At 65.3% G+C, this 56812-nt stretch carries 55 protein-coding genes and 1 pseudogene (1 of these 56 cut by a window edge); 41 read left to right on the top strand and 15 right to left on the bottom strand.

Going from position 1 to position 56812, the window contains the following annotated elements:
* The 7 genes in view from EV191_RS26975 to EV191_RS26945 are tightly spaced (at most 53 nt apart) and all read left to right on the top strand, a layout consistent with a single transcriptional unit that may run on beyond the window.
* Positions 1–87 carry the final stretch of an FAD-dependent oxidoreductase gene (locus tag EV191_RS26975; RefSeq protein WP_243659262.1) on the top strand. It extends 1059 nt beyond the left edge of the window, so 87 of the gene's 1146 nt are visible here — the last part of the coding sequence; the start codon falls outside the window, past its left edge; the stop codon is at positions 85–87.
* A gap of 23 nt (positions 88–110) precedes the next feature.
* Complete coding sequence (locus EV191_RS26970) at positions 111–374, top strand: sarcosine oxidase subunit delta (RefSeq protein ID WP_132880539.1); 264 nt, start codon at positions 111–113, stop codon at positions 372–374.
* A complete protein-coding gene (locus EV191_RS26965; RefSeq protein WP_132880537.1) occupies positions 371–3904 on the top strand; it encodes a 2Fe-2S iron-sulfur cluster-binding protein in 3534 nt (1177 codons plus the stop codon). Before EV191_RS26970 ends, EV191_RS26965 begins: the two co-directional genes overlap by 4 nt.
* A gap of 8 nt (positions 3905–3912) precedes the next feature.
* Positions 3913–5610 (top strand): formate--tetrahydrofolate ligase, encoded by a 1698-nt coding sequence (locus tag EV191_RS26960; protein ID WP_132880536.1) that lies wholly within the window; start codon positions 3913–3915, stop codon positions 5608–5610.
* Between the two features lie 21 nt (positions 5611–5631).
* Positions 5632–6204 (top strand): cyclodeaminase/cyclohydrolase family protein, encoded by a 573-nt coding sequence (locus EV191_RS26955; RefSeq protein ID WP_207894751.1) that lies wholly within the window; start codon positions 5632–5634, stop codon positions 6202–6204.
* Positions 6201–7169, top strand: a complete 969-nt coding sequence (locus EV191_RS26950; RefSeq protein ID WP_132880532.1) for a bifunctional 5,10-methylenetetrahydrofolate dehydrogenase/5,10-methenyltetrahydrofolate cyclohydrolase — start codon at positions 6201–6203, stop codon at positions 7167–7169. The genes EV191_RS26955 and EV191_RS26950 overlap by 4 nt, the downstream gene beginning before the upstream one ends.
* 53 nt (positions 7170–7222) lie before the next feature.
* On the top strand, positions 7223–9577 hold the full coding sequence (locus EV191_RS26945; RefSeq protein ID WP_165913118.1) for a trimethylamine N-oxide demethylase: 2355 nt from the start codon (positions 7223–7225) through the stop codon (positions 9575–9577).
* 21 nt (positions 9578–9598) lie between these two features.
* Here the strand turns inward: EV191_RS26945 and EV191_RS26940 are convergent, their stop codons facing one another.
* On the bottom strand, positions 9599–9997 hold the full coding sequence (locus EV191_RS26940) for a GFA family protein (RefSeq protein ID WP_132880530.1): 399 nt from the start codon (positions 9995–9997) through the stop codon (positions 9599–9601).
* A 13-nt stretch (positions 9998–10010) separates the two neighbouring features.
* Positions 10011–10763: an IclR family transcriptional regulator gene (locus EV191_RS26935; protein WP_165913117.1), complete on the bottom strand. Its 753-nt coding sequence runs from the start codon at positions 10761–10763 to the stop codon at positions 10011–10013.
* 100 nt (positions 10764–10863) lie between these two features.
* Here EV191_RS26935 and EV191_RS26930 point away from each other — a divergent pair, with 100 nt between their 5' ends.
* Positions 10864–12198 carry an NAD(P)/FAD-dependent oxidoreductase gene (locus EV191_RS26930; protein ID WP_132880527.1) on the top strand — a complete coding sequence of 445 codons (1335 nt, stop codon included), beginning with the start codon at positions 10864–10866 and terminating at the stop codon, positions 12196–12198.
* A 64-nt stretch (positions 12199–12262) separates the two neighbouring features.
* The gene (locus tag EV191_RS26925; protein WP_165913116.1) at positions 12263–12895 is read left to right on the top strand and encodes a type 1 glutamine amidotransferase; all 633 of its coding nucleotides are present in this window, start codon (positions 12263–12265) and stop codon (positions 12893–12895) included.
* Here EV191_RS26925 and EV191_RS26920 read toward each other — a convergent pair.
* From EV191_RS26920 to EV191_RS26910, 3 genes are all read right to left on the bottom strand, one after another.
* Positions 12879–14216, bottom strand: a complete 1338-nt coding sequence (locus tag EV191_RS26920) for an NAD(P)-binding domain-containing protein (protein WP_132880524.1) — start codon at positions 14214–14216, stop codon at positions 12879–12881. The genes EV191_RS26925 and EV191_RS26920 overlap by 17 nt on opposite strands.
* Before the next feature lie 141 nt (positions 14217–14357).
* The gene (locus tag EV191_RS26915; RefSeq protein WP_132880523.1) at positions 14358–14708 is read right to left on the bottom strand and encodes a DUF397 domain-containing protein; all 351 of its coding nucleotides are present in this window, start codon (positions 14706–14708) and stop codon (positions 14358–14360) included.
* A 25-nt stretch (positions 14709–14733) separates the two neighbouring features.
* Positions 14734–15615: a helix-turn-helix domain-containing protein gene (locus tag EV191_RS26910; RefSeq protein WP_243659261.1), complete on the bottom strand. Its 882-nt coding sequence runs from the start codon at positions 15613–15615 to the stop codon at positions 14734–14736.
* Between the two features lie 202 nt (positions 15616–15817).
* On the opposite strand from EV191_RS26910, the gene EV191_RS26905 reads away from it, so the two are divergent.
* From EV191_RS26905 to EV191_RS26890, 4 genes are all read left to right on the top strand, one after another.
* Positions 15818–16063, top strand: a complete 246-nt coding sequence (locus tag EV191_RS26905; RefSeq protein ID WP_132880521.1) for a hypothetical protein — start codon at positions 15818–15820, stop codon at positions 16061–16063.
* Between the two features lie 28 nt (positions 16064–16091).
* Positions 16092–16553: a hypothetical protein gene (locus EV191_RS26900; RefSeq protein WP_132880519.1), complete on the top strand. Its 462-nt coding sequence runs from the start codon at positions 16092–16094 to the stop codon at positions 16551–16553.
* Positions 16528–16899: a hypothetical protein gene (locus EV191_RS26895; protein ID WP_132880518.1), complete on the top strand. Its 372-nt coding sequence runs from the start codon at positions 16528–16530 to the stop codon at positions 16897–16899. Before EV191_RS26900 ends, EV191_RS26895 begins: the two co-directional genes overlap by 26 nt.
* A gap of 130 nt (positions 16900–17029) precedes the next feature.
* The gene (locus EV191_RS26890; RefSeq protein WP_207894749.1) at positions 17030–17500 is read left to right on the top strand and encodes a deaminase; all 471 of its coding nucleotides are present in this window, start codon (positions 17030–17032) and stop codon (positions 17498–17500) included.
* 7 nt (positions 17501–17507) lie between these two features.
* Here EV191_RS26890 and EV191_RS26885 read toward each other — a convergent pair whose 3' ends face one another.
* A complete protein-coding gene (locus EV191_RS26885; protein WP_132880515.1) occupies positions 17508–18305 on the bottom strand; it encodes a thioesterase family protein in 798 nt (265 codons plus the stop codon).
* A gap of 132 nt (positions 18306–18437) precedes the next feature.
* Here EV191_RS26885 and EV191_RS26880 point away from each other — a divergent pair, with 132 nt between their 5' ends.
* The gene (locus EV191_RS26880; protein ID WP_132880513.1) at positions 18438–19253 is read left to right on the top strand and encodes an aldo/keto reductase; all 816 of its coding nucleotides are present in this window, start codon (positions 18438–18440) and stop codon (positions 19251–19253) included.
* Positions 19254–19255: 2 nt separating this feature from the next.
* Here the strand turns inward: EV191_RS26880 and EV191_RS26875 are convergent, their stop codons facing one another.
* The 4 genes from EV191_RS26875 to EV191_RS26860 form a co-directional block, all read right to left on the bottom strand.
* Positions 19256–20371: an NAD(P)/FAD-dependent oxidoreductase gene (locus EV191_RS26875; protein ID WP_132880511.1), complete on the bottom strand. Its 1116-nt coding sequence runs from the start codon at positions 20369–20371 to the stop codon at positions 19256–19258.
* Entirely contained in the window at positions 20355–21203 is an 849-nt protein-coding gene (locus tag EV191_RS26870) for a cytochrome c biogenesis CcdA family protein (protein ID WP_132880510.1), read from the bottom strand. Before EV191_RS26870 ends, EV191_RS26875 begins: the two co-directional genes overlap by 17 nt.
* Before the next feature lie 69 nt (positions 21204–21272).
* On the bottom strand, positions 21273–22022 hold the full coding sequence (locus EV191_RS26865; RefSeq protein ID WP_165913115.1) for a cache domain-containing protein: 750 nt from the start codon (positions 22020–22022) through the stop codon (positions 21273–21275).
* Positions 22023–22089: 67 nt separating this feature from the next.
* A complete protein-coding gene (locus EV191_RS26860; RefSeq protein ID WP_132880507.1) occupies positions 22090–22839 on the bottom strand; it encodes a FadR/GntR family transcriptional regulator in 750 nt (249 codons plus the stop codon).
* A gap of 244 nt (positions 22840–23083) precedes the next feature.
* On the opposite strand from EV191_RS26860, the gene EV191_RS26855 reads away from it, so the two are divergent.
* From EV191_RS26855 to EV191_RS26775, 17 genes are all read left to right on the top strand, one after another.
* A complete protein-coding gene (locus tag EV191_RS26855) occupies positions 23084–24343 on the top strand; it encodes a (Fe-S)-binding protein (RefSeq protein ID WP_132880505.1) in 1260 nt (419 codons plus the stop codon).
* Positions 24340–25848, top strand: a complete 1509-nt coding sequence (locus EV191_RS26850) for an FAD-binding oxidoreductase (protein ID WP_132880503.1) — start codon at positions 24340–24342, stop codon at positions 25846–25848. Before EV191_RS26855 ends, EV191_RS26850 begins: the two co-directional genes overlap by 4 nt.
* 5 nt (positions 25849–25853) lie before the next feature.
* The gene (locus EV191_RS26845; protein WP_207894747.1) at positions 25854–26111 is read left to right on the top strand and encodes a hypothetical protein; all 258 of its coding nucleotides are present in this window, start codon (positions 25854–25856) and stop codon (positions 26109–26111) included.
* A 22-nt stretch (positions 26112–26133) separates the two neighbouring features.
* Positions 26134–27648 carry an APC family permease gene (locus EV191_RS26840; RefSeq protein ID WP_132880500.1) on the top strand — a complete coding sequence of 505 codons (1515 nt, stop codon included), beginning with the start codon at positions 26134–26136 and terminating at the stop codon, positions 27646–27648.
* Positions 27645–29072 carry a gamma-aminobutyraldehyde dehydrogenase gene (locus EV191_RS26835; RefSeq protein ID WP_132880499.1) on the top strand — a complete coding sequence of 476 codons (1428 nt, stop codon included), beginning with the start codon at positions 27645–27647 and terminating at the stop codon, positions 29070–29072. The genes EV191_RS26840 and EV191_RS26835 overlap by 4 nt, the downstream gene beginning before the upstream one ends.
* A gap of 24 nt (positions 29073–29096) precedes the next feature.
* Positions 29097–30146, top strand: a complete 1050-nt coding sequence (locus tag EV191_RS26830; RefSeq protein ID WP_132880497.1) for an LLM class flavin-dependent oxidoreductase — start codon at positions 29097–29099, stop codon at positions 30144–30146.
* 177 nt (positions 30147–30323) lie between these two features.
* Positions 30324–31619, top strand: coding sequence for an extracellular solute-binding protein (locus EV191_RS26825; protein WP_132880496.1), 1296 nt, complete (start codon positions 30324–30326; stop codon positions 31617–31619).
* A gap of 2 nt (positions 31620–31621) precedes the next feature.
* Positions 31622–32599 (top strand): carbohydrate ABC transporter permease, encoded by a 978-nt coding sequence (locus tag EV191_RS26820; RefSeq protein WP_243659260.1) that lies wholly within the window; start codon positions 31622–31624, stop codon positions 32597–32599.
* Position 32600: 1 nt separating this feature from the next.
* Positions 32601–33521 (top strand): sugar ABC transporter permease, encoded by a 921-nt coding sequence (locus EV191_RS26815; protein ID WP_132880494.1) that lies wholly within the window; start codon positions 32601–32603, stop codon positions 33519–33521.
* Positions 33522–33586: 65 nt separating this feature from the next.
* Entirely contained in the window at positions 33587–35200 is a 1614-nt protein-coding gene (locus EV191_RS26810) for a glycoside hydrolase family 13 protein (RefSeq protein WP_132880565.1), read from the top strand.
* Positions 35193–36215, top strand: coding sequence for a LacI family DNA-binding transcriptional regulator (locus tag EV191_RS26805; RefSeq protein WP_132880493.1), 1023 nt, complete (start codon positions 35193–35195; stop codon positions 36213–36215). The genes EV191_RS26810 and EV191_RS26805 overlap by 8 nt, the downstream gene beginning before the upstream one ends.
* A 176-nt stretch (positions 36216–36391) precedes the next feature.
* Complete coding sequence (locus EV191_RS26800) at positions 36392–36700, top strand: hypothetical protein (RefSeq protein ID WP_132880491.1); 309 nt, start codon at positions 36392–36394, stop codon at positions 36698–36700.
* Complete coding sequence (locus EV191_RS26795) at positions 36697–37701, top strand: hypothetical protein (RefSeq protein ID WP_132880490.1); 1005 nt, start codon at positions 36697–36699, stop codon at positions 37699–37701. Before EV191_RS26800 ends, EV191_RS26795 begins: the two co-directional genes overlap by 4 nt.
* Before the next feature lie 2 nt (positions 37702–37703).
* Entirely contained in the window at positions 37704–38750 is a 1047-nt protein-coding gene (locus tag EV191_RS26790; protein ID WP_132880488.1) for a coiled-coil domain-containing protein, read from the top strand.
* 24 nt (positions 38751–38774) lie between these two features.
* Entirely contained in the window at positions 38775–39560 is a 786-nt protein-coding gene (locus EV191_RS26785) for a YbaB/EbfC family nucleoid-associated protein (RefSeq protein WP_132880486.1), read from the top strand.
* A 214-nt stretch (positions 39561–39774) separates the two neighbouring features.
* The gene (locus EV191_RS26780) at positions 39775–40995 is read left to right on the top strand and encodes an NAD(P)/FAD-dependent oxidoreductase (protein WP_132880484.1); all 1221 of its coding nucleotides are present in this window, start codon (positions 39775–39777) and stop codon (positions 40993–40995) included.
* Between the two features lie 14 nt (positions 40996–41009).
* Complete coding sequence (locus tag EV191_RS26775) at positions 41010–42182, top strand: 4-hydroxybenzoate 3-monooxygenase (protein ID WP_132880483.1); 1173 nt, start codon at positions 41010–41012, stop codon at positions 42180–42182.
* A gap of 22 nt (positions 42183–42204) precedes the next feature.
* On the opposite strand, the gene EV191_RS26770 is transcribed toward EV191_RS26775, so the two are convergent.
* Entirely contained in the window at positions 42205–43125 is a 921-nt protein-coding gene (locus tag EV191_RS26770) for a DMT family transporter (RefSeq protein ID WP_132880481.1), read from the bottom strand.
* Positions 43126–43272: 147 nt separating this feature from the next.
* On the opposite strand from EV191_RS26770, the gene EV191_RS26765 reads away from it, so the two are divergent.
* From EV191_RS26765 to EV191_RS26755, 3 genes are all read left to right on the top strand, one after another.
* A complete protein-coding gene (locus EV191_RS26765; RefSeq protein ID WP_132880480.1) occupies positions 43273–44577 on the top strand; it encodes an MFS transporter in 1305 nt (434 codons plus the stop codon).
* A gap of 112 nt (positions 44578–44689) precedes the next feature.
* Positions 44690–45292: a TetR/AcrR family transcriptional regulator gene (locus EV191_RS26760; protein ID WP_132880478.1), complete on the top strand. Its 603-nt coding sequence runs from the start codon at positions 44690–44692 to the stop codon at positions 45290–45292.
* Positions 45289–45978, top strand: coding sequence for a YqeB family protein (locus tag EV191_RS26755; RefSeq protein ID WP_132880477.1), 690 nt, complete (start codon positions 45289–45291; stop codon positions 45976–45978). The genes EV191_RS26760 and EV191_RS26755 overlap by 4 nt, the downstream gene beginning before the upstream one ends.
* Positions 45979–45986: 8 nt before the next feature.
* Here EV191_RS26755 and EV191_RS26750 read toward each other — a convergent pair whose 3' ends face one another.
* Complete coding sequence (locus EV191_RS26750; protein WP_132880475.1) at positions 45987–46397, bottom strand: ester cyclase; 411 nt, start codon at positions 46395–46397, stop codon at positions 45987–45989.
* A 97-nt stretch (positions 46398–46494) separates the two neighbouring features.
* Between EV191_RS26750 and pdxR the strand changes: the two genes are divergently transcribed.
* Positions 46495–47898 carry a MocR-like pyridoxine biosynthesis transcription factor PdxR gene (gene pdxR, locus EV191_RS26745; protein ID WP_132880473.1) on the top strand — a complete coding sequence of 468 codons (1404 nt, stop codon included), beginning with the start codon at positions 46495–46497 and terminating at the stop codon, positions 47896–47898.
* Here pdxR and EV191_RS26740 read toward each other — a convergent pair.
* The 3 genes from EV191_RS26740 to EV191_RS26730 form a co-directional block, all read right to left on the bottom strand.
* On the bottom strand, positions 47885–48496 hold the full coding sequence (locus tag EV191_RS26740; RefSeq protein ID WP_132880472.1) for a LysE family translocator: 612 nt from the start codon (positions 48494–48496) through the stop codon (positions 47885–47887). The two genes, pdxR and EV191_RS26740, sit on opposite strands and share 14 nt — an antisense overlap.
* An 81-nt stretch (positions 48497–48577) precedes the next feature.
* On the bottom strand, positions 48578–50173 hold the full coding sequence (locus tag EV191_RS26735; protein WP_243659259.1) for a restriction endonuclease: 1596 nt from the start codon (positions 50171–50173) through the stop codon (positions 48578–48580).
* Positions 50174–50293: 120 nt separating this feature from the next.
* A complete protein-coding gene (locus EV191_RS26730) occupies positions 50294–51541 on the bottom strand; it encodes an ATP-binding protein (RefSeq protein ID WP_207894745.1) in 1248 nt (415 codons plus the stop codon).
* A 931-nt stretch (positions 51542–52472) separates the two neighbouring features.
* Between EV191_RS26730 and dusB the strand changes: the two genes are divergently transcribed.
* The 6 genes and pseudogenes from dusB to EV191_RS31010 all read left to right on the top strand — a co-directional run.
* Positions 52473–53618 carry a tRNA dihydrouridine synthase DusB gene (dusB, locus tag EV191_RS26720; protein WP_132880468.1) on the top strand — a complete coding sequence of 382 codons (1146 nt, stop codon included), beginning with the start codon at positions 52473–52475 and terminating at the stop codon, positions 53616–53618.
* Positions 53619–53707: 89 nt separating this feature from the next.
* Positions 53708–53938: a hypothetical protein gene (locus EV191_RS26715; protein ID WP_132880467.1), complete on the top strand. Its 231-nt coding sequence runs from the start codon at positions 53708–53710 to the stop codon at positions 53936–53938.
* A complete protein-coding gene (locus tag EV191_RS26710; RefSeq protein WP_341539642.1) occupies positions 53896–54453 on the top strand; it encodes a DUF6879 family protein in 558 nt (185 codons plus the stop codon). The genes EV191_RS26715 and EV191_RS26710 overlap by 43 nt, the downstream gene beginning before the upstream one ends.
* Entirely contained in the window at positions 54404–55315 is a 912-nt protein-coding gene (locus EV191_RS26705) for a helix-turn-helix domain-containing protein (protein ID WP_341539641.1), read from the top strand. Before EV191_RS26710 ends, EV191_RS26705 begins: the two co-directional genes overlap by 50 nt.
* A gap of 527 nt (positions 55316–55842) precedes the next feature.
* On the top strand, positions 55843–56352 hold the full coding sequence (locus EV191_RS26700; protein WP_243659257.1) for a DUF6879 family protein: 510 nt from the start codon (positions 55843–55845) through the stop codon (positions 56350–56352).
* Between the two features lie 24 nt (positions 56353–56376).
* Positions 56377–56682, top strand: a pseudogene (locus tag EV191_RS31010) (helix-turn-helix domain-containing protein); the annotation flags it as partial.
* Positions 56683–56812 lie beyond the last annotated feature (130 nt).

Here is a 56812-nt window from a genome sequence, read left to right as displayed (position 1 = left end):
CCGGAGATCATCGCGGCTTTCCCGTTGAGTCGCTTCGACGCGGGTGAACTGGTAGGCGAGAAGGGCGCGGCCGCGGTCGGCCACTAGCAGGTGTGCGGAGAGGACTATCCATGATTCAGCTGCCCTGCCCCTGGTGCGGGCCGCGCAACGTTACCGAGTTCAGCCATGAGGGCGAGCCGGCGACACGCCCCGATCCCGGTACCGCCACGCCCGAACAATGGCGCGGCTACCTCTACTTCCGGCGCAATGCGCGTGGTTGGACCGAGGAGACGTGGTACCACTCCGCTGGCTGCCGCCGGTTCTTCCGGCTGCGTAGGGACACGGTCAGCAATACGGCACTGCCAGCTGGCGAGCGGGCGGAGGGATCGGCATGACCCAGCAGCCGACGCGAACGACAACGCGCACCGAAGGCCGGTTCCGCCTTCCCGTACAGCAAGGCGAAGTACTCGACCGCGGGCGCCAGTTCGAGTTCTTCTGGAACGGCAGTACGGTCGCCGCCTACCGGGGGGACACCATCATCTCCGCGCTCGCCGCGGCCGGCGAGCGGATCTTCTCGCGTAGCTACAAGTACCACCGCCCGCGCGGGCTGCTCACCGCGAGCGCACACGATCCCGGCTGCATGGTGCAGGTCGGCGACGAGCCGAACGTGCGCGGCGCGCACCGGTTGGTCACCGAGGGAATGCGGGTCAGCGCGCAGAACGCCTGGCCATCGCTGCGGTTCGACATCAAGGCGGCGAACGGGCTTGCTGGCCGGTTCCTCCCGCCCGGCTTCTACTACAAGACCTTCATCAAGCCCGAGCGGTTGTGGCCAGCCTACGAGAAGGTGCTGCAGCGGTTCGTGCACGCGGGCGAGGTGTTCCCGGATACCCCACATGACTACTACGACAAACGCTATGCGCACCCAGATGTGTTGATCGCCGGTGGCGGCCCCGCCGGGATGACCGCCGCGCTGGCCGCCGCGCGTGCTGGTGCGCGCGTCATGCTCGTCGAAGAGGAACACCAGCTTGGTGGGCACCTGCGCTGGGCCGACCCACCGGCGGCACGGCAGCTGAGCGCGGAGGTCACCGCGCAGGACGGCATCGAGGTGCTTACCGATTCGGTCGTGCTCGGCCGCTACGACCAGAACTGGATCGCCGTGGTGCAACGCGGTCATCCTGGTGTCGCGGAGCGGCTGATCAAGGCACGGGCGCGGGCTTTCGTAGTAGCAGCCGGTTTGCTCGAGCGACCATATGTGTTCGCGGGCAACGATGTCCCTGGCGTGATGCTGTCCACCGCGGTCCGCCGGTTGATCAACCTGCACGCGGTACGGCCCGGCCAGCGGGCGGTCGTGCTCACCGCGAACGACGAAGGCGATGCGGCGATCGACGACCTACGCGGGGCGGGTGTGGAGATCGCGCATATCGCCGATGCCCGCAACGGCGGCGATATCCTGCGCGCGCATGGACGCAAGGACTTGCGCGCGGTGGAGCTGCCCGGTGGGCGCAAGATCGAGGCCGACCTACTGGTCACCGCGACCGGATGGACCGCGCCAACCGCGCTGTTGAACATGGCCGGTGACGTCCCGACATACTCACCGACCGCGGCACGTTTCCTGCCCGGCGGAACCACCGACGACAACGTCTTCGCCACCGGCGGTATCGCCGGCGACGGAACCCTTGACGAGCTGTGTACACATGCCGATGCGGTTGGCCGCGCGGCAGCCCGCGCTGGGCTGCGAGCCAACCGAGCCGCGCGCGCCGGCCTGCCGACCCTGGCCGCCGAGCCGCCGGCTCCCGCCGAGGACGAGCAGGTAGCGATTCCGGAGCTCGGCGTTGCCGCACATCCCGCGCTGTTTCGCGGGGCGACCCACGGCATGGTCGACTACTCCGAGGATGTGTCCTCGAAGGACATCCACCTTGCCGTGCGGGAAGGCTACGACTCCGCCGAGCTGGCCAAGCGCTACACCACCGCGACCATGGGGCCATTGCAGGGCAAGTTGGAAACGATCAATGCGATCGCGATGGTGGCCGAAGCGACCGGGCGCGGTATCGCGGAGACCGGAACCACCACCTGGCGCCCGATGTACACCCCGGTCACCCTTGGCGCTCTTGCCGGCAGGAACTTCGAACCGGTCCGGTACTCACCCATGCAGCCGTGGCACACGGCCAATGCGGCAAGGCCGCTGGTGGCCGGGCAGTGGATCCGTCCGGACGACTACGGGGACCCGGCTGCCGAGGTTCGCGCGGTACGCGAAGCCGTCGGCATCATCGATGTGACCCCGATCGGCAAGCTCGACCTGCGCGGGCCGGACATCCCGAAGCTGCTGAACCTGTTGTATGTCAACAAATGGTCCAAGCTCGGTATCGGCAAGGTGCGCTACGGCGTGATGTGCGCCGAGGACGGTGTGGTCTTCGACGACGGGGTGACCGGCCGGCTCGGCGAGAACCACTACCTGATGAGCACCACCTCCTCCGGGGCCGCTGCCGTCTGGAAATGGGTGGAGAGCTGGCTGCAAACCGAACATCCGGAATGGCAGGTGCATGTCACCCCGGTAACCACCGGCTACGCCAGTATCAACGTCGCCGGCCCGAAATCCCGCGAGCTGGTTGACAGGTTGACCGAGGGCGTCGACCTGAGCGCCGAGGCATTCGGCTATATGCAGGTGCGTACCGGCACGATCGCCGGCGTACCGGACTGTGTGCTGTGGCGGATCGGCTTCACCGGGGAACTGTCCTATGAGCTGCATGTGCCGGCCAGTTACGGGCTACACGTCTGGGAAGCACTGGTCCAGCACGGTGCCGATCTCGGGGTGCGCCCGTTCGGTGTGGAGGCACAGCGCATCCTGCGGCTGGAGAAGGGGCACTTCATCGTCGGGCAGGACACCGATGGGCTCACCAAGGCATACAGCGCTGCCTTGGACTGGGCGGTGAAACTGGACAAGGACGATTTCGTCGGTAAACCGGAGTTGGCCTGGCAGTCCGAGAGTACGACGGGAAGCAAACTGGTTGGCCTGCAACCGGTCGACGGCGCCGTGGTGCCTGCGGAAGCAAGCCAGATCATCACCTCGACCGGCAAGATCGGCGGGCGGATCACCTCGAGCCGGTTCTCCCCCACCCTCGGCCGCGCGATCTGCCTTGGACAGCTCGACGCGAGCCTGGCCACCCCGGGTACCGAGGTGGCCGTGCAGCTTCCGGACGGGCAGCGGACCACCGCGCGGGTCACCGAGCACCTGGCGCATGTGGACCCGGAAGGTAAGCGGCAGGAGATCACCGACCCGGCACCGCAACCGCGTTCCGGCGAGCCCGGCCTGGCCCGCAGCGCGGTCACCCCGGTTGGCGATACCGGAACGCACGCGGGCTGGCTGGTCAGCACCAAGCACAGCACCGCTGCCCTGCGGCTGTCCGACCGTGGACCGCTGACCAAGATATCCGTGCGTGCCGCGCCAGATGGCCAGCTTGCCAACGAACTCGGTACAAGGTTCGGGCGAACCACCCGCGATGCGCACGGCACACTTGTTGTTGGCTCCGGTCCTGGCGAGTGGCTGGTACTCGGCGCGCCGAGCGCGCACGACACGCTGCTCACCGACTGGCAGCGACGCGCCGAGGACGGTGATGAGTTCGCCAGCGCCGTGGACCTCACACACGGTCGGGCGCTCTTCCGGTTGACCGGGCCGGACGCACCGCAGCTGCTCGCGAAGGTCTGTGGCATCGACTTCGCGGACGAGTTCACTCCGGACGGTGCCGCGCTGCGTAGTTCGGTGGCCAAGCTGGTTACCGACATCATCCGGGACGACGTCGAGCAGACCACGAGCTATTTGCTGCACTGTGAACGATCCTCCGGGCAGTACCTTTTCGAGGCGCTGCTGGATGCCGGCGCCGAGTTCAACATCGAGTTGGACGGCTATCCCGTCGCCACCGAACACTGAGGAGCACCATGGCTTTCCCGAGTGACCTGGAAATCGCGAGGAGTGCCTCGCTGAAGCCGATGGATGACGTCGCGGCCGAGATGGGTCTGCCGCAGCACCTGCTCGAGCCCTACGGTAGCGATGTGCTGAAGGTCGGTCTCAATGCGATCGATGAGCTCGCCGATGCGCCGAGGGCGAAGTACATCCTGGTCAGTGCGATCACGCCCACCCCGCTCGGCGAGGGCAAGACGACAACCACGGTCGGGCTCGGGCAGGCGTTCAAGCATATTGGCAAACGCGCCACGGTGGCGATCCGCCAGCCGTCCATGGGGCCAACGCTGGGTATCAAGGGTGGCGCGGCCGGCGGCGGGTACAGCCAGGTGGTTCCGATGGAACTGCTGAACCTGCATCTTACTGGAGATATGCACGCGGTTACCGCCGCGCATAACCTGCTTTCCGCGATGGTCGACAACCACCTGTATCAGGGAAACAAGCTCGGTCTCGACCTCACCGAGATCACCTGGCGCCGGGTGCTGGACATGAACGACCGCGCGCTGCGCAATATCGTCGTCGGCCTTGGCAGCAAGAGCGACGGGGTACCAAGGCAGACCGGGTTCGATATCACCGCAGCTTCCGAGGTGATGGCCGCGCTCGCGCTGACCACCGGGATGGATGATCTGCGCGGCCGGCTCGGCCGGATCGTGGTCGGCTACACCACCGAGGGTGAGCCGGTCACCGCTGACCAGCTGGACGCGGCCGGCGCGATGACGGTGCTGCTCCGCGAGGCGATCAAGCCCAACCTGATGCAGACCTACGAGAACACTCCAGTACTTGTACATTGTGGACCATTCGGCAATATCGCCACCGGGAACTCCTCGGTGGTCGCGGACCTGATCGGGCTGCACTGCGGCGACTACCTGGTCACCGAGGCCGGTTTCGGCGCGGATATGGGCGCCGAGCGGTTCTTCAACATCAAGTGCCGGGTTTCCGGGCAGCGACCGGATGCGGCGATCGTGGTGGCCACGGTACGGGCACTGAAGGCACACTCCGGTAAGTTCCGCATCGTTGCGGGTAAACCACTGCCGGAGGATCTGCTCGCGGAGAACCCGGACGACGTCCACGCCGGTGCCGCGAACCTGCGCAAGCAGATCGAGAACATCCGGCTACACGGGGTTTCCCCGGTGGTGGCGATCAACGCGTTCCCCACCGACCATCCCTCGGAACACGCGGCGATCAGGGAGATCGCGGCCTCGATGAACGCCAGGTCGGCGGTGTGCACCAACTTCGCCGAGGGCGGTGCCGGCGCGGCGGAGCTCGCCGAAGCGGTCGCCGAGGCCGCCGATGAGCCGAACGATTTCGCGTTCCTGTATCCAGCGGAAGCCACCCTTCGGGAGAAGATCGAGACGATCGCGACCAAGGTGTACGGCGCGGACGGCGTCAGCTATGCGCCACTCGCCAAGCGGCAACTGAACACCTACGAACGCGCCGGGTTCGGCAACCTGCCCATGTGTATGGCCAAGACACATCTGTCCATCTCCTCGGACCCGACGCTCAAGGGTGCGCCAACCGGCTGGACGCTGCCGGTGCGCGAGGTACGTGCCTCGGTCGGCGCCGGGTTCGTCTACCCCATCTGTGGGGAGATGCGCACCATGCCCGGCCTGGGCACCGCGCCGGCGGCCGCGCGGATCGACCTGGACGAGCAGGGTGAGATCGTCGGCCTCTCCTGACCAATCGCGTGTGGAGGGAATGTGCACACCATCGACCAGCGGCGGATCGGGGAATTCCTGAGCGATGTCGCCAGTCGCACCCCAGCCCCTGGGGGCGGGGCCGCGGCTGCGGTCACCGCGGGTACCGCTGCCGGTCTGGTGGCGATGGCCGCGCGGTTCAGCACCGGAGAGCTGGCTGAACTCGCCGAACGCGCGGACAAGCTGCGCGTGGAGGTGGTCCCGCTTGCCGACGCGGATGCCGAGGTCTACACCGAAGTACTCGCGGCGTACCGGCTGGCTCGCTCGATCCCGGACCGGCAGCAGCGGATCACCGACGCGCTGCGCGCGGCCGCCCGGGTTCCGCTGCGCATCGCCGAGATCGGCGCGGATCTAGCCCAGCTGGCCGCCCGGCTCGTCGAGGAAGGTAATCCGAATCTCAAGGGCGACGCGCAGGGTGCCGCGTTGCTCGCCGAGGGAGCTACCCGGACGGCGGCTAGTTTGGTACGGATCAATGCCGAGCTGGGCGGTCTCGGCTACGCCTGGTTCAGCGCGGCCGAGGAATGCACTCGGGTCGCCATGGGCGCTAGCCGCGCCACGGTGCGGTGCTGCCGATGAGCGCGCTACTGATCGATGGCAAAGCCTACGCGGCTGATCTGCGTAACGAGCTCACCGCGCAGGTGGCCGAGCTCGCCGAGGAGGGCTGCCAACCAGGATTGGCCACCGTGGTCGCCGGGGATGCCTACCCTGCGCACGCCTACGAGCGCCGGGTGCGCCGGCTCGCCGAACAGCTTGGCCTGCACTACGTCCGCGAGGCACTACCGGCCGATGTGCCGGAAGCCGAAGCGGTCGCCACGGTCGGCAAGCTCTGCTCGGACCCCCGGATCTCCGGCATTCTGATCCTGCGCCCGCTACCGCCGCAGGTATCCGAGGCGACGTTGTACCGTGCGCTCGATCCGCTGAAGGACATCGAGTCCGTGCATCCGGTCAACGCCGGCCTGCTCGCGCTGGACCGGCCGAGGTTCGTACCGTCCACCCCGGCATCCGTGTTTCATCTGCTCGACCGTTATCTCCGGGAGTCCGGTCGCGATCCGGAACGGGTGTATCAGGGCAGCAATATGGTGATCGTCGGGCGTTCCGCCAACGTCGGTAAGCCAGCGGTCAACCTCGGTATGGCGCGCGGCGCGACCGTGCTTTCCTGCGATGTGCACAGTTATCGCGCCGGTTTGTTGTTCGAGCACACCGCGCACGCCGATATCGTCATCATCGCGGCCGGCTCGCCCGGCCTGCTACGCGGCGAGCACGTCCGGGACGGGGTCATCGCGGTGGACGTCGGCATCAACGCGGTACCTGATACAGAAACAGGCAAGATCCGGCTGGTCGGTGATCTGGATTTCCGCAGCGTGGCCGAACGTGCCGAAGCCATCACCCCGGTACCGGGAGGGGTCGGGCCGATCACCGATGTCTGGCTGTTGCGCAACACGATCGCGGCAGCCCGGTTGGCACGCGGGGTGGCGACGGCTCGCCCGTGGATCGAGGGCATGCGCCTGCAGCCAGCTGACGGTCTGCTCAGCGCCGGCTAGGGGTTTACAGCTAGCCCGCTCGTTGCGGATATTGGGGTTGGAGGTGCGTTCGCATGACGGCGATCGGCATGGGGCCCCGGCTGCGGCTTCCCGGGTTGCTGCCCCGCGAGGAAGGTCTGGAAACCTATCTGGTGCGTGCGGGCGGTGTCACCGCGGTGCGGCTGGACGGTGGCGATCGGCTGACCGTGATCGATCTGGCCGGTCGGCAACCCGCCGAGCTGACGGTGGTCGCGGCGGGTGGCGCGAACGGTTCAGCGATCGGGATATCCGCCGACGCCCCGGCAAGCACGCTGCGCCGGTTGGCCGCGGGTGCCCATCCTGGTGCCGGCGCCGAAACGATTCTCGCCGCGCTGGCCGCCGGCGGGGTGAACCCGGAACACGCCAGGGCCGTGCAGTTGTTCGGCGAGTACTCGCCGGCCGGCGCGCGCGAGACGTTCACCGCGAGCCAGCCGGCACAGATACTTGTCGCCGCGCCGGGCAGGGTAATGCGCGTCGACGAGCAGGCGGCGAACCCTCCGTCCGAACTACTGCTCGAAGTCCGTAGGGCGGTGACACGGCCGGCCGCGGAGCCGCACCTGCCGGAGCCGCTTGCCGATCCGGTGCTGGACCTACGCATTGACGCGGCGACCGCGCGGGACTATCAGGTCAAGGCTGGACAGTACATTCAGGTGATCGATATCGAGGGCCGGCAGTGCTCGGACTTTCTCGCGTTTGGCGCGCACCAGCTGGATTCCGGCATCGAGCGCGGCTTGGATTCGACTACCACGCGCTATTTCATGGGCAACGCCTATCCACAGCCTGGGCTGTTCGGCAAGTTCTACGACCAGGATGCGCAGCCCCTCGTAGAGATCGTCCGGGACACCGTGGGCCGGCACGATACGTTCGGGCTGGCCTGTAACGCCAAGTACTACGAGGACTTCGGTTATCCGGGGCACGTGAACTGCACGGACAACTTCAACGCTCGGTTGGCTCAGTACGGGATTGCCGCCAGGAAAGGCTGGCCGGCACTGAACCTGTTCTACAACACCGCTTTCGACGACGCGAACCTGTTGGTTTTCGACGAACCGTGGTCGCGCCCAGGGGACTACGTGCTGATGCGCGCGATGACCGATCTGGTCTGCGCTTCCTCGGCCTGCCCAGACGATATCGATCCGGCGAACGCATGGGTACCAACCGATGTGCATATCCGGGTATACGACGCGGAACGGAAGTTCTCCATGGCGATCTCGCACCGGGTGACCCCGGAATCCGAAGCGACGCTGACCAAGAAGACCGCCTTCGCGCCACGAACTTCCGCGCTTACCCGGCAGCAGACCGAGTATCGCGGTTACTGGCTGCCGACCAGTTTCGATGGGCACGGACCGCAGGCGGAGTACTGGGCCTGCCGGGAACGTGCCGCCGTGATGGATCTGTCGCCGCTGCGCAAGTTCGAGGTACTCGGCCCGGACGCGGAAGCGTTGTTGCAGCGCTGCGTCACCCGCAATATCCGGAAACTGTCCACCGGGCAGGTGGTGTACTCCGCGATGTGCAACGAAACCGGCGGGATGATCGACGACTGCACGGTGTTCCGGTTGGCGGATACCAACTTCCGGTTCGTCGGCGGCGATGAGTACGACGGCGTCTGGTTGCGCGAGCAGGCCGAGCGAGCCGGCTTGGACCGGGTGTGGGTGAAGCATTCCACCGATCAGCTGCACAACATCGCTGTACAGGGACCGGCAAGCCGGGAGCTGCTGCGGGAGCTTATCTGGACTCCGCCGACGCAGCCGGCCTTTATGGACCTCACCTGGTTCCGGTTCGCGATCGGTCGACTCGGCGACCACAACGGTATCCCGTTGCTCGTTTCCCGGACCGGATATTCCGGTGAGCTTGGCTACGAGCTGTGGGTGCACCCGAAGGATGGGCCGGCACTCTGGGATGCGGTGTGGGCGGCAGGTGAACCGCATGGCTTGCTGCCGCTCGGCCTGGATGCGCTGGATATGCTGCGGATCGAGTCCGGGCTGGTGTTCGCCGGGTATGACTTCTCGGATCAGACCGATCCGTTCGAGGCCGGTATCGGGTTCACCGTTCCACTGAAGTCCAAAGAGGATGACTTCGTTGGCAGGGAGGCGTTGCTTTCGCGGAAGGCGCATCCGCAGCGTAGTCTGGTCGGCCTCGAGCTTGCTGGTAACGAGCCGGCGCAGCACGGTGATTGCGTGCACGTGGGGCGTTCCCAGGTTGGGGTGGTCACCAGTGCGACTCGCTCACCGGTGCTGCGGAAGAACATCGCACTCTGCCGGATGGCCGTGCAGTATGCCGAACTGGGTACCGAGGTCGAGGTGGGCAAGCTGGACGGACACCAGAAGCGCATCCCGGCGCGGGTCGTCCGGTTCCCGTTCTACGACCCGGACAAACTCCGCCCCCGCAGTTAACCTGCTCCGGAGCCGCAATCTTTAGGGATCTTGCGGTGGGAGACCGCGTTCGAAGGCTGGTAGGTCGTCGTGCCAGGGGCCCTCGTAGTCGCTCGCGTGCGAGGTGAAGATCCGGGCAATGATCCGCACCCCGGTCGGGTTGTCCAACGTACCGGCGGCGATCCCGAGTGTCGGACGCTCAACCGCATCCCAGAACACACTCGCCCCGCAGCGGGCGCAGAAACCCCTACGCGGCGTTCCTTCCTCGGGGTACCAGCGCACCTCCCCGCTAATCGTCAGCGCATCCCGTGCTGCGGCGACCATCGGCGGGCTGGCCCCGTGCCAACGCCGGCATTCCACGCAGTGACAGACGATCGCGTCGCGCAGCGTACCGCCGGCTCGATACCGAATCGCCCCGCAAAGGCACTGCCCGGTAGCCATCCCGCCTCCCTGGTTACAGCACCGAGCCGAGCTGCCCGGCACGCTCGGTCATCGGCTCCACGATCGACCGCATTGCCTTGAGCGTGAACCGCGAGGACGGACCCTGCACGCCCACGATGGCGATCAACGTGCCAGCCGGGTCGAGCACCGGAACCGCGAGCCCGTTCAGCTCCGCCTCCCGCTCCCGCACCGCCTGCGCCCAACCACGGTTACGCACCTGGGTGATTTCCCGATCGAGCGCCGCCCGCTCGGTGATGGTCCGCTCGGTGTACCGCTGCAACTCGCCGTCCGGCAACCGCCCACCCCAGGCGAGAAAAACCTTCCCTACCGCGGTCGCGTGCGCGACGCTGTTCCGGCCGATCGAGGCAACGCTGCGTACCGAAACATCGCGCTGAGCGAAGTCGACGGTCAGCACATCGTGTTGCCCGGGCAGGGAAAGCGTGCTCGTCTCACCGCTGAGCTCGGTCAGTTCATCCAGGAACGGCCTGGCAAGTGCCCGCACATCCAGCTGCTCGCGCGCGGCGCTCGCCAGTTGCAACACCCGAATCCCCAGCCGGTACCGACCGGTGGACGGAATATGTTGCACCAAGCCGGAATCGGCGAGCGTGGCAAGCAGCCGGGAAACGGTACTCAGGTTCACCCCGGTGCGCCGGGCGATCTCATTCGTGCCCAGTTCGGTGGCGTCCGTACCGAGTGCGTCCAGCACGGCAACGGCCCGCTGTACCGCTTCAATCTGCCGAACGGCTGGCTTACCCGTACGCGGCATAGTAAAGTCACCTTCGCAGATGGATATACAATTGCCGACAGGGCAATTGTGATGACTAGATGGTCCCACGAGCCAACACCCCGCGCAAGAGGTGAGCCGTATGCCCGACCAACACACGAAATACCTCATCATTGGCGCCGGAATCCACGGCCTTTCCACGGCGTGGCAGCTCGCGAAGCAGCTACGCGCCAGCGGCCGGGGCAGCGGCGCGGACGTGCTCGTCGTAGACAAGACGGATATCGGCGCGGGCGCCTCCGGGGTGGCCTGCGGGGTCATCCGGAACAACTACTTCCAGCCCGCGATGCGGGAACTGATGGCGCATTCCGTTGACCTATGGGAATCCGATCCGGCAGCGTTCGCCTACCACCCGGTGGGTTACCTGCAGATCGCACCGGAAGCGATGCATGCCGATGTCGCACAGATTCACCGCGAACAGCATGCGATCGGCTACGAATCCGAGCTGATCGAAGGCGAGGCAGACTGCCGCCGGTACCTGGAAGCGATGTTCGCCGACTGGCAAGCACCCGGTATCTCGGTGGTATTGCACGAGAAGCGTGGCGGCTATGCGAACAACCTCGCGTCGTTGCGCGGCCTGGCGGACGAGGCGCGCGCCGAAGGCGTGACGATCCGCGCTGGCATCACCGTCACTGGAGTTGAGCTGGCCGGCGGTGCGGTGGCGGCAGTGGACACCAGCGCGGGGCGGATCGGCTGCGAACAGCTCGTCGTCGCGGCCGGGCCGTGGGTGCGCGATTTCTGGCGGATGCTCGAACTGCCAAGCAGTATCTCGGTGCGCACCCCGGATGGCACCGTCCACTCTGATGTGCCGATGTGGACATACTGGGCGCTGCAGGAAGGTACCCTGGAGGTGGATCCGCATGAGTTCACCGACAACCGGGGCGAACTGCCGCCGGTCGTGCATGTGGATTCGGCCGAGCCGCTTTACGATGATGTGGACGGCAGTCTGATCACCGATCAGATGTGGGGCATCTACTACAAGCCGGACTTCTCCTTCGGCGGGGTTCAGGGTGGCGCCGCGCCGCAACGACTGGAACGGGCGGCCGATGGTGTCGCGGTCGATCCGTACGGACCGGCCAGCCCGGAGTTCGCGGTTGGTGAGGATTTCGTCCGGATGTGGACTTCGGCACTCGCGCACTGCCATAAACGGTTCGAGGGCAAGCGCTCGGTTTACCGCCGGGAGCCCTCGGGCGGTATTGGCGCGTTCACCCCGGACAGCTTCCCGGTTTTCGATACGTTCCGGGAGAACGCGTACGTGATCGCCGACGCGAACCACGGTTACAAGATGCTTGGTGTCGGCGCACTGGTCGCCGAGGAACTACTCGGCCGGTCGAGTGCGTTGCTGGAACCGTTCCGGTTTGCCAGGTATGGTACGGGTGAGCTACATCCGACAAGTCATTCGCCGTTTCCTTGGAGCTGAGTTGGTGCCGGCGCCCTTCCGTGTCCTGTGTGTACAACATCAAGATGACTGCCCACCCGGCTATGTGGGTGAACGCCTTGAACAGCGTGGCGCTCGGGTCGAGGTGGTTCGGGCGCAGGATGAGCTGCCCGATCCGCGCGAGTTCCAACTGATCGTCCCGCTGGGTTCGGATGATTCCTCCTACGATGAGTCCGTGCCGTACCTGGCACGTGAGTTCGAGCTGCTGCGCACCGCGATCGTCGCCGACGTACCGGTTTTCGGCATCTGCTTCGGTGCGCAGTTGCTTTCCCGGGTTCTCGGCGGCCGGGTACATGTGAATCCAACCGGCCCGGAGATCGGCTGGCTGCCGGTACACACCAGCCAGCCGGAGTTGGTCGCGCCTGGCCCGTGGCTGGTGTGGCATCTGGACGTGATCGCCGGTGCCCCGCCGGGCGCGATGGAGATCGCCAACACGTCGGTTGGCACCCAGGCGTTCGTGCACGGTCGGCATATTGGCCTGCAGTTCCACCCTGAGGCCACAGTAGACAGTGCGACGATCTGGGCGGAGCACTACCGGAAGGAGCTTGCCGAGGCGGGCGTGGACTACGACGCGCTACTCGCGGAGACCAGGGAGTGTGCTCCCATTGCCCGCGAGCGCGCGCATGCGCTCACCGATCGGGTGCTCGAGCACACCAAGATCCTCAGCGGAGAAAGGTAGCCATCGAGTCGTCCAGTTCCTGCCACCACGGCGTGTGGTGCGCGGGGGCCTGGCTGCCGGTGCACGGCGAGGTGAAGCCGCGATCCCGGTAGCCGGTGATGCTCGCTTCCTTGTCGTGCTCCCATTTCTTGAAGTTCTCCCTGGTGAGATCCAGGTCGAACTCCGGGTAGTCCACGTCTTTGGCGAGGTCGGCGATATGGTCAGCCTGGAAGTCGATCTCTTCGAAGGCATCGGCGAGGCCGTCCAGCCTGGTCCGCCATGCGTCGATATCGGCGGCCATCTCCGCTCTCGGTGGCAGCGTGATCCGGCCTAGTACGTAGTCCCTTGCGTACCAGGCCTGCACGTCGAACAGCGTGAAGGTGTAGTACTGGTCCTGCATGCCGAGGTACATCATTTTCGGGTTGCCCAGCCAGAACACACCCTTGTACAGGTTCGGCGTGTACAGCACGTTCGCGGTGCGCAACCGCAGGCTTTCCTCGACGAAGTTCAGGCAGTGCTGGTAGCCGGTGCAGAGCAGGATCGCGTCCACCTCGCGCGAGCTGCCGTCCGCGAAATGCGCGGTGCTGCCAGTCAACTTGCGCAGTAGCGGCACTTCCTCGATCCCGTCTGGCCAGGAGAAACCCATTGGCGCCGAACGGTAGGTGATCGTCACGGTGTTCGCGCCGTACTTTTTGGACTGTAGCGCGATGTCCTCGGCCGAGTAGCTGCTGCCGACGATCAGCAGGTTCTTGCCGGCGAACTCCCGTGCGTCGCGGAAGTCGTGCGAGTGCAGGATCCGGCCGGGGAACTCGGCGAAGCCCTCGAAGGAAGGCACGTTCGGAGTGGAGAAGTGGCCGGTGCCGACGATGACGTAGTCGAACTCCTCGGTTCGGGTGCTCCCGTCGGCAAGCGTCTCCACGATCAGTTCGAACGTTTCTTTGGTTTCATCGTAAGAGATCCAGCGCACCGCGGTGGCGAACTGGATGTACTGGCGGATGTTGTTCTTCTTCGCCCGCCCGGTGATGTAGTCGTACAGCACTTCCCGTGGCGGGAAGGACGGGATCGCCTTGCCGAAGTGTTCGGCGAAGGTGTAGTCGGCGAATTCCAGGCACTCCTTCGGGCCGTTGGACCAGAGGTAGCGATACATGCTGCCGTGCACGGGATCGCCGTACTCGTCGAGTCCGGTGCGCCAGGTGTAGTTCCACAGGCCAGCCCAGTCGTGCTGCTTCTCGAAACACACCAGCTCGGGAATGTTCGCGCCCTGGTTGCGGGCTTCGACGAAGGAGTGCAGCTGCGCGAGACCACTCGGCCCGGCTCCGACGACAGCGACGCGTGATGCCATACCACTCTCCCGGGAGGGGCCGGTTGCTCAGCTGTGAGCTCGTTCACTCCTAGTGGATGTTATCCACACCGGTGAACCGTGTCCATAGCCCACCAAACCGCATTCTTTAAGGATCTTGCGGTTTGGTGGGGCGCGGCGAACCTAGGCGGTGTAGGCGATCGCGGCGAACTCGTGCTTGGCGACGCCGTCGCGGAACGCGGCGACCTCGGCTTCGGTGAACACCAGCTCGATCGCGCCGTCGTGCCGGCGGAACGTGTACATCCCATCCGCACGCCGGTCGATCACCAGGTATCGACCATCGCTCAGAAAAGCGTCGAACTCCTCAGCGGTGAACACCAACCGATGATCATCGGCCGCCCCAAACACGGTTTTGTCGTCCCGCAACTCGACCCAACCGTCCCGCCGGGCCACCTGAACACAGTTCTTATCGGGGTCACTGCGAGTTGCCTTGCGGAACTCGGCCTCGGTGAACGACAGCGGTGCGGTGTTCATTCCTGCGGGCTCCCTAAGGTTGGGCTTACTGTTTCCACTCGTCCAGCACCTTGGCCAAGAACTCGCGACTCTCATCGAACCGGAGCGCGGCGTTGGTGAGCCGAGCCCAGGCGGACTCATAGGCGGCAAGCGCCTTGCGGTCGTCGAGATATCGGATCTCACCTTCGGCTTCGGTGTAGACGAGTTCTAGCGGACCGGCCGCACCAGGCGAGGGCGCCTTGACCAGAGTGAACCGGTTCCCGACTGGCGAGCGGCGGCCAGGCTGCGTCCGGAACGGCAGCACCTGGATCATCACCTTCTTGCGATTGGAAAGCGTGATCAGGTGCTCGATCTGCGCCTGCATGACCCCTTCGTCGCCCCACATTCGGCGAAGGCATGACTCCGACAGCACGAAGTGCACACTCGGCGGATTGGACTTATCCAGGATCTCTTGACGCGCCAGCCTTGCGGCAACGCGATCATCGACTGTCACCCCTCCGTCGACTGGTGGCGCATCCTCATGAATGGCTCGCGCGTAAGGCTCTATTTGAAGTAGGCCGGGAACGACCTCGACCTCCGCCAAGCGGATCTGGTCTACGTGCTTCTCCAGATCGACCAACAGGCGCAAGTCTTCGCTGTAGGCGCGGTTGTGGCCCGTGGACCAGAACCCACGTTTGTGGTTGTCCCGGCGCAGCTCGCGCAACTCTTCCTGGTAACCCTCGTCGTCGAAGCCCAGGCGGCGCGCTAGCCGTTCGAGATCGCCGACGGTGATCGTGCCCGCCCCGCTGATCAACCCGGCGATCCGGCTCTGGCTGGTCTCGATGATCGCGGCTGCTTCCGCTTGTGAAACACCAGCCGAGTCGATCATGTGCGCGATCTCGCGACCGAGCAGCAGCTTACGAGCAGTGCGCATCGTGGCCATTGGCATTGGAGCCCTCTCCATGACGTGTTCGGTACCCCGCCACGAGAAAGCCGGCGCCTCCCTTCACCAGAAAGGGTATCGCGCGGCTCTAACCCGAATGGAGGGGTAGGCAAATAGTGATTATCGCGCTAGCTTGTATCTAATCTCGATTGATGCACAGTGATCTATGTTCAGAGATTCGATATTAGAGCTAATTGCGGAGGTAGCTATGACTGGATCGGCCAACCCGGCTGACACGTCGATGACCAGCAAAGACGTGGTCTGCACGGACGGATTCAACCGACCGAAGAAGGTCCGGACCTACCTGGGCGGAGACCGGATCGTGCTACTCGCACCGCCCGCCGAAGTCGCCCTGCTGACCCCCGAAGCCGCCCACGAACTGGCCTACAACCTGCATCGGCATGCCGACGAGCTCGAACGTCAGCGTCGGATCGTGCCGTTCGTCCGCCGTTAGTCCGTCCCCGTCCCCACCGAGGTGAGCAATGACCAGCGCAGCCGAGCGACTGTTCGTCACGTGGTTCCGCAGCGGGACGGACGGCCAGGACCACGCCGTCCCCGACGACCAGGCGAGTAGGGAGTTCCGGGCCGCACCCGACCCGGAAGCGGTGTGCGGCCACCTGGTCGCGCCGGTTTCGCTGACCTCGCCGCCCGGCCCGCGCTGCGAAACCTGCGCGCGGTACGTACGGGCGCGTAGCACGCTGCCGGATTTCGACCGGCGAATGGACGGACGTTCCTGTCGCCACCGCAAACCGTCGTTGCTGCGGCGACTGTTCGCCAAAGCTCCGCCCGCCACGCCCCCTACTGGATCCGTTGCCACTGCGGCAATCCCCCGAGCGGATCGAGCAGGGTCCAACCACGGCGGCCCCGCCGAGACCCCGACCTCCGGCGGGGTCGCCGTGCACCAGTCAAGGAAGGAACATGACTCGCGTCCCGCCGTCCAGTGACGAAGCTCCACACCTCGCGGCACTACGGCAGGCGGTCGACGCCGGATTCCACTTTAGACCGCTAGCGTTCCGGCCGGAGGACGGCGGCGTGCCGGCCGCGCTGCACGGCGAACGCTGGTCCAGCACCGGAGTCGTCGAAACCATCAGCATGCAGGCAATGACGGAAGCCATTGCCGCGCGCATCCGGATCGAGGACTACCCGCGCGGCGATCCACTCTGGCAGCTCGTGGGCACGGTCGCCGAAGTCATCGCCGAACTACTCGCACTGCCCGCACATGGATCCCCCGGTGCACCAACGCTCGCCCGCCGAGCATCCAGCTCGCTGTGGCTACCAGGCAACACCTGAGGTGCGCACCCAGCGCAGCCGAGCCAGCTGCGGCCGCCGAACCGCGTTCTTTAGGAATCTTGCGGTTTTGAGGCGCGGATCAGCGCGCTCATCGAAGTGCGGTGACAATCCGCTGCTACCGTGCACGAGTATGACCAGCGGACAATCGGCAGCTGATGCGCACTGGATGACCGTCGCGGTTGACCTGGCGCGGCAATGCCCGCCGAGCGCGACGGCATACTCGGTTGGCGCGGTCATCGTCGACGCGAACGGTCAGGAGATCGCCAGGGGTCACTCGCGGGAGACCGACCCGAAGGTGCACGCCGAAGAGTCCGCTCTGGCCAAGATCGACCCGACCGACCCGCGACTCAACACCGCGACGATCTACAGCACACTGGAGCCGTGCGCGCGGCGCGCGTCCAGGCCACGGCCCTGCGCGCAACTCATCAAGGACGCGGGCATCGGTAGGGTCGTACTCGCCTGGCGGGAGCCGAACCTGTTCGTCGCGAACGCCAACGGCGCGAAACTACTGGAAGACGCCGGGCTGACCGTCATCGAGCTACCCGAGTTCGCCGATCAGGCCATCGCGCCCAACGCGCACCTGCCGCTCGGCAACCGCTAGCCGCGGATCACTCGAGAAAGATCGCAAGCTGCCTGGACTGCGCCACAAGCACTCCGGTGGAATCCCAGATCTCGAAATCCTCCTCATGGTAGCCACCGGTCATATGCTGCGTACTTACCTTGCAGGCCAACCACCCGGGCGCCGGCCGCGCCCGCAGATGCGCCGTTAGCTCCACAGTGGACGATCCCGGCATACCGAGATCAAAGATCACCGGCGCCGCCGAATCCACAAGGGACGGTAGGCTGAGCGGATCGGCATCCCTGCCATCGGCGAAGCGCATCCAGAACGCGTCGGTCGACCTGCCGCTCGGATTACCACTCATCCACCCTGGCAAGCTCGGATAGCGGTACTCGATGCGGCCAGCCATCGTCGTCTCCGGGGCACGCGCCGCGTCCGGCTGGGCTGGACACTCCTCCGGCGGCGGTAGCTGCGGCATACTGCCCAGCTCCTTGCCATCAGGCCGCTCGGTCAGCTCACTGAAGGTGGACACCACCCGGATAACTTCCTTGCCGCCCTGCGCCAACCGCACCTCGCCGGTGGCCATCCGCCGGCCAGCCCGAACCAGCTCGGTGTTCAGCTCGGCTGACCCCGGCAAACCAGGGCGCAGGTAGAACGCGGAGACCGCCAGTGGATCGGGAAACGGCAGCCGCGCCTGCAGTGCCCGCAGGCAAACCCCGAGCAGGTAACCGCCGTTGGTCGCACCGGTCGGATTGCACCATCGCTCACTCAACCGGGCGCGATAGTGGTCCTCGCTCAGCTGCTCGACCTCGGTATCCGCGTCGAACTCGGAAGTCGTGGTGGTCATCCGGGCCTCCCAGGTCACGTGTCCTCCCACGATTACCCGCTAGCCGCGCGATGTCGATTGATCTGTAACTACCGCCACTGCCCGAAAAGTATCCTCGAGACGAAGAAGCCGAGCGGAACGGAGCACTCGAGGATGACCGAGCTGCGGTTGCCCAGGTTGGGTCAGGGCACCTGGCGGATGGGCGAACGCCGCGGACAGGCCGATGCGGAGGTCACGGCGCTGCGGCACGGCCTTGACCATGGGATCGGCCTGATCGACACCGCGGAGATGTACGGCAGTGGTGGCGCGGAGCGGATCGTTGGCCGCGCGATCGCCGGCCGGCGCGCGGAGGTATTCCTGGTCAGCAAGGTACTGCCGAACAACGCGGGACGGCGGGACACGATCGCGGCCTGCGAGCAGAGCCTGCGCCGGCTGGACACCGATTATCTTGACCTGTACCTGCTGCACTGGCGCGGCGATGTGCCACTGGCGGAAACCCTGGCTGCGTTCGAACAGCTGCGCGCTGAGGGCAAGATTCGCGAGTTCGGCGTGAGCAATTTCGACGTCGACGACATGTCCGAACTGTGGGCCGAATCGGGAGGTCAGCAGTCCGGGACCAACCAGGTGCTGTACAACCTGACGCGCAGGGGCGTCGAGCTGGACCTACTGCCCTGGTGCCGCGCCGAGGGGCTGCCCGTGATGGCCTACTCGCCGATCGAACAGGGCCGGCTACTCGGCGATCCCGCGCTGCGGCGGGTGGCCGAGCGGCACGGGGCCAGCGAGGCACAGGTCGCGCTCGCCTGGGTACTGCGCATGGACGGCGTGTGCGCCATCCCCAAGGCGGCCACGGCCGCGCATGTGGACGATAACCTCGCCGCGCTGGATATCACGCTGACCGAAGCGGACCTTGCCGAACTGGACGCGGCGTTTCCCGCACCCAGTCAGCCAATCCCCCTGCAGATCCTGTAAACCTAGCCAAACCGCGCCGGGCTCAGCTCCTCCGGTGCCACCGGGATATCCGCGGGCACCTCCTGGCCGGTCAGCACCGCATGACCGAGGCTCGCCAGCGCCGGCCCCATCTGGATGCCGTAACCGCCCTGACCGGCGAAGTAGGCGAACCCGGGAAACTCGGCGAGCTCGCCAACCACCGGCACCCCGTCCGGGGAAAACGTGCGCAGGCCACCCCACGAGGTGTAGACGGTGCGCAGCCGCAACCGGGTCGCGGCGTTGATGTCCTCGATCGCCCGCGCGATCCCCAACTCGTCGGCGCGCGCATCGCAAGGCTCGCACGGCTCGGCATCCGCGGGCGAGGCAAGCACGTTCGGCCCCTCGTGCTTGGCGTACCACCGATCGGCGGCGTCGGCCACCACCGCGTCGGTCTCTGGCCACCCCGAATCCGCGCCGGGCGGCGAGGTGAACAGCGTGCGCCGTTTCGGCACGAACCCGATCTCCGGCAACCCGGCGAGCGCGGAAATCCGGTCCGCCCACGCCCCCGCCGCGTTCACCACCAGCGCGCAGTCGAACTCCGCATCCCCGGCGCGCACCCGCCAACCCGTGCCGTTGCGGGCTAGCCCGTCTACCGGCGCTTCGGTCCGCACCTGCCCACCGCGTTCGCGGAAACCGCGTAGGTATGCCTGATGCACCGCGAGCACGTCAATCGTGTCGCTGTTCTCCTCGCATACCCCGTACCGCAACACATCCGGGTCCAGCACCGGAGCGAGCTCGAGCGCCGCGCGCGCGTCGAGGAGACGTAGTTCGTCCGTGCATTCGGCGAGCAGCCGACTGGCAGCGGCGTCGGACTCGTCGTCGGTCGCCGCCCACACGGCCGGTAACGGGCTCAACGGATCGGGCTGGTCGAACCGGGCGGCCAACTCGGTGAACCGGGCCCTGCTGGCCACCGTGAGTTTGCGAACCGGGGAAGGGCCATAGCTGGTCAGGTAAGTCGCCGCGGAGCGCCCAGTGGAATGGCTGGCCAACATCGGTTCCGCGTCGAGTACCACTACACCGCGATCGGCAGCGAGGTGATAACCAAGGGACACCCCGGCTATCCCGCCGCCGATCACCACGACATCACAAGTCTGCGCCATGCCCGGCAGCCTGCCAGCGAAGCCGACGCAACCAGAAACCGGCCACCACCAGCACCAGAAACAGTGCGCCGAGAATGGGCGCGCCCAACCGGTCGATCAAGGAAACCAGCCGGTACTGCACCTGCGCGGAGGCATCAACCAACCGGTCGTGGTAGCGCACCGCGCCGTCATAGAGCCGCAGCTCGAAGTAGCCGAAATGCGCGACGAACAGGCCAACCGGGATCACCAGCACGCCGCCGATTCGCCGCAGCACTCGCGCGAACCGGTCGCCGCAGAGCACCGCGAGCAGCGCGGCGCCCGCACCGGCGGTCAGGATCAGCAAGCCCAGCCCGAAAAGGTATGCGAGCAGGGCGAGCAGCCCGGTACCAATCGAGCCCGTGCCAAAGGTTCCGCCGGTGATCGCGAGCAGTGGGCCGATCGCGCTGCTCACCGAGGCGATCCCGTAGGCCACGCCGTAGCCACCGTAAAAGGCGAGCCGCCGCCAGCTCGGCGCCTCAGGGCGAAGCGGGCCAAGCCGCTTGGCGAAGGTCAACCACAGCGCCGTGAGCACGATCAGCCCGCCGATCGCCAGCGCCACATAGGGCAGCAAGTCGTGCTTGCCGGTGAAGAACGGGGCGGCAAACACCACGTAGCCGAGGAACGCGGCGAAGAAACCGCCGGCCACCACCAGGCTGGCGAGCAGCGTTCGTGGCAACACACTGCGTCGGTTCGATTGCACGCTGCGATCGGCGACCACCAGCGCCACGAAGCCGGGCAGCAGCACGTACGCGCACGGGTTGGCGGCCGCGAGCAGACCAGAAGTCAGCGCGTAACCAAGGGTGGCAGTGTTCATCGAGCGAAGCGTACGACTAGCCACCCACTGCCCGGATCAGCAGCCCGCGCCAGATGTGCCCAATAAGGACTAACCGCGCAATGCGGCGATCCGCCATGGCAGGCCAGCACAGTCGCGTACCTCGGCGTCCTGGTTGAGCACGACCCGCACCGGACTACCGGCGAACTCCGCTTCGTGCACGAGCGAACCGGCGATCTTGCTCGGCGTGTTCGAGGCGATCACCCTGCCAGCCTCGTTCGCCAGCACGGCCGGTTGCCCAACGGCCCCGATCGCGCGAAGCAGCAGTGCTTCGAAGGCGTCGGCGCGAATATCGGCCGCGGCAACCCCGAGGAACCGCGCATCGTGCGACACCGGGTGAGCCAGGGTGAGCATGTACTCGTCCGTGCCGGAATAGTCCACATACGGCCCGACCACCACCCGGTCGCCGGTATCGCGCGGCACCACGAACCAGGCAGCCGACTCGTAGTCGTAGAAACCAACGCTCGCCGGATCGTGGTCGACTTCAAGAAACTCCAGCTCGGTGCCGCCCTGCGCGTGCTGCCACCACTCGAGCCAATGCGGCTGGTCGGCGAGCACGTCGTCGGCGACGATCACACCGGTACCGGCAAGCAGGCGGGGATTGCCAGTCAACCGAGGGAAGATCGACGCGCGCAACTGGCTGAGGTCCGCGGCACGCAGCTGGTTCTGCTCCGCCACCGAACTCGCGTGCATCGCGGCGAATCTACCGGCCAACTCGGCCAACCAGGCGAATACCTCGTCCAGCGCCGTACCGACCTCGCGGGCAGCCGCGCTCATCTCTTCGGCTCGCACGTCGCTCACCATCGTCCCGCCTCTCGCCGGGTGGCCACGGTACCCGCGCGGTCGGTAACCATTGCAGAAGACAATCTCATGCGCGCGCAAGCCGCAGGTGAAAGTCAATCAACTGGTCGATCCCCCTGCCGATGTGTCGCTCGGTGGCGACCCGGGCTCGCTGGCCATCACCGAGGCGAACCGCGGCCAGGATCTCTCGGTGTTCGGCCACCGCATCGGGGTGCGGCACCGCCTCGCCGGACGGCATCCAGAGCAACTCACCGATCTCCGCCTGCAACGCGATCTCCTGGCGGGTCAGCCGGGAAGACTGCCCGGCCGCGGCGAGTTCGATGTGGAACCGGCCATCAGCACGCCGCCGATCACCTGGCTCGCCAGCCCCGGCAAGCTGGTCGACCAACGTGTCGAGGGTACGCAGATCCTCACTCGCGGCCCGCTCGGCCGCGAGCAACGCCGCGGTGCCCGCGATCGCCCGATGCTGATCCCCGATCTCGCGCAGTTCATGCACGGTCAACTCACGCAGTGTTCGACGCAACCGCTCGAGCGAGGCATCCGCGGGTGAGCGCGCGAAGCTCCCGCCGCCACGCCCCCGCCTGGTCTGCACCAGCCCATCGCTGCGCAACGCGGAAAGCGCCTCGCGCAGCGTCACCGTCGCCACGTTCAGTTGAGCGGCGAGTTCGGCCTCGCTCGGCAGCTGTTCGCCGTCGCCAAGCAAACCGAGCGCGATCGCTTCGCTCAGCCGCCGCGCGACCACCTCGGCCCGCCCGCCGTCGTCCAGTGGCGCGAAGGCAGCGTGCCGTGCCGCACCGGAAACGCCGTTGCCGTCCACTGCCACCTCCTTTTACGGCGCGCGATTACTGAGTTTGCGATACCGACTCCCCCAGCCCTCATCGAGGGGTTGCAATTTGACATCTGGTTTCATATGTTTATACCGGACTCAGTGACCTGAGTCACTAGTCGGTTCGGTACTTCCCGAACGCCGCACCGACCGCACTACCCAACGCGTTCCGCGGCCGACCAAGCCGCGCGAACGGAGACCACCGCAGCTCGACCGCATTTCGCGTGGAGTGCAGATGACTGATACCTCCCACCACCAGACCGACAGCCATACCGGCGCGAACGGCGACGGCAGCACCGAGGAGTTCGTGCAGCAATGGCGAAACGCCGCGTACAACTGCTTCTCCTCGGGGCACAAGTTCTGCCGCGAGGTCTGTCCGGTTATGCAGGTGACCCGCAATGAATCGTGGACGCCGACGGCATTCCACGCCAACGTCGTGGCGATGGAGAAGGGCGAGCTGGAGATCGCCGATATCGCCGAAGACTACGTGAACTGCACCGGTTGCGGCGCCTGTGAACTGCGCTGCCCGAACACCCTGTTCACCGGCGACTTCTACCGGTTCCGCACCCGAACCGTGGATATGGTCAAGGCGGTGCGGGCACTCGCCGTGGACAACGACGTGCACCAACCTGGCTGGCAGCGGTGGAACCTGCTCACCGACGAGCGCACGCACGAACCGGTGCTCGGGGACACCCCGGTCAGCCAGGAACACGTGCGGGACTGGTCTGCTGGTCTGGATATCCCGATCGGTGGCGAGACGATCATGTTCGTGGACTGCGAGGCCGCGTTCTACCGGACTTCGGTTCCCCGTGCGGTCGCGCAGATCCTGCAGCTCGCCGGCTATGAGTTCGGCTTGATGAACGAGCAGTGGTGTTGCGGTGGCCCCGCGGCGGAAATGGGTTACCTGGACCAATCCAAGCGATTCGCCAGGCACAACTTGGACGATTGGCGGGCAAACGGGGTCAAGTGGGTACTCGTACTCGATCCGCACGACTACATCACCTTCACCGAGGACTATCCGAAGTACTTCGGCGAGGAGTACCAGGATATCGAGATCGTGCTGGTGGTCGAACTGTTCGCGGAGCTGATCAGGGAAGGCAAGCTGACCCCGAGTATCCCGATCGAGCGGACCATCACCTACCACGACCCGTGCCGGCTGAACAAACGCAAGGGCGTATGGCGAGAACCGCGGGAAATCCTTTCGGCCATTCCCGGTCTCGTGTTCAACGACGTCGACCGGGTAACCCAATGGTCCTACTGCTCAGGTGGCGGTGGCGGGTTGCCGATCGAGAAACCAGAACTCACGGCGAAAATCAGTGAATCCCGAGTGGACAAAGCTGCCGAACTCGGCGTGGACACGCTCGTTTCCGCCTGCCCGTGGTCCGAGCGGCCACTGACCGAGGCCGGCGAGGCGCGCAGCATCGATGTGGTGGATATCCACGAAATACTCGCCGAATCACTCGGCATCGAGGTCGGAGGGAGGCGCGGGGAGTGACCGTCGCACCAGAACTAGCCGAACCAGTACTCGAGGAGCTGCGCCAGGTCCTCGGCTCCGAACACGTACTGACCAGCAAACCCGCCAGGTACAACCGGGCAAGGGTGCCCGCACCGTTTCCGGTACATCGCTGGGCGGAGCGGGTACCGGATCTCGTGGTACTGCCCGGTTCCACCGCCGAAGTGTCCGAAGTAGTCAGAATCGCGAACGCGAACCGGATACCCATCGTGCCCCGCGACGGGGGCACCGGTCTCACCGACGGCGCCGTGCCAGTGCGCCGCGGCATCGTGGTCGATGTCAAACGGATGAACCAGATCAAGGAGATCGACGAGGTCAACCGCACCTGCACGGTAGGCGCTGGGATCAGCATGCTCAAGCTCAACGAAGTGCTTGCGCGATATGGCCTGATCTACCCGGACGACCCCGCGTCCTATCCCTGCTCGCTTGTCGGCGGGCGGATCGGCACCAGTGGCTGGTCGCTGATCGGCAGCAGGTACGGGCATTCCCGAGATCTGGTGCTCAGCTTCGACTTCGTGCTGCCGACCGGCAGGGTTATCCATATTGGCGACGGGGCCGGCCGCAAACTGTCCAAGAGTTCCAGCGGTTACCAGCTCAAGCACCTGTTCATGGGACACCAGGGCACGCTTGGCATCGCCACGGAGGCGACGCTGAAGCTATTCCCCAAGCCGGAGGCGGAACTCTCCCCGTTCTTCGCCTTCGACAACTACGACGACGCCTACCGTTGTGTCGGCGAGCTCGCCAGGGCAGGAGTGGCCACCTTCGCCGGCGCGGTGCTCTTCGACGAGTGGAAGGTCAACTACCTGCGCCGCGACGACGAGGCGTATATCCCGCAGCCAACCGATGTCCGCGCGCTGGTCTGCGCGGTTGCCTACGGCTACGAGGACGAGGTGATCGCCGGTGGCAAGCGGTTCATGCGGATCGCGCGGGACAACGGCGCGCGATATCTCGGCGACGAGATCTCCGAGGGCGACTGGGCAGCCAGGCATGATCGCTACGCCACTCCGCTGCACGGCCGCACCAATGCCGGCCAGGTAGTGCCGATGAGCTGGCATTGCGAGGATGCCGCGATCAACTACAGCAACCTGCCGCAGGTCCGACTGGAATGGCACGAGATCATCCGCAAACTGCGGGAAAAGTTCGACATGTTTGACGACTGGGGAATGTTCACCTACACCAGCGCGAACACCGGCCTGGACTACCTCACCGAGATCGATGTCGGCATCTGGGAACAGGAGCTGGACGACGCGTCCTGGGCGGCCTGGGTGGACGCGAAGCGAGATATCGCCGAGGTAGCACTGCGCAACGGCGGTTCGATCAGCGCCTGTCACGGATCCTGTCGCGAAGGTGAAGTCGATCTGGTGCCGCAGGAACTTGGTGGCGGCTACGACGTGATGCTGGACGTCAAGCGCGCGATCGATCCGAACAACATTATGAACCCAGGAAAGTACGGGCTGGACCGCGCGTACGAATCAGCCGAGGGGTGATGGCGATGAGCGCCTACCGCTACACCGAACAGAGCGAGCCGCCAGCGGCAAAGCAGGTCACCGACGTCGCGATCGAACGATTCGAGCATGTCTTCGAGGTGGACCCGAAGCTGATGACCGCGCATGTGGCTCAACAGGTCTTCCCGAACTGGGACACACTGCGCATTGTCGCAAGTAGACACGATCACCTGGACTGGATGCATCGGCACTGGGCGGACAAGGTGATCTCCGGGCAACAGCTGCTCGACGAGCTGACGGAGTAGACCATGGGAACCAGGATCACGCATGTCCAGCAGTTCCGCTGAGCAATCGTCCACTGCGGACACCATGGACGCCGATACGGCGCGACTCAAGGAACTCGGGTACACATCGGAGTTCCGCAGGGATATGAGCTTGTGGGCGAACTTCTCACTCGGCTTCACCTATCTGTCCCCGGTTGTCGGCATCTATACCTTGTTCGCCTTCGCGCTGGCTACCGCTGGGCCACCGATGATCTGGAGCCTGCTGATCGTCGGGCTGGGTCAGTTGCTGGTCGCGCTGGTGTTCGGTGAGATCGTCTCGCAGTACCCGCTGGCCGGTGGCGTATACCCATGGGCGCGCCGGCTATGGGGCAGACGCTGGGCGTGGCTCACCGGCTGGGTGTACATGATCGCGCTGCTGGTCACGGTGGCCAGTGTGGCCTATGGCGCGGGCCCGTACGTGGCGATGCTGCTCGGTCTGCAACCGGGTACCAACACCACGATCCTGTGCGCGCTGGCGATTCTGGTGCTGGCCACGGCGGTGAACATGGGCGGCACCCGGGCGCTCGGGCTTGCCGCGATCATCGGGTTCAGCACCGAGATCCTTGGCGCGCTCGCCGTTGGCGGCTGGCTGCTGTTCGCCGAACGGCAGCACGGTATCGGGGTACTCTTCGACAGCTTCGGCGCCGCGAGCGGCGATTCCTACCTTGCCGCGTTCCTCGCCGCCGGGCTGATCGGCATCTTCCAGTACTACGGTTTCGAGGCCTGCGGGGATGTGGCCGAGGAGGTGCCGAACCCGGCCAAGCGGATCCCCAAGTCGATGCGGATGACCATCTATGTCGGCGGATTCGCCGCGACCTTCGTCTGCCTGGCACTGATCCTTTCGGTTCCGGACTTCGGCGCGGTGATCTCCGGCGCTGATCCTGATCCGGTGACCACGGTACTGAACACCGCCTTCGGCACGGTCGGTTCGAAGATCGTACTGCTCGTGGTGCTGGTGTCGTTCCTTTCCTGTGCGCTCGCGCTGCAGGCCGCGGCGAGCCGGCTGATCTACTCCTACGCCAGGGATCGGATGCTGCCGGCCAGCCAACTGTTCGCCAGGTTCTCCGCGCGGCTGCATATCCCGCCATACGCGCTACTGGTCGCCGCCGTGGTGCCGGCGCTGGTGGTGCTCGCCTCCCGGATCTCGGTGGATGCCACCGAGCGGATCATCTCGTTCGCGGTGCTCGGCATCTACCTCGGTTTCCAGATGGTCGTACTCGCCGCGCTGCGTGCGCGGCTGCGCGGCTGGGTCCCTCGCGGGCAGTTCACGCTCGGACGTTGGGGACTGCTCGTCAACGTGCTCGCGCTTGGCTACGGCGTGGCCGCGATCGTCAACATGGTCTGGCCGCGCAGCCCGGAAGCGCCCTGGTACGACAACTACCTCACGCTGCTCGCCGGGGTGCTTGTCGTCGGCTCCGGCGTGGTACTGCTGGTGACCACCCGACCGTACGGGCGCAGCGATGCCCCCGCCGGGGACGCCATTCCAGAAACACCAGAAAGGACGGTTGATAGCAGATGAGCCCGCGTACCCTGCGCAACTTCATCAACGGCGAACACACCGACGCGGCGGATGGCCGCAGCGCCGAGGTGATCAACCCGGCCACCGGGACGGCGTTCGCCGAGGCGCCGGTTTCCGGTCCGGAGGACGTGCGCCGGGCCACGAGCGCGGCGCGCACCGCGTTCGAAAGCTGGCGAGAAACCACTCCTGCGGAACGGCAGCTCGCGCTCAACCGGATCGCGGATGCCTTCGAACAGCGGGCCGACGAGCTGCTCGGCACCGAGATCGAGAACACCGGCAAGCCAAAAGCCCTGACATATTCAGAAGAGCTGCCGATGATCCTCGATCATCTCCGCTTCTTCGCCGGCGCGGCACGTTGCCTGGAAGGCCGTGCGAGCGGGGAGTACATGTCCGGGTTGACCTCATGGATTCGCCGCGAGCCGGTCGGTGTCTGCGCGCAGGTGACGCCGTGGAACTACCCGATCATGATGGCGATCTGGAAGTTCGCGCCTGCGCTTGCCGCGGGCAACACCGTGGTTCTCAAACCGTCGGACACCACACCGGCGTCCACACTGCTGATGGCCGAGATCATGGCGGAGTTCCTGCCGCCCGGCGTGTTCAATGTGATCTGCGGCGATCGCGAATCCGGTCGTGCACTGGTGGCCAGCCGCGAGCCGGATATGGTCTCGATTACCGGCAGCGTGCGGGCAGGCAAGGAAGTTGCCGCCGCCGCGGTGGACGACCTCAAACGCGTGCATCTGGAACTCGGCGGTAAGGCGCCCGTGGTGGTCTTCGACGACGCGGACCTGGAAGCAGCAGCCACCGCCATCGCCGAAGCTGGCTACTTCAACGCCGGCCAGGACTGCACCGCGGCGACCAGGGTGCTCGCCGGGCCTGGCGTGCACGACGACTTCCTCGCCGCGCTCACCGAGCAGGCGCGCAACATCACCACCGGTACCACCGATGACGATGCCTATGGACCGGTGAACAACGCCGACCAGCTGGCCAGGGTTTCCGGGTTCGTGGATCAGTTGCCGGCGCATGCCTCGGTGCACACCGGTGGCGGGAGGGTCGGCGACCAGGGCTACTTCTATGCCCCCACCGTCGTTTCCGGGTTGCGCCAGGAGGATGACGCGGTGCAGCAGGAGATCTTCGGCCCGGTGATCACGGTGCAGCGGTTCAGCGATGAGGACGAGGCGCTTCGCTGGGCGAACGGGGTGGAGTACGGCCTGGCGTCTTCGGTGTGGACGAAGGACCACGGCAGGGCGATGCGCATGTCCCGCAGGCTCGACTTCGGCTGCGTCTGGATCAATACGCATATCCCGCTGGTGGCCGAGATGCCGCACGGCGGGTTCAAGCATTCCGGGTACGGCAAGGACCTTTCCATGTACGGCCTCGAGGAGTACACCCGCGTCAAGCACGTTATGTCTAGTTTGGATAGTTAAGAATCAGCGTCGAGAGGTTCAACGATGAAACTCAGCTACGTAATGCTGCCGGAATACCCTGCACAGGAAACTATCGAGTCGATCAAGCTGGCGGATCAGCTCGGCTACTACGCCGCCTACGCGGCTGACGAGACCTGGCACAAGGATCTGTGGCTGCTGTTCGCCGCCGCCGCGGACAAGACGAGCAATATCCGCTTTGGACCGAACCTGTCCCCGATCACCTTGCGCGAACCGACCCTGATCTGCCAGGCCGCGGCGACTCTCGACGAGCTCAGCGGCGGGCGCGCCGAAGCGGTGATCTCCAGCGGTAACTTCGGCCTGCTCGCCCAGTACGGGATCAACTGGGCGAAGACGAAGCCGCTGTCCAGGGTGAAGGAAGCACACCAGGTGATGCGAACCTTCCTTGACGAAGGCGCGATCACCTTCGATGGCGAGTTCTACAACTACAGCGGGCTGTTCACCTTCGCCAGGCCGGTGCAGGAACGGCTGCCGCTGAAGCTGGGCGCGATGCGCGGGCCGAAGTCCTTCCAGGTGGCCGGCGAGATCTCGGACGGCGTACACCACGCGCTGAGCTACACCCGGCAGGCGTACGAGTACATGGTCGACAACGTGAAGATCGGCGCGCAGCGGGCCGGCAGGGACTGGCAGTCGCTGGACCTCGGCGCCTGGGTGGTGTTCGCGACCGGCGAGGACGGCGCGGCCGCCAAACAGGCCGCGCGGGCGATGGTCGGCCTGTACGCCTCCTCGATGCCCGCCGAACAGCTGGAGCGCAACGGGGTGGACCCGGCGGAGCTGACCGAGATCATCGCCGCGGTCGGTGCCGGCGACCTGCCGAAGGCCTACGAGCTGACCCCGCCGGAGCTGGCGGAGAAGCTGTCCATCGCGGGTACGCCCGAGGAATGCGCGGCGAAGATCAACAGTGAGATCTCGCCTACCGGGGTGAACCACCTGATCCTCGCGATCACCGACGCCGCCCTGGTGAAGGCCTTCTCCGGGATGGACCTACCCGGCGTGCTCAGCCTTTCCGAACAGCTGCAGCTGGTGCACGACAAGATCAAGCCAGCCCTCGGCTAGCTCGCCACGCGCCCCTCAACCGCATTCTCCACGGATCTTGCGGTTGGGGGCGACCCAAGCATGACCTCCTCACGACATCGCTTGCAAGTGTTTCATGAAAGTTTCTGAAACTCTTGCACAGAACCTCGGCCCTCGCTACGGTGCTGAAACATTCGCGATCCCTCGACGAGGAGAGACATGACGCGCGCCAGTTTCATCCCTGGCCTGATCGCCGCTTCCGCGCTAGTCATCGCCGGCTGCGGAACGGAGGTGACCCAACAGCAGGACCCGAACCTGGCGAGTACCAACCCCGATGCCGTTACCGGCACGGTGACCTTCTGGGATACCTCGGACGCGACGATCGAGGCACCCGCCGTCAAGGAAGTGGTCAACCGGTTCGAACGCGAGTATCCGAACATCACGGTGAACTACACCAGCGTGCCGTTCGACGGCGCGGCGGACAAGTTCCGCACCGCGGCGCAGTCCGGGGACGGTGCCCCCGATGTGTTCCGCACCGATGTCGGGTGGACGGCCACCTTCGCGGCACTCGGCTACCTGCAGCCGCTGGACGGTACTCCCGCGCTCGCGGACCAGGACGACCTGCTGCCCACCACACTCGCTTCGGCCAAGTGGAACGGCAAGACCTACGGATCACCGCAAGTCACCGACTCACTTGCGCTGGTGTACAACAAGAAACTCCTCGCCGAGGCCGGCATCGACGAGCCCCCGCGCACCTGGTCGGAGCTACGCGGCTCGGCACAAACCATCGAACGCGAGATTCCCGGCACGACCGGGTTCTTCGCGCATGCCGATGGCTACTACCTGCTGCCCTTCCTCTACGGGCAGGGCAGCGATGTGGTCGATGTGGACGGCGAGCGCATCACCATCGACAGCCCGCAGATGCGCGCCGCCATCGATACCGCGCGGGAACTCACCAAGGACGGCACGGGGGCGACCGACACCAGCGCCAACGGCTACACCAACATGCAAAACGGCTTCAAGAGCGGCGAGATCGCGATGGCGCTCAACGGGCCGTGGGCCATCACGGATATCTTCACCGGCAGCGCCTTCCAGAACCAGGACAACCTGGGCATCGCGGAGGTTCCGGCCGGCCCCTCGACCGGAGCTGGCCCGATCGGCGGGCACAACCTCACGGTCTACGCGGGCTCGGCCAACCTGGCTGCCGCATACCTGTTCGTCGAATTTCTCAACTCGCCGGAAAACCAGGCATATATCGCTTCCCGCAACAACACCATGCCGACAAGGGAATCCGCGTATGACCACGAGCTCATCGCGGACAACCAGGTACTCGACGCCTTCCGCGCGCCGCTGGACAACGCGCTGGCCCGACCGTCGGTGCCCGGCGCGGGAGACCTCTACGACCTGATTACCCCGTACTACCAGAAAATACTCCGCGATCCAGCATCGACCGACGACAGCCTGGCCCAGGTGCAGCGCAAGTCGCTCGACTACGTCCCAGGGTTCGAGGGCTGACCATGACGATGACGACTTCCCGACCGGACCGTGCCGCCAGCCGTAAACCCGGCTGGCTCCGGCAAAGCTTCGACAAACACTGGTACGCCTGGGTGATGTGCACACCGGTGCTGCTAGTACTCGCCGTGCTGGTGCTCTATCCACTTGGTCACGGCATCTTCACCTCGCTCACCGACGCGAACGAGTTCAACACCGGTCGCACCATTGGCACCAACGAGATCCCCGCCACCTACGAGTTCGTGGGTCTGGCCAACTACATCGAGATACTCAGCGGCGCGGACGGCTCCTTCTATCCCCGCCTGCTGTGGACGTTGACCTGGACCGTCGTCTGTGTAGCGCTGCACTTCGGCATCGGGCTTGGCCTTGCCATGCTGCTGAACCGCGCGATGCGCCTGCGCACGCTCTATCGCCTGCTGCTGATCCTGCCGTGGGCGGTGCCGCCGTTCGTCGCGGCGTTCAGCTGGCGGCTGATCCTGAACACCGATGGCGGCGTACTCAATGTGCTGCTCGAAGGCATCGGACTATCCAGTGTGGACTGGCTGGGCGATCCGATCGCCGCGCGGATCTCGGTGATCCTGGTAAATGTCTGGCTGGGCATCCCGTTCATGATGATCGCGCTACTCGGCGGCCTACAGTCGCTACCGCGCGAACCCTATGAGGCCGCCGAAATGGACGGGGCCAACGCCTGGCAGCGGTTCCGCGCCGTCACGCTGCCCGGTCTGCGTCCGGTGTCCGGCACGGTGCTCCTGATCGGCACAATCTGGACCTTCAACCAGTTCCCGGTGATCGCCCTGCTGACCAACGGCGGGCCAGGTGGCGCCACGGACATTCTGGTGACCGAGGCGTATCACCAGGCATTCCAAGGAATCCGGAACTACGCGGGGGCCGCGGCCTACGGCGCGATCATCCTTTCCATGCTCGTGGTGTTCGCCTCCTACTACAAACGCTGGCTCAACCGGAACACGAGCGAGGTTTCCTGACATGAGCGCCGCACCAGTACGCGAAGCGCGGCCGACCGCCGACACGCGATCGGTGACCGAACCACCCAAGCGCCCCGCCCGCGCACCGCGCAAACGAGACGAGCGCGGCCGGCTCGCCTCCGTCGCGCTGCATGCCACCCTCTGCGTAGCCAGCGCCATCGCGGTGTTTCCGGTCGCCTGGATCCTGCTCACCTCACTGAAGACCGACCGGGACAGCTGGCTACGGCCCGGCGAACTCGGCACGCTCGGCATCGACAACTACATCCAGACACTCGGCGAAACCCAGTTTCTCACCTGGTTCACCAACTCGGTGATCATCGCGGGCGGCACCACGGTGGTCGCCGTGCTGATCGCGGCGACCGCGGGGTACGCGGTGTCCAGGATGCGTTTTCCCGGGCACCGGCCACTGATGTGGCTGTTCCTTGTCGTACAGATGTTCCCGTTCGCGGTGCTGATCGTTCCGCTGTACAACGTGATGTCCGAGCTCGGGCTGTTGAACTCCTACATTGGACTGATCCTGACCAACTGCACGGTAGCCGTGCCGTTCAGCGCCTGGATGCTGAAGGGCTATTTCGACAGCATCCCGATGGATATCGACGAGTCCGGCCGGATCGACGGGCTGAGCCCGTTCGGCATCTTCTGGCGACTGATCGTGCCGCTGGCCAAGCCGGGCATCGCGGTCACCGTGTTCTACTCGTTCATCACCGCATGGGGCGAGGTCGCCTTCGCCAAGGTGTTCCTGCAAAGCGAAAGCATGTACTCGCTACCGGTGGGGATGAGCACGTTCGTCAGTGACTGGTCGTCCGAATGGGGACTGCTCACCGCCAGCTCGGTGCTGGTGACCATCCCGGCCGCCGCGGTGTTCTTCCTGGTACAGCGCAATCTCGTGGCCGGGTTGACCGCGGGCGGCGTCAAGGGTTGACGGCTGCGTGATATCGAAAGATCCGAAACGTGAGGAGTTACATGAGCGTGGCAGATGACCGCACGGTGTCCGTGGACTGGTGGCGCGACGCGGTGATCTATCAGGTGTACGTGCGCAGCTTCGCGGACGGCAACGGGGACGGTGTCGGTGATCTCGCCGGAGTCCGCCAGCGGCTTGGCTATCTTGCCGACCTCGGCGTGGACGCGATCTGGCTCACCCCGTTCTACACCTCGCCGATGGTCGATGGCGGCTACGATGTGGCGGACTACCGCACGGTTGACCCGTTGTTCGGCGATCTGGCCGAGTCGGAGCGGTTACTCGAGGACGCTCGCGCGCACGGCTTGCGCACCATTGTGGACATTGTGCCGAACCACACGTCCTCGGCACACAGCTGGTTCATTGCCGCGCTCGGCGCGGCGCCGGGCTCGGCCGAGCGGGATCGCTATATCTTCCGCGATGGAACCGGACAGGGCGGCGAGGATCCGCCCAACGACTGGGAATCCGTCTTCGGCGGGCCCGCGTGGACCAGGGTTGCCGACGGGCAGTGGTACCTGCACCTTTTCGACCCCGAGCAGCCGGACCTGAACTGGGAGAACTCCGAGGTACGCGCCGAGTTCGCCGATATCCTGCGGTTCTGGCTGGATCGCGGAGTGGACGGCTTCCGGATTGACGTCGCACACGGCATGATCAAAGCGGCCGGGTTGCCGGATGTCGGGTACGCCGAACAGATCGAACTGCTCGGCAGCACCGAACTGCCCTACTTCGATCAGGACGGTGTGCACGAGATCTACCGGGAATGGCGCAAGATCCTGGACTCCTACCCCGGAGAGCGGATCGCTGTCGCCGAAGCATGGGCGCCGAGCGCGCAGCGGTTGGCGAACTACCTGCGGCCAGACGAGCTCCATCAGGCGTTCAACTTCCACTACGTGGACACCGAGTGGTCCGCGACCGGTTTCCGGAAGGCGATCGACGAGTCGCTGCGGACCGTCGCCGAGGTTGGCGCGCCCGCCACCTGGGTACTGTCCAATCACGACCTACAGCGGCATGTCACCAGGTACGGCGATGGAGCTCGCGGGCTCCGCAGGGCAAGGGCGGCGGCACTGCTGAACCTGGCACTGCCCGGCTCGGCCTACCTGTATCAGGGCGAGGAGCTTGGTCTACCGGAGGTCACCGATCTGCCGGACGAGGTGCTGGTCGACCCGAAGTGGGTTCGCTCCGGCTACACCGACCGCGGCAGGGACGGCTGCCGGGTACCGCTGCCCTGGGCTGGGACGAGTGCGCCGTTCGACTTCAGCCAAGCCGCGGACACCTGGCTGCCGCAACCGGCGAGCTGGGCCGACTACACGGTGGCCGCCCAACGCGAGGACCCGGATTCCACCCTCGCGCTGTACCGTACGGCCCTTTCGTTGCGTCGCGGGTTCGCCGGAACAGAGCTGCGCTGGCTCGATCCGGTACGGCTCGGTGCTGGCGACACCGATGAGCTGCTTGCCTTCGAGCGCGAAGGCGGGCTGGTCTGCACGGTGAACTTCGGCCCGTCCACGGTCGAGATCACCCGACCCGGCACACTGGTACTGGCCAGCTACCCGGCCGCGGGTGGCGAATCGGACGATCCGGGAGCACAGACGGTGACCTTGCCAGCCGAAAGCGCCGTGTGGTGGACGGCCACACGGGATGAGTGACGCCGCGGTGCGCCTCGCCGACGTCGCCGAGCAGGCTGGTGTCAGCGAGGCCACGGTCAGCCGGGTACTGAACGGAAAGCCGGGGGTCACCGAGAACACCCGGCAGGCCGTGCTGACCGCGATGGATCTCCTCGGCTACGAACGGCCCGCGCGCGCCCGGCAACGCAGCGCGGGCCTGATCGGCCTGGTGGTGCCGGAGCTGAACAACCCGATCTTCCCGGCGTTCGCGCAGCACATCGAGCGGACGCTGATCCTGCGTGGGTACACCCCGGTGCTGTGCACGCATTCGCCGGGCGGGGCAACCGAGGACGAGTGCATCAGTTCCCTCACCGATCGTGGTGTGGCTGGGATCGTGTTCATCTCCGGCCAGCACGCGAACGTGGGTGGCGCGCATGAGCGATACACCCGGCTGCTTGGTGAGGGCGTTCCGCTGGTGCTGTTGAACGGCTGCACTGAGAACCCGCCCGCACCGGTGTTTTCCGCCGATGACGGGACCGCGGTCGAATTGGCCTTCGGGCATCTGCGCGCGCTCGGGCACGAGCGGATCGGGCTGGCCGTCGGACCGGAGCGCTTCGTGCCCGCGCTGCGCAAGGCAGCCGCGTTTCGCGAGTTGATCGGACCGTTGCCGGGCGCGACCGAGGATGCGGACAAGCTGATCGTGCACTCGCTGTTCTCCGTGGAGGGCGGCCAGTCCGCGGCGCAGGCGCTGCTCGATCGTGGCTGCACGGCGGTGATCTGCGGCAGTGACCTGATGGCGCTCGGGGTGATCCGCGCGGCACGCCGGCTCGGCTGGTCGGTACCCGGTGAGCTCTCGGTGGTCGGCTACGACGACTCGCCGCTGATGGCCTTCACCGACCCGCCGCTGACCACCGTCCGGCAGCCGGTGGCAGCGCTGGCCACCGAGGCTGTTGGCACGCTGCTGGACACGATCGCCGGCGCCAAGCCGGAGCCGACCGAGTACTTCTTCGAACCGGAGCTGCTGATGCGCGGCTCCACTGCTGCCCGGCCGGGCTAGTCCCCTGTATTCGGATATTTCACGAACTGCTGAAACTACGGTAGTTTCACCATCATGGGTGAGATCAACATGCGGCTGGCCTCATGGTCTGGGGAACCGAACCGGGTTCACCTCCCTCAAAAGGGGGAGTAGCTGATCCACACCATTCGGACACGGTGCAATGAGGGAGCACACAGATGGCTGAAGGTTTTGCCGCGGAGGCGGAACGCCTGCGCACGGGGTCCCGCGAACACCTCGGGAACATGACCGACAATCTGACCGAGTCGCGGCGCCAGTTGGTGAACACGAGCAGCCATGACACCGCGTTTCGCGGTGGCGACGATCGCTTCAAGAGCGTGGAGAACCGCTGGGAGGAAGCGCGCTTTTACCTGACCCGGGTAATCGATGACAACATCCTGAACCTCGACCTTGCCGCCCAAGCCCTCGAGGAGATCGCCAGGCGCTACGAGGACACCGACACGGAGAACGCGGCGGGGTTGGCATGAGCTGGTCCGATGATATGGACACGCACTGCGCGACCTTTCAGGAAGTGTGGTCGGAGAACTGGTCCGATGCCATCCCGATCTTCATGGACGACCTCGAAGGTGAGTTCAACAAGGTCGACAGCCAGCTGCAGGACATGTTCACCGCGTTCAAGGCAGGTGATCCGGAACCGGCCGAGCAGGCGGTCGCCGCGCTCAGCGGAGTGAAGAGTCAGATCACCGAGGATATGCACCAGAACCTGAATGGTCTGGACCTCTACCTCGAGGACTGGCGTGGTGACGCGGCGGACAACTTCCGGCGCTACACCTACCAGATGAAAGACGCGCTGATGCGCAAGCAGGAATGCGTCAGCGCCGCGGAGCAGGCAATGCTCGCCTACCAGCAGATGATGCAGTCCTACCGGGACGCGATTCTCGGTCTCATCGAGAGCTCGCAAGCCGCGATGGACAAGATCGACGAGGCCAATGAGATGGCCTCGGACAAGGTCAAACTCAGCATCATCGCCACGGTCGTCGCGGTCGGCGCCGCACTGACCGCCGGAGCCGCGGCGCCGGTGCTCGCGGGGGTCGGAGCCGCGCTCGTCGCCGGCGGCACCTCCTACCAGATTCTCACCATGCAGGCGGAGAAAAAGGGCGAAGTCATCGTCAAGATGATCGAGGAGGGCGACAAGATCCTCGCCGAAGTAGACGATGCGAAAGAGCGGGTCAGCAAGGCCTTCTTCGCGGTCACCGAGTACGTCACCAATGTGAACGAGGAGAATCTGCCCGACGTACGCCCCGAGCGTCCGGATATCGTCACCGACGACAAGTTCGACCCGGACGACTTCTATCACGACGATCAGCCGGACGGCATCGCCGACGATATGCGTACCGACGGATTGGTCGAGGAGCCGCGTAAACCGGACGACAATCCGCGAGATCGGCGGATCGTGGATCCGGACGCGGGTTTCTGGGACCTCGACCGGATGCTGCCCTCCCCCGACGACGCCTACCCGGAGCAGTAGCCATGGGCTGGGCGGAAGAGATGGACCAGCACTGCCAGACGTTTCGCGACGTATGGTCCGAGAGCGGGCTGGAAGGCATCCCGTGGTTCGAAGTCGACGACCTGCAGGCCGAATTCGAAGATGTGGACAGGCGAATCGTCCGGCTGTACCAGGCCTTCGCCGCCGGTGATCCGGAGCAGGCCGGCCGGCAGGCCGCGATGGCGAAGACCGCGCGGATGAAGCTCACCGAGGATATGTACGAGGACATGGACAGCCTCGACATGTACCTCCGGGACTGGGACGGCGAAGCCGCGGACAACTTCCGCGATTATCTGAACCGGATGACCGACGCGTTTGTCCGCAAGGAGGACTGCATCGCGGCCGCCGAGCAGTGCCTGGTCGCGTACGAGGACGCGCTGCGGGCATACCGGCACGATATCGAGGAACTTGTCAGCCTCACCCATGATCTACTGGACAAATTGGACGGCGCAAAGGAGCGCGCGCAGCAGGGCGTCATGCTGACCATCGTCAGCGCGGTGGTGAACGCGGCTTCCTGGCTGGCGCCGGGCAAGACCGGCAAGGTCGCGAAGGGACCGGCGGCCGCGGGCGTCACCTCGTCACTGCTGTCCGGGACCACCGGATCGAAGAACCTGATGATGCAGGCCGATTCGAACGGAAAGATCATCAGGTCGATGGTCGACGAGGGCGAGAAGATCCTGGAGGAGGTGAACGACGCCAAGCGGCGCATCGAGAACGCCTTCTTCGCGGTTACCGAGCAGCTGACCAACGTCAGCGAGGAGAACCTGCCCAACGTTCGCCCGGAACGGCCGAACATCATCACCGACAAGGAGTTCGACCCGGACCGCTTCCATCACGAGGATCAGCCGGACGGGATCGCCGATCAGGTGGACAACGCGCCCGCGGTCGAGGAACCGCCACCGGACAACGACCGGGATATTGACCGGTCGATCGTCGACCCGAACCAGCCGATGGAGCTGGACCCGAGGAATCCGTTCGATCTGTGGAAACCGCCTGAGCCGGTGCCGCATGACGTGTACCCCGAGCAGTAGTCGGGAGTTGGGAGAGACCTGCGGATGTCCGACGCGGGTGGCGAAAGCAGTCAAGACCGATCCGCCCGACTACTCGCGCGGTCTCAGGAGCTACAGAACAAGACCGCGCGCCGGCGCCAGGCGATGGAGTGGGCGGAAAAGCAGTCCGCCACGGTAACCGGTACCGCGGCCTCGGCAGACGGCATGGTCACCGTGACGGTGGACAACACCGGTATGGTCACCGGCCTCGAACTGGCGCCGGATGCGCTACGCAGGGGCACGAGTGACCAGCTGGCCAGGGTGATCACCACCGTCGCGCAGCAGGCGACCGCCTCAGCAAGAAACCAGATCAAGGAGACCTACGAAGGGTTGGTGAACGAGGGCCTGCTTGGCAGTGCCCCGCCGGGCCTGCTGGCTGCCCCCGAGGTCAGCGCGGACGGTGCCGCGCTGCCGCCGGCCCCGGCCCGCCGCGCGGCGGCGCCCGCCGCGGCTGAACCGCCACCCGCTGCGGCACCGGGTGTGTTCGATACGCCGGTACCGACCGCACGTACGGCGCCGGCACCGGAGGCGCCGAAGCCGACCCGGGCCGAGCCGCCGGACCAGTTCCTCGAGGACGCGCCCAGCTCGCCCCCAGTGATCCCGCGCGAACACACCACATTGCCCGCGGACATCACGGCGGACATCACGGCCGAGCCGGCAACCCCAGCAGCCGGACCGCCGGTCGCCGAACCGCCGAGGGCACGCCCCCGGCGCGCTCGTGCGGAGGAGGAGATGCCGGAGAGCTGGTTGCAGGACGCGCCGAAATGGGCGGACGAGAACCGACGCCGCTGACCAAAACGGCGTAAAAGCTCGTATCATAATGACTCTCCGTCGTGAGCGGGGATCAGATTGGATGAGATGCAAGGCGGAGGAGGAGCTCATAGCAGCGCTATGGGCGACGACGACAACGCCGCAGATCGCCAATCTGGCCACGCGCAATAGGTACGCGTCATTGTGATATGGGCTCTAAGTTGTTGCTATTGGTGGACCCGAAGGAGCGGCGCTGATGACTCGTGCGGTGGTAGTCGGTGGCGGCCAGGCTGGCGTGGAAACCGCTTCCAGCCTGCGACTGAAGGGCTTCGAAGGGGAGGTAGTGCTGCTTTCCGGCGAGCCGGCGCATCCCTACCACCGCCCACCGCTTTCCAAGGAGTACCTTGCCGGAAAGTCCGATGTGGCGGGTAATCCGCTGCGTGGCGAATCCTTCTTCCAGACCCGCGACGTCCAACTGCGCCGCGATGCCCGGGTTGTCCAGATTGATCGGGCAGCGGCCGAGGTCACCGTGGCATCTGGTGAGCGATTTGGCTACGACCAGCTGGTGCTCGCCACCGGATCCACCCCGCGAACGCTACCTGTGCCGGGGGCCGAACTGGCTGGTGTGGCGACACTTCGTCGCCTCGAAGATGCCTGCCAGCTACGCGAACAGCTGCCGCAAGCGCGGCATGTGGTCGTGCTCGGCGCCGGGTTCATCGGCATGGAATGCGCGGCAACGGCAAGCGGGCTCGGCGTCCCGGTCACCGTGGTGGAGATGGCCGAACAGGCGCTGGGGCGCGTGGTCAGCCGGCCAACCGCCGAGTTCGTCGTGGACAGGCACCGCGAGGCCGGCAATACTGTCCTATTCGGACGAAAGGCGACCGAGTTTCGCGGCGAGAACGGCGCGGTGCGGGCAGTTGTGCTTGACGATGGCAGCGAGCTGCCAGCGGACCTGGTGATCGTCGGTGTCGGGATCACGCCGAACACCGAACTGGCCGAAAGCGCCGGGCTGGCCGTCGCGAACGGGATCGTCGTCGATGAACTGCTGCGCACCGAGGATCCGCGGATCTACGCCGTTGGCGACTGCGCGAACTATCCGAGCGTGCACGCGGGCAGCCGGATCCGCCTCGAGTCCGTACAGAACGCGGTCGAGCATGGACAGTGCGTGGCGCAGTCGATAGCCGGATCGCCCGCGCCGTACCGGGCGGTCCCCTGGTTCTGGACCCATCAACTGGCGATGCGCTTGCAGATCGCCGGTCTCGCGCACGGCGACGAGGACACCGTGCGGCGTCCAGGCTCCGAACCCGGTTCGTTCTCGATGTTCCGCTACCGGGGCGAACAGCTCACCGCGGTCGAATCGATGAATCACCCACGAATACACATGGCCGCACGTAAACTGCTCGGCGGTGGCGTGCCGCTGGCCCGCGAGCAGGCGGCCGACCCCGACTACGACCTGAAAGCCCACCTCAGCGGATAGGAAATGCGGAGCTGATGCGCACCTCGGTCGCCATCATCGGTGCCGGGCCGGCCGGCCTGGTGCTGTCCCAGTTACTTGCCAGGCAGGGTATCGATTCGGTCGTGCTGGAAAGCCGCAGCAGAGCGCATGTGGAGCAGCGGCAGCGCGCCGGCATCCTGGAACACGGCACCGCGCAGCTACTGCGGGACTCCGGGGCTGGGCACCGAATGGACCAGGAAAGCCTGGTACACAACGGAATTGAGCTACGCTTCGCGGGCGAGGGGCATCGCATCGATTTCGCCGAGCTGACCGGGCGCTCGGTCCTGGTGTACGCGCAAACCGAGGTTGTCCGGGACCTCATCGAGCTGCGGCTCGCGGCCGGCGGGCAGCTGCTCTTCGAGGCACCCGCGACGGAGATCACCGGGATCCACAGTGCCGAGCCGGCGGTGCGGTTTCGGCAGGACGGCGCCGAACACGTGCTCACCGCGGATGTGGTGGTCGCGGCGGACGGGTATCACGGTATCGGCCGCGCCTCGATCCCGGCCGATGCGCTGCGTACCTGGGAGCGGGATTACCCGTTTGCCTGGCTGGGTGTCACGGCCGCGGTCCCTCCGTCCACTGAGGAATTGATCTACTGCCACAGCCCGCGCGGGTTCGCGTTGCACAGCATGCGCTCGCTGGAAACCAGCCGGCTGTATCTACAGGTGCCACCGGGTGCGGATCCGTCCGCGTGGTCCGACGAGCGGATCTGGCACGAGCTCGATCTGCGGTTCGCGAAATCCGGTTGGAAGCTGGACAGTGGGCCGATCGTGGAACAGTCGGTGACCCCGATGCGCAGTTTCGTGGCCGAGCCGATGCGGCACGGCCAGCTGTTTCTTGCCGGGGATGCCGCGCATATCGTGCCGCCGACCGGGGCGAAGGGGTTGAACCTCGCGGTAGCCGACGTCACCGTGCTGGCCGATGCGCTGTCCAGGTGGTACACCTCGGGCGATACCGCCGGGCTGGACAGCTACTCGGCGACCGCGCTACGCAGGGTCTGGCGGGCGCAACACTTCTCGTACTTCATGACCACACTGTTGCATGTGGACCCCACGGCGGACGACTACGCGCGCCGGCTACAACTCGCGCACCTCGACTACGTAGCCAGCTCGCACGCGGCCGCAACCTCCCTCGCGGAGAACTACACCGGCCTCCCTCTGGCCCGCTAACGCGGTTACGGGTAGTCACCGGCTAGCGGTCGGCGGGCACCTCGGCCAGCCGCACGGTCGGCTTACGCACCCGGTCGTGCCAGCCGAGCGAGGTCACCGCGAGCAGCACGATCGCAAAGCCCAACCATTGGCTGCCAGCCAGCGCGGTATCCAGAACCAGCACCCCGATCAGCGCGGCGGTCGCCGGAAACGCCAGCTCGGCCAGCGTCGCCTTCGCAGCCGGAGTGCTGCGCAGTCCGATGTAGTACAGGGTCAGCCCGATCAGCCCGGGGATCAGCGCGAGTAGCAACAATGCCGGCAGGTTCGCCAGCGGCACGGCAATCGGATCACCTTGGAACAGCAGGATGATCAATGCGGCTGGCAAGCCGATGAGAAACCGCAGCACGGTCACCTCGCGCGGCGCCAACGATCCGGCGAGATATCGGCCGAGCACCGTACCGGCGGCCCACAACGTGGCCGCGCCGAGCGCGAGCAACCCGGCGTGCAGCGCGGTGACCTGGACGGCGAACGGTTCGGGAAAGGCGAGCAGCCACGCGCCAGCCAGCGCGGGCAAGGCGAACAACAGGTAGCTTGGCCGAATTCGCTCACGCAGCAGGAAGAACGCGGCAAGCACCGCGATAACCGGCTGAAGCTTCTGCAGAACCAACGGCGTCACCGGGTCACCGAGCCGAAAGGCCATGGTGAACAGCGCGGTCGCGAGCGCCGAGCAGCCACCGCCGACGATAAGCACGGCAACTCGCTGCCGCCCGGTGCACCTGCCAAAGGCACGCACCGCCGCGGGCACCCAGGGTGAAAGCAGCAGCACGATCAGCAGGTGCTCCCAGAACACCACGGTGGCAGCAGGCAGCGCGTCCGCGAGCGGTTTACGCAGCAGGCCATCGGTGCCCCACATCGCCGCCGCGATGGCCACCAGCCAGGTTCGATCCGGCCGAACTCCAGTCACGGCGATCCACGCTACTGCGTATGGCGGCCGGCGGGGACAGCCAGCCGCACAGATCACATCAGCCAATACCGCATAGTATTGACGATCGTCACGATTACGACATAATGTCGTGGATCCCGCCCGGCCCGAGACCCTGTGGGAGTCCGGATGACCGTTGCCCCGAAACGATCCAGCCGATTCGTCGTCGTCGCGCTGTGCAGTGCGGCCATTATCGTGGACGGCTACGACCTGATCGTCTACGGCACCGTAGTGCCCACCCTCGTCGACGGTTCCGCCGAATGGACGTTGAGCACCGCCGAGGCCGGCCGGATCGGCGCCTACGCGTTGATCGGCATGCTGATCGGCGCGATCGGGATCGGCACGATCACCGATCTGGTCGGCAGGCGGCGGATCATGATCGGCTGCGTCGCCTGGTTCTCCGCCGCGATGGCGCTTGCCGCGCTGGCGCCCAACCCGGAACTGTTTGGCGTGGCCAGATTCATCGCCGGCCTCGGGCTCGGCGGAGTTGTGCCCACCGCGATCGCGCTGACCATGGAGTACGCGCATCCCCGGCATCGCAGTATGACCAACGCGGTGATGTTCTGCGGTTACTCGATCGGCGGGATCTGCGTATCGCTGGTGGCGACGGTGGTGATCCCGAATTTCGGCTGGCGGGCGATGTTCTGGATCGGCGCGGTGGTCGGCGGGTTGCTGCTGCCGCTGTGTATCCGGCTACTTCCGGAGTCGGCGAACTACCTGCTCGCCAAGGGCGACCGCGCCAAGGCCAACCAGCTTGCCGAGCGCTACAACCTGACGCTGGAGGAACCGAGGACGGGCGACAGCACGCGTCTCAGTGGCCTCGCGGGACTGCGGGCGCTGTTCAGTACCCGACTGCTGCGCGGCACGCTACTGTTCTGGTTCGGCACCGGCTTCGGCCTGTTGCTGGTCTACGGGCTGAACACCTGGCTGGCGCAGATCATGATCGAGGCCGGTTACGGTCTCGGTTCCGCGCTCGCCTTCGTGCTCGTGCTCAATCTCGGCACGATCATCGGCACGCCCGCGCTCGGTGCGCTCGCCGATCGGATCGGTTCGAAGCCGGTCACCACGGGCATGTTTCTCACCGCTGCCGGCTGCATCTTCCTACTCAGCATCGAGCTACCCACAGCGGTGCAGTATCTGCTTGTCGGCATCGCCGGCGCTTGCACGATCGGTACGACCATCCTGGTGAACGCCTACACCGGGAACTACTACTCGGCGGAGATGCGCGCGACCGGGTTGGGCTGGGCGCTTGGCATCGGCCGCCTCGGCGCGATCCTCGGGCCGCTGTACGGCAGCTTCATCCTGTCGTCCGGCTGGGGCTTGGAGGCGAACTTCTACGCCTTCGCGGTGCCCGCCGTCCTCGGCGCACTGTGCATGCTCGGCATTCCCGCGATCCACGCGGGCGCGCCGGCCCGCAAGGCGGCCGCACCCTGACCAACTCGCGTTCAGCGGGCTAACTGTCGATTTTGACTCGCGTTCAGCGGGCTAACTGTTGATTTTGTGGAGTTAATTATCTGCTCAGTCAGTTAATTGCTAGCCTTTACGCATGGCCCGACCAGCTGATCCGGAACGTGCGGCGGCGCGCCGTGCCGCGATCACCGACGCGGCCGGCCACCTGTTCGCCGAACGGGGTTTCGAGAACACCACCGCGGCCGAGATCGCGCGGCGGGCGGGGCTCAGCGCGGGCAGCGTCTTCTACTACTTCACGGACAAGCGGGCACTGTTCCGGGCCATCTTCGAACGGGACATCCCAGCGTCCAGGGAGCTGATCGACCGCCTGCTGGCCGAACCCGATCCGCTGCCCGCGATCCTCGCCCTGGTGGACGCGCTGGCCGCGGAGGCGGGCGAGCCCTACGCCATCGGCATCATGGTCGAACTGATTCGCCAGGTGGACCGGGATCCGGAGCTGGAGAAAGTGGTCGACGAGACCAGCGCGATCGTGCAGGACGGTCTCATCACCCTGATCGAACGCGGCATCCGGAACGGCGATATCGACGGCGAGCTCGACCCGGGAGAGGCCGCGACCTGGGTGCAGACGGTGATCGACGCCGCCTATCTGAACGCCAATCCAGGGCGGGACTCACGTCCGATGCTACGTCGGATTGTCAGCCGATTTCTTGCCACACCAACCTCGGGGGTAACCAGATGAGCTCGCCTGAAACGTCAATCACGATCCGGATGCCGAACTGGGTGCACTGGCTGTTGGTGCTTGGCGCCGCGGCGGCAGGATTGGTCCTTGGCCTGCTGGTGAAACCGTTCGTGCGGTGGATCGTGGATCTCATCGGGGAGGCGCCGGGGCCGCTGCGGGTGGCCGCGGAACTGCCGGTCGGCTGGGCGGTGCTGGTGCTGACCGTGGTGGGCGCGCTGATCGGCGTGTGGCTGTCCGCGGAGGCCGCGAAGGAAAGCCTGGTGGTGACGATCGGGCCGACGGATGTCCAGCTCAACCAGGACGGCAACGCGCGGTATCTGGCCAAAGCGGATATCGGCGAGGTCTTTTACGACCGTAAGGAGCTGGTGTTCCTCGACGCGGATACCCGCGAGCTGGCGCGGAACAAGGCGACCGATCTGAATCGGGAGGTGCTACGGGAGAGCATCGAGCGTTTCGGCTACCCGTGGCGTGGCGCCAGCGACCCGCGTGAGCAGGAGTTTCAGCAATGGGTGGACGGCCGTCCGGACCTCGTGGAGGAGCAGCAGCGGTTGCTCCGCTCGCGCGCGCGGGCGTTGCGCGATAAGCAGCGGGGCACCGCGGCCGAGCTGGCCGAGCAGTTGCAGGAGGCCGGCGTGGTGGTGCGGGATCGGGCGGAGGCGCAGGAGTACCGCAAACTGCCGCGGTGAACGGTGGTTCAGCTGGTCAGCTGCGCGCGTAGGTTTGCGAGATCGCCGAGCACCCACAGGTCGCCGACGAGGCCGCCGCGAAAGGTGAAAAACGCCGCGCCGGCCCAGGAAACCTGGCGTCCGGTTGCCGGCACGCCAAGCAGCTCCGCTCGGTGTTCCCCGGAAAACAGCATCTTGGCCACGGCCTGGTCGTCCGCGGACAGCAGGCGCTCGATATCGCAGCGGTAACCGGCCAGCGCGCCGGTCACCTCGCGGACGTATGCGGCGAATTCGGCATGCCCAGTGCGCACCGATCCGAGTGAGCCACGGAAGGTCACGTCCGCGGCCATGATCTCCGGGAGCACGGTCATATCCTGTTGGTTCCAGATCTCCGCGTAGAACCGGCGCACCTGGTGTTTCTGCTGCTCCGCTGGGTCCATGCACCGTGGATAGCACGAAACAGCCACGCCCCGTAACCGCGTTCTTTAAGGTTAGCGAGCTCGCTGGCGGCTCGCGGTCACTAGAATCCGGTGCCAGATGACCGGCGCCGACTTCCTCTCCCTCGACCCGGGCGCGGCTCCCGCGCGTGGTCGAACGGCCTGGCTTGCCCAGCGGCTCCGCACCGCGATCGCTGACGGCACGCTGGCGCCTGGGACCCGCCTACCGGCGAGCCGAGCACTGGCGGCCGACCTGTCCGTGGGACGGGGAACCGTGGTGGAGGCGTACCGGCGCATCGCCGAGGAAGGGCTGCTGGTCACCAACCGCGGCGGCGGAACCACCATCGCCGAGCTCGCTACCGCTGTGCCAGCCAACCTCAGATCCGCGCCGGCGGTGGAAGCGTCAAGTGAACTGCTGAACATCTCGTCTGGTGTGCCCGACGTGAGCGCTTTCCCCCGCGCGCCGTGGCTGCGTGCCGAGCGACGGGTGCTCGCCACCGCGACCGAACGCGAGCTCGGCTACGCCGACCCGCGGGGCGCTCCGCAACTGCGGACCGCGCTGGCCGGGTGGCTCGCGCGAAGCCGCGGTCTGACCGTCCAGCCGGAGCGGATCATCATCACCGCGGGCGTCACCGGGGCGCTCAGTCTCGTTGCCCAGGTCCTTCGCGAGCGGGGCAGCGCCGAGTGGGCCATCGAGGATCCCGGCGCGGTGGGAAACCGTCGCATCCTGGATTACTGGTTGGATGCGCTGCATCCGGTACCGGTGGACGAGGAAGGGTTATGTGTCGACGCGCTACCGCGTACGGATGTTCGCGCTGTCCTGGTGACCCCGGCGCATCAGTTTCCGACCGGCGTCGTGCTGTCCCCGCAGCGCCGCCGGCAGCTCATCGCTTGGGCGCAGGAGACCGGCGGACTCGTGATCGAGGACGACTACGACTCCGAGTATCGCTACGACCGTGCCCCGGTGCGCGCGATGCACGCGGCCGCACCCGAGCGGATCGTGCATATCTCCAGCCTGTCGAAGGTGCTCGCGCCGGGCATGCGGATCGGGTGGATGATCGCGCCGAGCTGGCTGCATGACGATCTCGTTCGGAAGCGCTGGGCGAGCGATCTCGGCTCGCCAACCTTGCCGCAGCTGGTCTTCGCCGAGCTCATCGAGACCGGTGCGCTGGAACGGCACCTGCGCGGCCTCCGGCTCCGGCATCGCGCGCGCCGGGATGCCGCGGCCGCCGCGATCCGGCGTTACCTGCCCGGCTGCCGGAGCGAGGGGATCGCCGCCGGCCTGCACCTGCTGGTTCGACTTCCGGAGCACATCGACGACGCCGAGCTCGCGGCGCGCGCCGAAGCCGAGGGGATCGCCGTGCAGCCGCTGTCCGCGCATCGCTTCGCGCCGGGGCCGCCGGGCCTGGTGATCGGATACGGTCCACACCCGGCTGCCCGACTCGCCGCGGCGATCAAGATCCTCGGTGCGCTCGCCGGGCTCAGCCCGGTCATTGGCGAGTGACGGCCAGCATCGCCGCCAACACCACGAAGGCCACCGCGAACCCGCGACCAAGCCAGCGCAGCACGGCGGGGCGACCGATCACGTACTGGCGTAGCCACCCCGCGCATAGGCCGTAGCCGGCGAAGATCGCCAGCGTGATCGCCATGAACACCGCGCCAAGTACGGCCATGCGAAATACCGCGCCATCAGTGGCGATATCGGTGAACGTCGGGAGGAACACGAAGAAGAACAGGGTGAGCTTCGGATTCAGCAGGTTCACCAGCACCGCGCCGCCGATCACCCGCCCGTTCGAGGGTGTCGCGCCATCGGCGTCCAGGGTGAGGACGCCGGTCTGCCGCCAGCTGCCCCACGCCATGTAGAGCAGATAGGCGACGCCCAGCCATTTGATCGTTTCGAAGGCCACCGGGCTCGCGGCCAGTAGCGCCGCCGCACCGGTCAGTGCCAGCGCCAGATGCGGCAGGATGCCCAGCGTGCACCCCAGCGCGGCAATGAGCCCGGTGCGCGCCCCGCGCCCCAGCCCGGCAACGATCGTGAACAGCGCGCCCGTGCCCGGGGTTGCCGTGACAACGAACGAGGTCGCCCAGAACTCCACTCCCATGCCTCCACGGTGACCGGAGCATGGTTCGCACTGAAGGGCCAAGTCCTACCCACAAACTTGAACCAAGTTTCTGGGTATGGCTCATTTACTTTGTGGTCGTTTGACGTCGCCAATGAGCACGTCGAGGTTGAGGTGCTTGGCTAGCAGATGCTTCAGCTCGCGGCCTTCGATGAGCTGGATGCGGCCGTTCCTGTCGGCGAAGTCGTGTGTGGCTTTGCCGTACCAGGACGTAGTGACGAGGACACCACGGCTGGCCTTCTTGTCGTCCATCACCCCAGCCAGCGCCCGGACGGCTTCCGCGGGCACGACGCCCCGGTAGCGCTTGGCCTGAATGATGCAGGTGCCGCCCATGATCGGGTCCTTGTTCACCGCGACGGCATCCAGTCCATCGTCGCGCGAAGCCTGCGTAACCCACGATTTCATGCCCATGGCCTCGAACAACTCCTTCACCAGAATCTCGAAGTCGTATGGCGGCAGGTGCAGCAGTACGGGCCGACTGTCCAGGCCGGCGGCGACGTCGTGCGCGTCCGCCAGCCGGTACTTCGACAGGTCGGGATCGAATACTGGCGAAACCTCCTCCAGGTCCCACGGATGAGGCGATATGCGCGCCTTGAGATGACCCAGGCATTGCGCAGGATCCAACTCGCCGAGGACCAGTTTCGCGAACAGCTCCCGGGTGGCCGACACACTGACCAGGCAGGGACGTTCGGGCTGTCCGGTCGCCTTGTTGCGGGTGGATACGTACCCGTTCACCGCCACTTCGTCGATGATTTCCTGGGGGGTAGCTTCGAAAACATCGCGCATCGTGCGGAGCACGAGCTGCGCGACGAGACTCGTGTAGCGCTGCCGGATTTCTTTTACTGGACGGGCTTTGCGCACGATCTCGTCGCGCGTGCGTACGTAGCTGAACTCGCGGACATCGGGTATCACGTCGACTTCGGGCAGATCGCGATTTACCAGGAGCTTCTTGGGCTCGGGTTGGTAGGCGACGTCGACGTCAACGGGGAGGTCGTCCGGGATCGGCGAGCACTCAATGGCTAGCTGGAAGTAGTCCTCGACCGATGGGGGATCGAGTGCACGCACCTTCTCGGCGAGCTCGTCGACCTTGGCGTTGTGCTTGTTGATCTCTTCTTCGCGAGCGCGTTCGGCAGTGTCGTGCTCGGCCTGCGCGGCCGCCAGCGCCGCTTGCCGGTCGCTTTCCTGCGTTTGATGTTTCGCAACATCGGCGTCAAAACGACGGCGTGCGTCCTCCGTTGCCTTCTGCTGGCCGCCTTTGAAGATCCGACCCAATCCTGATGGAGCCGGTGGCACGTAGTTCTCCCATTTAGGGGCTGGCGCCGCCGTCGCCAGCCGGGTGTCCGGAGCGAACGGGCTGGGCTGGAAAGCCTTGCGAAGCCAGGTAAAACCGAACGGCTTTGTCGACAGGCCATCGATGAGTACGCGTTCCAGTGCGGTGACACGCGAAGCCGTCTGTTCGGTCATCGCCGCGGCTTCAGCCTTCTGCAGTTCCAGGTACTGCTCACGTTCTTCGCGCTCGGCTTGTTTCTGTGCCTGCAACGCCGCACGCTGCTCTTTCTCCTGCTCGCGAACCTGCTGCCGAGCAAACTGGTTCTGTTGGCGCGCTGCCAGTCGCTTCTGATGCTCCCTTTCCGCAAGCGGACCCCGCCGACGACCCATCCCGTGCCCTCCCTACTCGCCGCGACCAACCCCAATAGAGGGTAATCAGGTTGCAGCGGAGCGTGAAGACGTCAAGCGACTACGCCACAGTTCGCTCGATCCGCGAAACGCGTCGATATCTCAGTGCGGCGCAGTGGTCCACAGGGCGCTGAGCGGGACACAGGCGAGGTTGTCCCCGAAGGGGAGTTGCTGGTCACCGCAGTACAGAACAAAGCCCGCGCGAAAGCGGTCCCCAAGACGCCGTTGAAGGACGCGAAGAGAGCGAAAGTCATCCGCGCGCACCGTTTCAGCAGCTTTTACCTCTATCGCGACCACCTGTCCGGCATTGTCCTCCAGCACCGCGTCTACTTCATAGCCGTCGCGGTCCCGATAGTGGTGCAGGCGAGGCATCGTCTGGTTCCACGTGATCTGACGCGCGAGTTCGCCGATGACGAATGTCTCGATGAGCCCACCTGTCGTGGCGTCGTTGGTGACTCCGGAGACCAAGTATCCAGCAAGGCCAACATCGTTGAACACCAACTTCGGTGTGGCGACTGCGCGGGTCGTCGCGTTCGCTGACCATGCGGGGATCAGCCTGATCAGGTAGATCAGCTCCAGCAGTCCCACATAGTCACGGACAGTCGACTCGGGAAGCGCCAGATCCGACGACAGGCGACTGTAGTTGAGCAAACCGCCGGACTGCGCCGCGAGGGTCCTGACCAGGCGTCGCATATCGGTGCTGCGTTGAATGTCCGCGACCTGATGCACGTCCCGAGTCATAATGTCGTCGTGGTACGACCTGAAGAACTGAGCTCGCCGCCGCGGCGTAGTGCGGCGAACGGCCTCCGGATACCCACCACGGGAGGCAAGCGCCAGGTAATCGCGGCGGCGCAGTTCCGAGGGTATTACCTGAAGCTGGCTGCCATAAGCGAACGCGGCATCAACGAAGCCATCAGGCTCGTTGTTGATCTCCCCCTGAGTCAACGGGAACAGTTCGATCGTCTCCGAGCGTCCAGGCAGGGCGTCAGGGAGCTGGCTCAGGCCAAGTAGTCGCGCAGAACCGGTCAGCAGAAACCGCCCCGGGCGAGGGTCACGGTCGACGATGTGCTTGATCGTGAGCCACAACTCCGGAACACGCTGGACCTCATCGAGGAGCATGGTCCCCGGGGCATCCAGAAATGCCACCGGATCCGCCTCGGCCGAGGCCCTCGTCCGAGGATCGTCCAGGTACCTCCGCACGACGTCCGAATGGCTGACCAAGCACAACTCAGCAAGGGTACTTTTGCCCGTTTGGCGCGCTCCGTTAACTATGACGACGCGCGTGTCGCCAAGCGCCTCCTCGACCAGGCGAGAAGCCTTGCGCGGAAGATAATCCTTGGCCTTCTGCACGACCTGATTCTATCATCCCGTCGCGGATCTGCCGAGGTTGTCTCCGTGAATCTGCCGAAGACCTCTTCGCGGATCTGCCGAAACGATTGCCACGGATCTGCCGATCGCCTAGCCGTGGATCTGCCGGAACTTGACCTATCAGTGGCGCCCCGGCAGGCGCGATGACAGTCATCGGCGTTTACCAGGACGAACGGGTCGACGGTGACGTGTCAGCGGAGAACCGATGCTCTTCGGTCGGCCACCGCCACGCCGCATCGCACGAACCAGCTCCGCTAGTGCACGGATGATTGCTGGCCGTTCGCTCGGTGAACTGCCACGGAGGGCGACGATCGTGACGACGACAACAACGAAGGCGGGCAGTGCGGAAAGGGCAATGACCCACAGCCCGGCAGATAGCAGACTCACGCGTTTACCTCGCGTCCCTTGCTCTGGCTGAGCAGGGCACGCAGGCTTCAGCTCAACCAGTGGATAGCAACTGGCAAAGCTGAGTACCTGCCCGGCGAAAGTCCTCAGAACAGTAGTTTGAGTACTTCCTGGCCTGTTCAGGCCGTCGAGGAACACGTTCGGAGGTCTCTCCCGCCGGGATACGACCCACGCTGCCGGTGACATCTCGGGCGGTCAGCGCCGGGCTGACTACGCGAGACGTTCGCGTCACGTGTTGACGACAACGTGTGTAAGGGATACTCCCCTCCTGTTCCAAGTATGCACGTCGATGGGCTGGCCGGCCACCAAGAAGGCTTGGCTGAGGTAGCTCGACGACGGCCGGAGTCATGACGTCTATCGCGAATCGCGCCACGACGAAGGCGTTCAGTGACTGTGTGTTGCCCTTCGCTAGTGCCTCGTAGACACTGTCAGGCACTTCCCGCAGATTCATTCGGCAAAGGACGCGGTCGAACATCCCAATTCGAAGCCACGCTCCCCAGCGCCGACAATGGTGCACGTGACCGCAACACTCGCCAAGCCCGCGCTGCGGATCGGCCCGTATAAGGTCGATCCGCCGGTGGTGCTCGCACCGATGGCGGGCATCACCAACCTCGCGTTCCGCAAGCTGTGTCGTGAGTACGGTGCGGGGCTGTATGTGTGCGAGATGATCACCGCCCGCGCGGTGGTGGAACGCAACGCGAAGACGCTGCACATGATGGCCTTTGACCAGGCGGAATACCCGCGCTCGATGCAGCTCTACGGTGTGGACCCGGCCACCATGGCCGAAGCCGTGAAGATCATCGTCGGCGAAGGCTGGGCAGACCATATCGATACCAACTGGGGTTGCCCAGTGGCCAAGGTGACCCGCAAGGGTGGCGGCGCCGCGTTGCCGTTCAAGCGCAAGCTGTTCGGACAGATCCTCGCCGCCGCCGTCGCCGCGGCCGAACCTTCTGGCGTGCCAGTCACCGCCAAGTTCCGGATCGGCATTGACGACGAGCACCACACGTATCTGGACGCGGGGCGAATCGCCGAGGAGGAGGGCGCGGCCGCGGTGGCACTGCATGCGCGTACCGCCGCGCAACGTTACTCCGGGACGGCGAGTTGGACGCATATCGCGCGGCTGAAGGAAACCGTGCGCTCGATCCCGGTACTGGGCAACGGGGATATCTTCAGTGCGGCCGATGCGCTGGCTATGTTGCGGCAAACCGGCTGCGACGGCGTGGTGGTCGGTCGCGGCTGCCTTGGCCGGCCGTGGTTGTTCGGCGAGCTGGAGGCAGCCTTCGCGGGACGGAGCGCGCCCGAACCACCGAACCTCGGCGGCGTCGCGCACGTGCTGCGCCGGCACGCCGAACTGCTGGTGCAGCAGGACGGCGAACTGAAGGCCATGCGGGACCTGCGCAAACACATGTCCTGGTACTTCATGGGCTTTCCAGTCGGCGCACAGCCACGCCGCCGACTTGGCATGGTCGGCAGCCTGTCCGAACTGGACGACCTGCTCGCCGAACTCGACCACACCGCACCGTTTCCGGCCGACGCCCAAGGCCGACGTGGCCGACAGGGCTCCCCTGGCAAGGTCACCCTGCCACACGGCTGGCTCAACGACCCAGACGACGAACTGACCCCCGAAGCCGAAGACATGCACTCCGGCGGCTGAGCCACCCTTTCGGCGCTTGACGGGTCGCATCTAGTTCGTCACGCTAGGTTCGCAATGCTTCACAAGTTGCGCGCAATCTGGAGGTCGATGTGCACGCAAGATTCCTCGGCAAAGACCCCGAGTCCCAGGAAGGCCAGTCGCCTACCCTGTTCGGCACGGACCGCACAGAACGTGTTACCTGCATCGTGCAAGGCTGGCGGGTCACCGACCCACAGGCATTAAGCGATATTGGCGAAGTCCCCGACCACGAAACACTGGTTGAGGTTCCCGAGGAAGTATTGAAGTACTACGCTCGCCGCTATCAGGAGGAGGGAAACTGACACACCTGATCGAACCCGGCCCGGAATTCGGCCAGCTCTTCCGCACCTTCGAACACACCGCCTTCCGCCTAGAGACAAGGGACCAGTACAAGTCATCGAACGAATCTGAAGCGTTGCGCCAATTCATCGCTGGCGAACAGGTTGACATGGGCTGGTTCCAGAACTGGTTAACCATGATCAGCGAGGCAACTGCGACAGGTAAGCGCTTCGCTCGGGTACGAATAGTCACAACGCCGTTGACTGACTATAGCCGTTTTGGCGTCTACTGCTCCCAGTACACTAATGCGGCAGGAGAGAACATCCGATATCTCGCACGCCACGAAGCAAGCGATCTGCCAGATTACGACTATTGGCTGTTCGACTCACTGAAACTAGTGCGGATGCACTTCGACGACGATGAGAACTTTCTCGGCGGAGAAATAATTGATGATCCGCACACTATTATAAAACACAACTACTGGCGCGATGCCGCCTGGCACAAGGCGGTCCAACGGGATGAGTTTTCTACAAAATAACAAATCAAGCTCCACTAACGTCCATGAAGCACGTATAGCCCTAGGTGCCCGACTCCGCGAGTTGCGGCAACGGTCAAACATGACTGGTCGACAGCTCGCGGAGTCACTACATTGGCAAGCCTCGAAGGTGTCCCGGCTTGAAAACGGAAAACAGACGCCGAGCGATGCGGACATAACGGCCTGGACCCGCACGACAGGAAGTGAGCAAGAGAAGCCCGACCTGCTTGCCACGCTTCATACGCTGGAAGTTCAGCATGCAGAGTGGCAACGCCAACTCAGGACCGGCCTTAAGTCGCATCAATCACAAGTAGCGGAGACCAATGCGAAGACACGGATGTTCCGAGTATTCGAGTGTACTTATGTTCCTGGCTTGCTGCAAACATCCGAATATGCGCGCTCCCGATTCGAGCAGAGCGTCAAGATATTCAAAGTACAGAATGACGTACACGAAGCTGTAAAATCTCGAATGCAACGACAGGACATTCTGTACAGACCGGAGAAGCGCTTTCATTTCGTTCTGACCGAGGCAGTTCTCCGCTACCGACTATGCTCTCCCGAAGTCATGCTGGGCCAGCTCGACCGCCTGCTAGCTATGACCAGCCTCCCGAACGTCAAACTCGGTATCATTCCATTCGAAACAACCTATGTCGTCGCGCCCAGCCATGGGTTTTGGTTGTTGGACACCGACCGCGTAATGGTCGAAACGTTCTCGGCCGAGTTGAACTTGGCGCAGCCGCAAGAGACGAAGCTGTATGGCGAAGTCTTCGACGTCCTGGCTACGGCGGCCAGCTACCACCGTGAGGCACGCTCGATCCTCAATCGAGCCATCGAAGACCTCGCACAGCAACTGTCCAACTCCTAGCGCTCAATTGCATACCGGTGATAGACCTTTACTGATTGTGCGCAATTGCGCGCAATTGTCTACCGATCCACCTTCGGCTCTTCGTAGCCTTCTCGCCACCAGCAGTGATGCCCCTTGGAGGCAAGAACGTGCGCGTACCAACGCACCAACCTCGACCGGGCTGCTCAACCAGGCGCAGGAGGGTGCGAGTGTCGATCCGGGGGCAATGCGCATGCGGCAGGTCGCGAAAGGCAGACCGGAAGTGGCGAGAGACGGGCCAGGGAGCCTGGATGCTCCCCGGCTCCGGATGGGTGCTGAGGCCGAACACGGAACAACTTCGACTTCCGCCAACAACCTTCGACAAGGTGTACCCATGGATTCTCTACCGAGACACCGAGCCAGTAACCGAAATCGGGGACTCGACAGTTCCGGCCGCGCTCCGCAAGGCTGAATGGGCCATCGCACAAGGCAGGCACTTCAGCCCTCAACCAGCCCAGCCTCCCGCACGCCTCACCGCCTGAGGCCACGACCTTCGTGAGGTGTCGTAATTGCTGCTCTCCGGTGAGGAGATCGGGAAGCTGTTCGACAACTTCCAGCGTTCGGCGTTCCGCATGGAGACACAGCCGGTCTACACGATGGAAGCCGAGCAGGACGAGATACGGCAGTTCCTTGCGGGCGAGCCGATACCCCGAGGCTTCAACGCCGGCTGGCATAACGAAGTACGGGGCAACGTTGCAGCAGGCAAGACTATGACTCGACTCAAAGTCGTACGGCGTCCCTTCACCGACTACACGCGATTTCTCTTCGCATGGGCGATACCTGGCAACATCGAAGCCGGTGAAGACTACCGGATACTTGATCTCACCGACACAGAACTAGACATTCCGAGTCAAGACTTCTGGCTCTTCGACGAAGAGACCGTAGCTCTTCTCCACTTCAACGACGACGGCACCCTGCAGAGTCGGGAACTAGCCGAAAACGTCGCGCCATACCTCGAATGGCGCGACATCGCACTACGGGAGTCGGTGCCCTTCGGTGACTATCACCCTGACGAATGAAGCTACAGCGGTGATCTTGCTGGAACACTTCGAAAGCTCCGTAAAGCGGCAGGTCTCTCGGGAGAGAGGCTAGCCGTTCGCTGCGCGATGAGTCAGAGCCGGGTAAGCCTGATCGAGCCCGGGCGGCAGTTGTCTACGGTCGTCGATCTAGACCGGATTCTGAAAGCGCTGGAAGTACCAGCGGGAGCAGCGGCAGGATTGCAAGCGCTAGCCCGAAAGCGAACGTCGAGCACACACCGGGGCGCGCCACCTACTCTCTACGCAACCAACTACCAGAACACACCACCTGCATCGTTCAAGGGCAGCGGGTCGCCGGCCCGCCGGTGCTAAGCGACATCGGCGAAGTCCCCGACCACGAAACGCTCGTGGAGGATCTCAATGATCGTGTCAAGCGTTGATGGCTGCGGGTGTGCTGGTTTGCCAGGGACGGTTGTCGCGCAGCAGTGCCCAGAGGACGTCG

It is taken from the genome of Tamaricihabitans halophyticus (assembly GCF_004340875.1).
In the GTDB taxonomy this organism is placed as follows: Bacteria; Actinomycetota; Actinomycetes; order Mycobacteriales; family Pseudonocardiaceae; genus Tamaricihabitans; species Tamaricihabitans halophyticus.
This window is presented reverse-complemented; position numbering and strand designations above follow the sequence as displayed.

What these genes read in the sequence shown, in the direction of transcription:
- EV191_RS26970 (WP_132880539.1), top strand. Translation starts at nt 111, where the DNA reads ATGATTCAGCTGCCCTGCCCCTGGTGCGGGCCGCGCAACGTTACCGAG.
- EV191_RS26965 (WP_132880537.1), top strand. Translation starts at nt 371, where the DNA reads ATGACCCAGCAGCCGACGCGAACGACAACGCGCACCGAAGGCCGGTTC.
- EV191_RS26960 (WP_132880536.1), top strand. Translation starts at nt 3,913, where the DNA reads ATGGCTTTCCCGAGTGACCTGGAAATCGCGAGGAGTGCCTCGCTGAAG.
- EV191_RS26950 (WP_132880532.1), top strand. Translation starts at nt 6,201, where the DNA reads ATGAGCGCGCTACTGATCGATGGCAAAGCCTACGCGGCTGATCTGCGT.
- EV191_RS26945 (WP_165913118.1), top strand. Translation starts at nt 7,223, where the DNA reads ATGACGGCGATCGGCATGGGGCCCCGGCTGCGGCTTCCCGGGTTGCTG.
- EV191_RS26940 (WP_132880530.1), bottom strand. Translation starts at nt 9,997, where the DNA reads ATGGCTACCGGGCAGTGCCTTTGCGGGGCGATTCGGTATCGAGCCGGC.
- EV191_RS26935 (WP_165913117.1), bottom strand. Translation starts at nt 10,763, where the DNA reads ATGCCGCGTACGGGTAAGCCAGCCGTTCGGCAGATTGAAGCGGTACAG.
- EV191_RS26930 (WP_132880527.1), top strand. Translation starts at nt 10,864, where the DNA reads ATGCCCGACCAACACACGAAATACCTCATCATTGGCGCCGGAATCCAC.
- EV191_RS26920 (WP_132880524.1), bottom strand. Translation starts at nt 14,216, where the DNA reads ATGGCATCACGCGTCGCTGTCGTCGGAGCCGGGCCGAGTGGTCTCGCG.
- EV191_RS26915 (WP_132880523.1), bottom strand. Translation starts at nt 14,708, where the DNA reads ATGAACACCGCACCGCTGTCGTTCACCGAGGCCGAGTTCCGCAAGGCA.
- EV191_RS26910 (WP_243659261.1), bottom strand. Translation starts at nt 15,615, where the DNA reads ATGCCAATGGCCACGATGCGCACTGCTCGTAAGCTGCTGCTCGGTCGC.
- EV191_RS26905 (WP_132880521.1), top strand. Translation starts at nt 15,818, where the DNA reads ATGACTGGATCGGCCAACCCGGCTGACACGTCGATGACCAGCAAAGAC.
- EV191_RS26900 (WP_132880519.1), top strand. Translation starts at nt 16,092, where the DNA reads ATGACCAGCGCAGCCGAGCGACTGTTCGTCACGTGGTTCCGCAGCGGG.
- EV191_RS26895 (WP_132880518.1), top strand. Translation starts at nt 16,528, where the DNA reads ATGACTCGCGTCCCGCCGTCCAGTGACGAAGCTCCACACCTCGCGGCA.
- EV191_RS26890 (WP_207894749.1), top strand. Translation starts at nt 17,030, where the DNA reads ATGACCAGCGGACAATCGGCAGCTGATGCGCACTGGATGACCGTCGCG.
- EV191_RS26885 (WP_132880515.1), bottom strand. Translation starts at nt 18,305, where the DNA reads ATGACCACCACGACTTCCGAGTTCGACGCGGATACCGAGGTCGAGCAG.
- EV191_RS26880 (WP_132880513.1), top strand. Translation starts at nt 18,438, where the DNA reads ATGACCGAGCTGCGGTTGCCCAGGTTGGGTCAGGGCACCTGGCGGATG.
- EV191_RS26875 (WP_132880511.1), bottom strand. Translation starts at nt 20,371, where the DNA reads ATGGCGCAGACTTGTGATGTCGTGGTGATCGGCGGCGGGATAGCCGGG.
- EV191_RS26870 (WP_132880510.1), bottom strand. Translation starts at nt 21,203, where the DNA reads ATGAACACTGCCACCCTTGGTTACGCGCTGACTTCTGGTCTGCTCGCG.
- EV191_RS26855 (WP_132880505.1), top strand. Translation starts at nt 23,084, where the DNA reads ATGACTGATACCTCCCACCACCAGACCGACAGCCATACCGGCGCGAAC.
- EV191_RS26845 (WP_207894747.1), top strand. Translation starts at nt 25,854, where the DNA reads ATGAGCGCCTACCGCTACACCGAACAGAGCGAGCCGCCAGCGGCAAAG.
- EV191_RS26840 (WP_132880500.1), top strand. Translation starts at nt 26,134, where the DNA reads ATGTCCAGCAGTTCCGCTGAGCAATCGTCCACTGCGGACACCATGGAC.
- EV191_RS26835 (WP_132880499.1), top strand. Translation starts at nt 27,645, where the DNA reads ATGAGCCCGCGTACCCTGCGCAACTTCATCAACGGCGAACACACCGAC.
- EV191_RS26830 (WP_132880497.1), top strand. Translation starts at nt 29,097, where the DNA reads ATGAAACTCAGCTACGTAATGCTGCCGGAATACCCTGCACAGGAAACT.
- EV191_RS26825 (WP_132880496.1), top strand. Translation starts at nt 30,324, where the DNA reads ATGACGCGCGCCAGTTTCATCCCTGGCCTGATCGCCGCTTCCGCGCTA.
- EV191_RS26820 (WP_243659260.1), top strand. Translation starts at nt 31,622, where the DNA reads ATGACGATGACGACTTCCCGACCGGACCGTGCCGCCAGCCGTAAACCC.
- EV191_RS26815 (WP_132880494.1), top strand. Translation starts at nt 32,601, where the DNA reads ATGAGCGCCGCACCAGTACGCGAAGCGCGGCCGACCGCCGACACGCGA.
- EV191_RS26805 (WP_132880493.1), top strand. Translation starts at nt 35,193, where the DNA reads ATGAGTGACGCCGCGGTGCGCCTCGCCGACGTCGCCGAGCAGGCTGGT.
- EV191_RS26800 (WP_132880491.1), top strand. Translation starts at nt 36,392, where the DNA reads ATGGCTGAAGGTTTTGCCGCGGAGGCGGAACGCCTGCGCACGGGGTCC.
- EV191_RS26795 (WP_132880490.1), top strand. Translation starts at nt 36,697, where the DNA reads ATGAGCTGGTCCGATGATATGGACACGCACTGCGCGACCTTTCAGGAA.
- EV191_RS26790 (WP_132880488.1), top strand. Translation starts at nt 37,704, where the DNA reads ATGGGCTGGGCGGAAGAGATGGACCAGCACTGCCAGACGTTTCGCGAC.
- EV191_RS26785 (WP_132880486.1), top strand. Translation starts at nt 38,775, where the DNA reads ATGTCCGACGCGGGTGGCGAAAGCAGTCAAGACCGATCCGCCCGACTA.
- EV191_RS26780 (WP_132880484.1), top strand. Translation starts at nt 39,775, where the DNA reads ATGACTCGTGCGGTGGTAGTCGGTGGCGGCCAGGCTGGCGTGGAAACC.
- EV191_RS26775 (WP_132880483.1), top strand. Translation starts at nt 41,010, where the DNA reads ATGCGCACCTCGGTCGCCATCATCGGTGCCGGGCCGGCCGGCCTGGTG.
- EV191_RS26765 (WP_132880480.1), top strand. Translation starts at nt 43,273, where the DNA reads ATGACCGTTGCCCCGAAACGATCCAGCCGATTCGTCGTCGTCGCGCTG.
- EV191_RS26760 (WP_132880478.1), top strand. Translation starts at nt 44,690, where the DNA reads ATGGCCCGACCAGCTGATCCGGAACGTGCGGCGGCGCGCCGTGCCGCG.
- EV191_RS26755 (WP_132880477.1), top strand. Translation starts at nt 45,289, where the DNA reads ATGAGCTCGCCTGAAACGTCAATCACGATCCGGATGCCGAACTGGGTG.
- EV191_RS26750 (WP_132880475.1), bottom strand. Translation starts at nt 46,397, where the DNA reads ATGGACCCAGCGGAGCAGCAGAAACACCAGGTGCGCCGGTTCTACGCG.
- pdxR (WP_132880473.1), top strand. Translation starts at nt 46,495, where the DNA reads ATGACCGGCGCCGACTTCCTCTCCCTCGACCCGGGCGCGGCTCCCGCG.
- EV191_RS26740 (WP_132880472.1), bottom strand. Translation starts at nt 48,496, where the DNA reads ATGGGAGTGGAGTTCTGGGCGACCTCGTTCGTTGTCACGGCAACCCCG.
- EV191_RS26735 (WP_243659259.1), bottom strand. Translation starts at nt 50,173, where the DNA reads ATGGGTCGTCGGCGGGGTCCGCTTGCGGAAAGGGAGCATCAGAAGCGA.
- dusB (WP_132880468.1), top strand. Translation starts at nt 52,473, where the DNA reads ATGGTGCACGTGACCGCAACACTCGCCAAGCCCGCGCTGCGGATCGGC.
- EV191_RS26705 (WP_341539641.1), top strand. Translation starts at nt 54,404, where the DNA reads ATGCCGCCTGGCACAAGGCGGTCCAACGGGATGAGTTTTCTACAAAAT.